Annotated in this window: 56 protein-coding genes (2 of these 56 cut by a window edge); 21 read left to right on the top strand and 35 right to left on the bottom strand. The window is 37.9% G+C overall.

Annotated features, from left to right (window positions below; genetic code table 11):
• The 13 genes from OOZ15_RS15785 to OOZ15_RS15725 form a co-directional block, all read right to left on the bottom strand.
• Positions 1-201: the start of a MarR family winged helix-turn-helix transcriptional regulator gene (locus tag OOZ15_RS15785; RefSeq protein WP_265957402.1), read on the bottom strand. 294 nt of this gene lie to the left of the window's left edge; 201 of the gene's 495 nt are visible here — the first part of the coding sequence; its start codon is at positions 199-201; the stop codon falls past the left edge of the window.
• 117 nt (positions 202-318) lie between these two features.
• On the bottom strand, positions 319-795 hold the full coding sequence (locus OOZ15_RS15780) for a DinB family protein (protein ID WP_265957401.1): 477 nt from the start codon (positions 793-795) through the stop codon (positions 319-321).
• A 238-nt stretch (positions 796-1,033) separates the two neighbouring features.
• Positions 1,034-2,005 carry an NAD(P)-dependent alcohol dehydrogenase gene (locus OOZ15_RS15775; RefSeq protein WP_265957400.1) on the bottom strand — a complete coding sequence of 324 codons (972 nt, stop codon included), beginning with the start codon at positions 2,003-2,005 and terminating at the stop codon, positions 1,034-1,036.
• Positions 2,006-2,177: 172 nt separating this feature from the next.
• Positions 2,178-3,029: a trypsin-like serine protease gene (locus tag OOZ15_RS15770; protein WP_265957399.1), complete on the bottom strand. Its 852-nt coding sequence runs from the start codon at positions 3,027-3,029 to the stop codon at positions 2,178-2,180.
• Between the two features lie 228 nt (positions 3,030-3,257).
• The gene (locus OOZ15_RS15765; protein WP_265957398.1) at positions 3,258-3,458 is read right to left on the bottom strand and encodes a hypothetical protein; all 201 of its coding nucleotides are present in this window, start codon (positions 3,456-3,458) and stop codon (positions 3,258-3,260) included.
• 5 nt (positions 3,459-3,463) lie between these two features.
• Complete coding sequence (gene arr / locus OOZ15_RS15760; protein ID WP_265957397.1) at positions 3,464-3,910, bottom strand: NAD(+)--rifampin ADP-ribosyltransferase; 447 nt, start codon at positions 3,908-3,910, stop codon at positions 3,464-3,466.
• Positions 3,911-3,935: 25 nt separating this feature from the next.
• Complete coding sequence (locus tag OOZ15_RS15755; RefSeq protein WP_265957396.1) at positions 3,936-5,324, bottom strand: ankyrin repeat domain-containing protein; 1,389 nt, start codon at positions 5,322-5,324, stop codon at positions 3,936-3,938.
• 241 nt (positions 5,325-5,565) lie between these two features.
• On the bottom strand, positions 5,566-6,048 hold the full coding sequence (locus tag OOZ15_RS15750) for a nuclear transport factor 2 family protein (protein WP_265957395.1): 483 nt from the start codon (positions 6,046-6,048) through the stop codon (positions 5,566-5,568).
• A gap of 181 nt (positions 6,049-6,229) precedes the next feature.
• Positions 6,230-6,976 carry an SDR family NAD(P)-dependent oxidoreductase gene (locus OOZ15_RS15745; RefSeq protein WP_265957394.1) on the bottom strand — a complete coding sequence of 249 codons (747 nt, stop codon included), beginning with the start codon at positions 6,974-6,976 and terminating at the stop codon, positions 6,230-6,232.
• A 64-nt stretch (positions 6,977-7,040) separates the two neighbouring features.
• Entirely contained in the window at positions 7,041-7,604 is a 564-nt protein-coding gene (locus OOZ15_RS15740; RefSeq protein ID WP_265957393.1) for a TetR/AcrR family transcriptional regulator, read from the bottom strand.
• Between the two features lie 302 nt (positions 7,605-7,906).
• Positions 7,907-9,058 carry a hypothetical protein gene (locus OOZ15_RS15735; RefSeq protein WP_265957392.1) on the bottom strand — a complete coding sequence of 384 codons (1,152 nt, stop codon included), beginning with the start codon at positions 9,056-9,058 and terminating at the stop codon, positions 7,907-7,909.
• Between the two features lie 153 nt (positions 9,059-9,211).
• Entirely contained in the window at positions 9,212-9,526 is a 315-nt protein-coding gene (locus tag OOZ15_RS15730; RefSeq protein ID WP_265957391.1) for an HPF/RaiA family ribosome-associated protein, read from the bottom strand.
• Positions 9,527-9,922: 396 nt separating this feature from the next.
• A complete protein-coding gene (locus OOZ15_RS15725) occupies positions 9,923-10,330 on the bottom strand; it encodes a hypothetical protein (RefSeq protein ID WP_265957390.1) in 408 nt (135 codons plus the stop codon).
• Between the two features lie 571 nt (positions 10,331-10,901).
• Between OOZ15_RS15725 and OOZ15_RS15720 the strand changes: the two genes are divergently transcribed.
• Complete coding sequence (locus OOZ15_RS15720) at positions 10,902-12,062, top strand: HEPN domain-containing protein (protein WP_265957389.1); 1,161 nt, start codon at positions 10,902-10,904, stop codon at positions 12,060-12,062.
• A 211-nt stretch (positions 12,063-12,273) separates the two neighbouring features.
• Here the strand turns inward: OOZ15_RS15720 and OOZ15_RS15715 are convergent, their stop codons facing one another.
• The 5 genes from OOZ15_RS15715 to OOZ15_RS15695 form a co-directional block, all read right to left on the bottom strand.
• Complete coding sequence (locus OOZ15_RS15715) at positions 12,274-13,221, bottom strand: hypothetical protein (RefSeq protein WP_265957388.1); 948 nt, start codon at positions 13,219-13,221, stop codon at positions 12,274-12,276.
• Positions 13,222-13,555: 334 nt separating this feature from the next.
• Entirely contained in the window at positions 13,556-14,998 is a 1,443-nt protein-coding gene (locus OOZ15_RS15710; RefSeq protein WP_265957387.1) for a TolC family protein, read from the bottom strand.
• A gap of 6 nt (positions 14,999-15,004) precedes the next feature.
• Positions 15,005-18,169, bottom strand: coding sequence for an efflux RND transporter permease subunit (locus OOZ15_RS15705; RefSeq protein WP_265957386.1), 3,165 nt, complete (start codon positions 18,167-18,169; stop codon positions 15,005-15,007).
• Positions 18,170-18,429: 260 nt separating this feature from the next.
• On the bottom strand, positions 18,430-19,596 hold the full coding sequence (locus OOZ15_RS15700; RefSeq protein ID WP_265957385.1) for an efflux RND transporter periplasmic adaptor subunit: 1,167 nt from the start codon (positions 19,594-19,596) through the stop codon (positions 18,430-18,432).
• A 210-nt stretch (positions 19,597-19,806) separates the two neighbouring features.
• Positions 19,807-20,403, bottom strand: a complete 597-nt coding sequence (locus OOZ15_RS15695) for a TetR/AcrR family transcriptional regulator (protein WP_265957384.1) — start codon at positions 20,401-20,403, stop codon at positions 19,807-19,809.
• Positions 20,404-20,681: 278 nt separating this feature from the next.
• On the opposite strand from OOZ15_RS15695, the gene OOZ15_RS15690 reads away from it, so the two are divergent.
• The gene (locus tag OOZ15_RS15690; protein ID WP_265957383.1) at positions 20,682-21,863 is read left to right on the top strand and encodes an acetyltransferase domain-containing protein; all 1,182 of its coding nucleotides are present in this window, start codon (positions 20,682-20,684) and stop codon (positions 21,861-21,863) included.
• A 26-nt stretch (positions 21,864-21,889) separates the two neighbouring features.
• Here the strand turns inward: OOZ15_RS15690 and OOZ15_RS15685 are convergent, their stop codons facing one another.
• Positions 21,890-22,531, bottom strand: coding sequence for a protein-L-isoaspartate(D-aspartate) O-methyltransferase (locus OOZ15_RS15685; protein ID WP_265957382.1), 642 nt, complete (start codon positions 22,529-22,531; stop codon positions 21,890-21,892).
• A 28-nt stretch (positions 22,532-22,559) separates the two neighbouring features.
• Entirely contained in the window at positions 22,560-22,901 is a 342-nt protein-coding gene (locus OOZ15_RS15680; RefSeq protein WP_265957381.1) for a nucleotidyl transferase AbiEii/AbiGii toxin family protein, read from the bottom strand.
• Between the two features lie 35 nt (positions 22,902-22,936).
• Here OOZ15_RS15680 and OOZ15_RS15675 point away from each other — a divergent pair, with 35 nt between their 5' ends.
• From OOZ15_RS15675 to OOZ15_RS15635, 9 genes are all read left to right on the top strand, one after another.
• Entirely contained in the window at positions 22,937-23,902 is a 966-nt protein-coding gene (locus OOZ15_RS15675; RefSeq protein ID WP_265957380.1) for a Gfo/Idh/MocA family protein, read from the top strand.
• Positions 23,903-24,108: 206 nt separating this feature from the next.
• Positions 24,109-24,999, top strand: coding sequence for a 3-hydroxyacyl-CoA dehydrogenase family protein (locus tag OOZ15_RS15670; protein ID WP_265957410.1), 891 nt, complete (start codon positions 24,109-24,111; stop codon positions 24,997-24,999).
• A gap of 221 nt (positions 25,000-25,220) precedes the next feature.
• On the top strand, positions 25,221-26,453 hold the full coding sequence (locus OOZ15_RS15665; RefSeq protein ID WP_265957379.1) for a DUF1015 domain-containing protein: 1,233 nt from the start codon (positions 25,221-25,223) through the stop codon (positions 26,451-26,453).
• A gap of 12 nt (positions 26,454-26,465) precedes the next feature.
• Entirely contained in the window at positions 26,466-27,137 is a 672-nt protein-coding gene (locus tag OOZ15_RS15660; protein ID WP_265957409.1) for a YggS family pyridoxal phosphate-dependent enzyme, read from the top strand.
• A 78-nt stretch (positions 27,138-27,215) separates the two neighbouring features.
• The gene (locus OOZ15_RS15655) at positions 27,216-28,586 is read left to right on the top strand and encodes an exonuclease domain-containing protein (protein WP_265957378.1); all 1,371 of its coding nucleotides are present in this window, start codon (positions 27,216-27,218) and stop codon (positions 28,584-28,586) included.
• On the top strand, positions 28,579-30,540 hold the full coding sequence (locus OOZ15_RS15650) for a DUF3858 domain-containing protein (RefSeq protein ID WP_265957377.1): 1,962 nt from the start codon (positions 28,579-28,581) through the stop codon (positions 30,538-30,540). The genes OOZ15_RS15655 and OOZ15_RS15650 overlap by 8 nt, the downstream gene beginning before the upstream one ends.
• A gap of 9 nt (positions 30,541-30,549) precedes the next feature.
• The gene (locus OOZ15_RS15645; RefSeq protein ID WP_265957376.1) at positions 30,550-31,386 is read left to right on the top strand and encodes an ion transporter; all 837 of its coding nucleotides are present in this window, start codon (positions 30,550-30,552) and stop codon (positions 31,384-31,386) included.
• On the top strand, positions 31,379-32,275 hold the full coding sequence (miaA, locus tag OOZ15_RS15640) for a tRNA (adenosine(37)-N6)-dimethylallyltransferase MiaA (RefSeq protein WP_265957375.1): 897 nt from the start codon (positions 31,379-31,381) through the stop codon (positions 32,273-32,275). Before OOZ15_RS15645 ends, miaA begins: the two co-directional genes overlap by 8 nt.
• Positions 32,275-32,784, top strand: a complete 510-nt coding sequence (locus OOZ15_RS15635; protein ID WP_265957374.1) for a gluconokinase — start codon at positions 32,275-32,277, stop codon at positions 32,782-32,784. The genes miaA and OOZ15_RS15635 overlap by 1 nt, the downstream gene beginning before the upstream one ends.
• Before the next feature lie 74 nt (positions 32,785-32,858).
• Here OOZ15_RS15635 and OOZ15_RS15630 read toward each other — a convergent pair whose 3' ends face one another.
• On the bottom strand, positions 32,859-33,767 hold the full coding sequence (locus OOZ15_RS15630; protein ID WP_265957373.1) for a hypothetical protein: 909 nt from the start codon (positions 33,765-33,767) through the stop codon (positions 32,859-32,861).
• 141 nt (positions 33,768-33,908) lie between these two features.
• Here OOZ15_RS15630 and OOZ15_RS15625 point away from each other — a divergent pair, with 141 nt between their 5' ends.
• Both OOZ15_RS15625 and OOZ15_RS15620 read left to right on the top strand, forming a co-directional pair.
• Entirely contained in the window at positions 33,909-34,925 is a 1,017-nt protein-coding gene (locus OOZ15_RS15625) for a formimidoylglutamase (protein ID WP_265957372.1), read from the top strand.
• The gene (locus OOZ15_RS15620) at positions 34,926-35,417 is read left to right on the top strand and encodes a GNAT family N-acetyltransferase (RefSeq protein WP_265957371.1); all 492 of its coding nucleotides are present in this window, start codon (positions 34,926-34,928) and stop codon (positions 35,415-35,417) included.
• A gap of 70 nt (positions 35,418-35,487) precedes the next feature.
• Here the strand turns inward: OOZ15_RS15620 and OOZ15_RS15615 are convergent, their stop codons facing one another.
• The 8 genes from OOZ15_RS15615 to aroC form a co-directional block, all read right to left on the bottom strand.
• The gene (locus tag OOZ15_RS15615; protein ID WP_265957370.1) at positions 35,488-36,045 is read right to left on the bottom strand and encodes a DUF1697 domain-containing protein; all 558 of its coding nucleotides are present in this window, start codon (positions 36,043-36,045) and stop codon (positions 35,488-35,490) included.
• Between the two features lie 30 nt (positions 36,046-36,075).
• Entirely contained in the window at positions 36,076-36,564 is a 489-nt protein-coding gene (locus OOZ15_RS15610) for a hypothetical protein (RefSeq protein WP_265957369.1), read from the bottom strand.
• Positions 36,565-36,647: 83 nt separating this feature from the next.
• Positions 36,648-37,328: a hypothetical protein gene (locus OOZ15_RS15605; RefSeq protein ID WP_265957368.1), complete on the bottom strand. Its 681-nt coding sequence runs from the start codon at positions 37,326-37,328 to the stop codon at positions 36,648-36,650.
• Between the two features lie 217 nt (positions 37,329-37,545).
• Positions 37,546-38,823 (bottom strand): carboxypeptidase-like regulatory domain-containing protein, encoded by a 1,278-nt coding sequence (locus OOZ15_RS15600; protein WP_265957367.1) that lies wholly within the window; start codon positions 38,821-38,823, stop codon positions 37,546-37,548.
• A gap of 343 nt (positions 38,824-39,166) precedes the next feature.
• Positions 39,167-39,556: a response regulator gene (locus tag OOZ15_RS15595; protein ID WP_265957366.1), complete on the bottom strand. Its 390-nt coding sequence runs from the start codon at positions 39,554-39,556 to the stop codon at positions 39,167-39,169.
• Positions 39,546-39,956: a hypothetical protein gene (locus tag OOZ15_RS15590; RefSeq protein WP_265957365.1), complete on the bottom strand. Its 411-nt coding sequence runs from the start codon at positions 39,954-39,956 to the stop codon at positions 39,546-39,548. The genes OOZ15_RS15595 and OOZ15_RS15590 overlap by 11 nt, the downstream gene beginning before the upstream one ends.
• Positions 39,957-40,306: 350 nt before the next feature.
• Positions 40,307-41,743, bottom strand: coding sequence for a dicarboxylate/amino acid:cation symporter (locus OOZ15_RS15585; RefSeq protein ID WP_265957364.1), 1,437 nt, complete (start codon positions 41,741-41,743; stop codon positions 40,307-40,309).
• Positions 41,744-41,828: 85 nt separating this feature from the next.
• On the bottom strand, positions 41,829-42,893 hold the full coding sequence (gene aroC / locus OOZ15_RS15580; protein ID WP_265957363.1) for a chorismate synthase: 1,065 nt from the start codon (positions 42,891-42,893) through the stop codon (positions 41,829-41,831).
• Between the two features lie 190 nt (positions 42,894-43,083).
• Here aroC and OOZ15_RS15575 point away from each other — a divergent pair, with 190 nt between their 5' ends.
• Positions 43,084-43,914 carry a UDP-2,3-diacylglucosamine diphosphatase gene (locus tag OOZ15_RS15575; RefSeq protein WP_265957362.1) on the top strand — a complete coding sequence of 277 codons (831 nt, stop codon included), beginning with the start codon at positions 43,084-43,086 and terminating at the stop codon, positions 43,912-43,914.
• 262 nt (positions 43,915-44,176) lie between these two features.
• On the opposite strand, the gene OOZ15_RS15570 is transcribed toward OOZ15_RS15575, so the two are convergent.
• The 4 genes from OOZ15_RS15570 to OOZ15_RS15555 all read right to left on the bottom strand — a co-directional run bounded on the left by OOZ15_RS15570 (position 44,177) and on the right by OOZ15_RS15555 (position 48,406).
• Complete coding sequence (locus OOZ15_RS15570) at positions 44,177-45,019, bottom strand: dienelactone hydrolase family protein (protein ID WP_265957361.1); 843 nt, start codon at positions 45,017-45,019, stop codon at positions 44,177-44,179.
• Between the two features lie 96 nt (positions 45,020-45,115).
• Positions 45,116-45,802 (bottom strand): YiaD family glycine zipper/OmpA-like lipoprotein, encoded by a 687-nt coding sequence (locus tag OOZ15_RS15565; protein WP_265957360.1) that lies wholly within the window; start codon positions 45,800-45,802, stop codon positions 45,116-45,118.
• A 15-nt stretch (positions 45,803-45,817) separates the two neighbouring features.
• Positions 45,818-46,309 carry a lipocalin-like domain-containing protein gene (locus OOZ15_RS15560; RefSeq protein ID WP_265957359.1) on the bottom strand — a complete coding sequence of 164 codons (492 nt, stop codon included), beginning with the start codon at positions 46,307-46,309 and terminating at the stop codon, positions 45,818-45,820.
• Positions 46,310-46,414: 105 nt separating this feature from the next.
• Positions 46,415-48,406 carry an alpha-ketoacid dehydrogenase subunit alpha/beta gene (locus tag OOZ15_RS15555; RefSeq protein ID WP_416337325.1) on the bottom strand — a complete coding sequence of 664 codons (1,992 nt, stop codon included), beginning with the start codon at positions 48,404-48,406 and terminating at the stop codon, positions 46,415-46,417.
• A gap of 146 nt (positions 48,407-48,552) precedes the next feature.
• Here OOZ15_RS15555 and OOZ15_RS15550 point away from each other — a divergent pair, with 146 nt between their 5' ends.
• From OOZ15_RS15550 to OOZ15_RS15530, 5 genes are all read left to right on the top strand, one after another.
• Complete coding sequence (locus OOZ15_RS15550; protein WP_265957357.1) at positions 48,553-49,503, top strand: isopenicillin N synthase family dioxygenase; 951 nt, start codon at positions 48,553-48,555, stop codon at positions 49,501-49,503.
• 3 nt (positions 49,504-49,506) lie between these two features.
• Positions 49,507-49,833, top strand: a complete 327-nt coding sequence (locus OOZ15_RS15545) for a translation initiation factor (protein ID WP_265957356.1) — start codon at positions 49,507-49,509, stop codon at positions 49,831-49,833.
• A 171-nt stretch (positions 49,834-50,004) separates the two neighbouring features.
• Complete coding sequence (locus OOZ15_RS15540; RefSeq protein WP_265957355.1) at positions 50,005-50,931, top strand: DUF1835 domain-containing protein; 927 nt, start codon at positions 50,005-50,007, stop codon at positions 50,929-50,931.
• A gap of 1 nt (position 50,932) precedes the next feature.
• On the top strand, positions 50,933-51,808 hold the full coding sequence (locus OOZ15_RS15535) for a nucleoside phosphorylase (RefSeq protein ID WP_265957354.1): 876 nt from the start codon (positions 50,933-50,935) through the stop codon (positions 51,806-51,808).
• 175 nt (positions 51,809-51,983) lie between these two features.
• Complete coding sequence (locus OOZ15_RS15530) at positions 51,984-52,835, top strand: substrate-binding domain-containing protein (protein ID WP_265957353.1); 852 nt, start codon at positions 51,984-51,986, stop codon at positions 52,833-52,835.
• Here the strand turns inward: OOZ15_RS15530 and OOZ15_RS15525 are convergent.
• The gene (locus OOZ15_RS15525) at positions 52,822-53,487 is read right to left on the bottom strand and encodes a uracil-DNA glycosylase (protein ID WP_265957352.1); all 666 of its coding nucleotides are present in this window, start codon (positions 53,485-53,487) and stop codon (positions 52,822-52,824) included. The genes OOZ15_RS15530 and OOZ15_RS15525 overlap by 14 nt on opposite strands.
• A 248-nt stretch (positions 53,488-53,735) precedes the next feature.
• Between OOZ15_RS15525 and OOZ15_RS15520 the strand changes: the two genes are divergently transcribed.
• Together OOZ15_RS15520 and OOZ15_RS15515 are read left to right on the top strand one after the other, a co-directional pair.
• Entirely contained in the window at positions 53,736-55,907 is a 2,172-nt protein-coding gene (locus OOZ15_RS15520; protein ID WP_265957351.1) for an endonuclease MutS2, read from the top strand.
• Between the two features lie 36 nt (positions 55,908-55,943).
• Entirely contained in the window at positions 55,944-56,420 is a 477-nt protein-coding gene (locus OOZ15_RS15515) for a hypothetical protein (RefSeq protein ID WP_265957350.1), read from the top strand.
• 54 nt (positions 56,421-56,474) lie between these two features.
• On the opposite strand, the gene OOZ15_RS15510 is transcribed toward OOZ15_RS15515, so the two are convergent.
• Positions 56,475-57,671, bottom strand: the 3' portion of a protein-coding gene (locus OOZ15_RS15510; protein WP_265957349.1) for an ABC-F family ATP-binding cassette domain-containing protein. 423 nt of this gene lie beyond the right edge of the window; only the last 1,197 of its 1,620 coding nucleotides appear in the window; the start codon falls outside the window, past its right edge — the gene reads right to left on this strand; the stop codon is at positions 56,475-56,477.

The raw sequence follows: 57,671 nt of genomic DNA, 5'->3' as shown, positions 1-57,671 counted from the left end.
ACCTAAATGTTCTGCTATATAGGATATTGAAACCTTATCCGTTTTTTGTAAAAGCATAAATACGAGATACCAATTTGGTTCAACATCCACATCTAATTCTTTATATAGTTTTCGTATATCGTGAGACATTCTATCACTTATTCTTTTTAATCGACTATCCAAGGCTTTGTAGCCAAGTTCTTTTATAAAATCTTCTCTCATATTTTAGTTATTAGAATGCAAATATAATAAAAAAATAGTTGACTATATAGTTGACTATATAAATTATATGTATATTCTCCTGAAATATGGCTACAGTTTAAAATTGAGTAATTATTTTTATAAAATTTCGTATTTGAGAATCATTTTTTCAATCTGAAGTCTATGCCTTAAAATATGAACTATTGAATGTTCAATTATAGCTTCTAAATCATAAGTTGTCCAAGAAGTTTTGATTATTGTATTCATTAATTCGTCATCAGTCAGAAGCCATTTATCTTCAAAAGTTTCAACAGTATATTCAAACATTTTATCAAGTTCAAATATTCCTTGCTCTGTTTTTGTAGTTTCTATTTCAGGAACTACATAATTGTTTCCAAATCTTTTTCTAATATGGTTTGCATAAACATATCCAGAGCGAATGATATGTAAAACTATATTTCTTACTGATTGAAAGTCCGTATCAACTTCTTTGTTATATACTTTTATAAATTCAGCATCAGGAATCTTGATGAGAAGTGTTTTTAATTCCTCAAGAGCTTTTTCATATTCGTCAGTTAAAGCTCCAATAGCTCCTTTTCTATATGTTTTATTCATTTTAGTTCATTTCCATAATTACTGCCAACCCGTTATATCACTAGCAAATTAACAATTTATCCTTTAAAATTCCGGGATAACAACACTTTTCCGTTTTATTACCCTTTTTCACTCCCCCAACCTTAAACAACCTCATTACAGTTTCTCACAAAAACAAAACGGTTTTAGACGATGGCTGTGGATGGTAGTATTTATAAAATTAGTGGGTTGTGCAACCGGTTATTGGTGTTGTGCGTCGTTATTTTTCAATTTCAACTATAATCTTTCCCAAATGCTTGCCCTCACCGAAATATTGAATCAACTTAGGGATTTTATCAAATCCGTAGGGGCCATCAACAACAGGTCTTATTTGTCCCTTTTCCACAAGTTTAGAAATCTGGTCTAAACCTTTATTTGGCTTAAGATTGAGTACGCTCAGCTTTTTACTGGTAAAAAGTGATATTAGCGAACCTAACAATAATATTTCGAACAATCTGTACATCGATCCTCCAACTGTGATATAAGTGCCATTTTTTTTGAGGGATCGTGCATATTTAAATACGGATCTGTTTGATTTTGTATCAAGGATAAGGTCATATTTTTCTCCATTTTCGGTAAAGTCCACTTTTTTATAATCCATCACGCTGTCAAATCCTAGCGATTTCATCAAATCAAATTTTTCGTCACTGTCAACGCCAGTTACCTTTAGCCCATATGATTTCAAGATTTGAATTCCCAAGGTTCCGACACCGCCTCCGGCACCATTGATTAGGATACGCTGTCCAGATTTCACCTTTCCCTTCTCCACAAGTCCCTGAAAAGCGAGTAATCCGGCATGTGGCAGAGCAGAGGCGTCATTATAACTGATATTGGAAGGTTTTTTGGACAATTTTTTTTCTGGTACACAAACGTATTCGGCAAATCCGGCAAATCCGCATTCTGACAGATCGCAGTATATCTCATCACCGATTTTAAAGGAACTCACTTTACCGCCCACCGCTTCGATTTTTCCGGAAACGTCTACCCCAGGAATATTTATTTTTGGCTTTTTTAGACCGTACATCAAACGAATCATAAATGGTTTGCCCCTGACCAACCCCCAATCCCAATCATTGATGGATGCTGAGTGAATTCTCACCAGTACTTCCTTGTCATTCGGAATCGGTTTTACAACTTCCCCAATCTCAAGAACATTCGGCAATCCGTATTCCTTTAATATAATCGCTTTCATTAGATTTTTTTTTATTCGGACAATGATGCACAACGTTTAGTATATGGCAAGTAGGGCAGTTGAAAGCGATGAACTTTCAGTTTTGCACTGAGCCAAATCGTTGTATTTTGTTTTTAATTTATTATAACCATTTGTTATATTCAGTGCTTTTCCGCAACGCAACCTTATAACACTATTCAGAAATAATAGAATCAATCCATTGGTTTGCAGTAGATACTCTTGCTAAAGCCATGACTGCTCCATATTTTATTTCTCGGTTGAGTGCACCGGAAACTATTCCCACAAATACCATTTGCCCATTGTAGTCCATGAATATTCCGCCACCACTATCTCCTTTCGAGCCTCCGATTTCCAGTTCAAGAGGTATTGGAGAACCAAAATGGTTGAAGTCGGAAGTTTCAGGGCTGTCGAAATCACAAATCATAACATTGGTACTAAACTCTCTGTTTTCAAATGTTCCGCCTATTGCATCTACAACATTTTGTCCACCGAGTTTTTCTTGTTTCCTTGGAGTGTCCATTCCTGTTTTTCCGTTTCCAATATACCCATATCCAATTTTCGTAATAATCTGTCCCATCTCTTTATTTCCATAATAGCGTTTAGCTGGTTCTATGTCCAAAACTGGTTTATCAAGTTCTACCAATGCCATATCCCATCCATTCCATTGAGTTTCTTCAGCGCCAGGTTTCAGTTCAGGATGTCTAATTATTTTCTTGGTTCTATAAAATTTGTCCCCAAACTTCCAAACAGACGAATCTTGTAGAAAATGTTGTGCTGTCAATACCCATTTAGATGATATCAAAACACCAACCGCATAATCCTGACTTTCTTCGGATTCAGAGTAACGACCAACACAATTAAATTCTGGTCGATTTCCTAATTCTTCATACTTTGCTATGTCTGTATCGTGGCGTATAATTCCGTTTGACCTGTAATCAATTATGGGTAAAGTGGCTGTTGCGGTTGTTAGTATTAATATGGCTAATAATACTATTGGTTTTGATAAAATGTCTTTTGTCTTCATGGATGTGTTTTAATGATTCAAATTGTTTGTTGCTAGTAAGACGATTGACTTTGAACTTGGTTACAAGGTATTTTTGCATTTAATATAACGTTTGGCAGCTATGAAACGTGGGGCTTTTTGGAGCGCTTTCCTGTCCGCCCGTGACAAAGATAGCCACGAAGAACGAACCCTTCGGAATCCACTGTCCACCCCATGTTTTCTTAGGTGCTGTTAGCGGGTCGTTGTTTCTTATTTTTCATCACTCATTAAATTTAGAAGTGCATTGTCTATCAATTCTAATGATATTTTAAGTGCTTTAATTCGTCTCGTAAGCAGGGTTTTTTGTGGTGATTTATCCATTATCTTTTGTAATGACTTTTCACATTTGCCGATTGTTGAATTAATCGCAAACTTGGCTTCTTCTAATTCTTTTTTACTGTATGTCTGCATTTTGTTCAATCATTTAACGAATTAATGCCTTGTTCTTTAAGTTCTTCAAGGTGTTCCTTCATTATCTTAACTTGTTGGACTGGGTGTTCTTTCCAAACCGTTACTTCTCCGACAACTCTAAATGGTTCTGTTGAACAATAAGATTTAGTTGGATTACCGGGAAATTTTTTGTCCGTCAAGTCAGGATCGTCTTCAATGTCTCCTGTTGGTTCTACTAAATAAATTCTTTCTCGTCCTTCTCCAAAGGCAAGCTCTGCCCCCCAAATTGCAGCGTCTAATGTTGCTGTTAAAAAGATATATTTTGCATTTTTCTTTTGTCCGAAGTTCGAATTGAAGCCAACTTCAATTAAGTCGCCAACTTTTAAGTCAGCTTTTGTCCCGTGAAAATAAGTCTTTGCAAAAGGTGTCGCACTTTGTCCGTTTGGTTTTTGTTCGTTTTTGTCTTGTTCCATTCTTTAATTTTGTGCTTTAAACGCCTTAGTTATCTTTATTTTTTATTTTCAATATTACTTCTGTGCTTACCCAATAAATATCTTGGTTGCTTGTATAGAGTAGGTATTTGCCATCTTTAGTTACAAAAGGACAGTATTCATAATGTTTGGTATTGATTTCTTTACCCATATTAACAGCTTTTGTCCAATTTCCATCATCGTTTTTGAAACTGATATATAAATCTCCTCTTCCAAAACCGCCTTCACGAGTGGAACAGAATATAATATAGGATTCATCTGGTGAGACAAAAACATCCGCCTCATAATCTGTTGTATTTACTGCTGAATCAAGTAGTACTGGTTCTTGAAATTCATTATCAATCATCTTGGCGTAATATATATCATGGTCTGTTCTGGTGGTATCTTTTCGAGTATGACCATCAGATGCAAAATACATAGTGCCATCATTGGTAAACGAAATATAGTATTCATCCCCACTTGTATTAATATTTGAACCTGCATTTATTGGTTCTGACCATCCGTTATCAATTCTCTCAACATACCATATATCAACATCTTTGATTTCTCCCTTTCCGTCTAATGCTCTTTTGGATATGAAATACAATCTATTTTCTTTATTTGAGAGAAATGGATCGTTATAATTATATCGTTTATCTGAAAGTATAGTTACTGGTTTAGTCCATTGATTTTCTTCCATCTTCGAAAATCGAATTTCATTTCTTCCACCTACATCAACGCCAAAATAAAATTCTGTTCTCTCTTTGTTAAATACTGAACCAAATTCTTGCTCCTCAGTTGAAATGAAGTTAGGTGCGAACATTTTAGGGTTTATCCCTGGTTCTTCCTGACCCATATACTTTCCTTCCATTTTAAAAACACGTACAAGATTTTTATCAGCTCCCAAAGAAATTATATGTTCAGAAACATCAAGGGCACCTATTCTCTGTGAAATTTCCAAAGCAGTACTTCCTCTTTTGTTAGTTATATTAATATCTATTCCATTCGTGATTAATTTTTCAATTAGAGACTTGTTTTTATTTAGAACTGCGACTTCAAGAAGCGATGCACCAAATCTAGACTGCCAATCAGTATTGGGCTGAACTTTAATTAAATAGTCTAAATATTCTTTGTTGTCGAATTGAACTGCAACATGCATCGGTGTCTTTCCTTGATTATCAATTCCATTAATATTAATTCCCTTTTTGATTAGGAAATCAAATATATCCTTCTTCTTACATGCTACTGCCCAATGTAATAATGACCTACCCCGATTGTCTTTTACATCAATTACGTTATTTGTAAGCATACTATCCAACCTCACTAAATTACCATTGCAGGCAGTCCTGTGAATATTTTGTGCGGTTAAGCCGAGTTGAAACACAAAATAAGCTATGATAATTAATATATTTTTCATTTTTTAAATTGCTGGTAACGTATCGCAGCTAAGAAACGTGGGGCTTTTTGGAGCACTTTCCTGTGTCCGCCCGTGACAAAGATAGCCACGAAGAACGAACCCTTCGGAAACCACTGTCCACCCAATGGTTTCTTAGATGTTGTTAGCTGCTAATTTTCCTTTTTTGTTCCGCATTTGACCTATTTTGTTATTAGGCAAGAATAAGTGTTTTCTGTATTTCGTTGAAATTTTATCTGATTTATTATTCTATCTCAATAAATGAACTTTCACCTTTAAATTCTTCCCATTCCATCTTTGTTCGGTATTGATACTCTCTCCATCGTGCTATTTTTCCTTTATGGATTTGTATAATGACCAATCCATGGGTAATTCTGCCCTTATATTTAAAAGTGTATTCACCTACTCCCATTTGTTTTAATTCATCAAAAATCAGATGATGCCAAGTCATATTCATTGGTTCTGCTCTGCCCTCTTTTCCTCCAAAAAACTCAAAAAGTTCCTCTCTTCCAATATAAAATTGTTCATTTGGTGGTTCAATATAAACTGCATTTTCAGTAAAGCAATCTGCAGCTGATTTAGCGTCTCCATTATTCCATCCAACTGCAACTTTTTGAAGAAGGTTCTCAAATTCTATTTTACTAACACCTGACAGATCTGATTTCTTAATATTATCACATGAAGTGTAAATAATTAAAAGAACAGTATAGATTAAAATTCTCTTCATAGTATTACAAAATTTATTATTGGTATTTATTTTCGTTTTACTTGCAGGTAACGATTAGTATAAGAGCAGTAGCGGATTAGAAGCACCAACTCTTAGGATAGCAATATACTTAATTAAATACAAAAACGGTTTGAGCGTACACGCAAACCGCTATTGCTTTTATGCCTTGTTATGTGCTTTTTTAGTTTCTTCCAGCCATTACACCACCATCAGTATCCCAAATCGCACCAGTAACCCAAGATGCTTTTTCTGAAAGTAGGAATAGAATGCTATTCGCTATATCAGTAGGCGCTCCATTTCTTCCAATTGGATGAAATCCATTAAAACCTTCTAGTGCTTTTTCGGCCTCTTCTTTTCCTCCAAATACTCCGTGATAAACTGGTGTATTTACTACTGCTGGAGATACGGCATTAACTCGGATATTATCATCTGCTAATTCCATAGCTAAATGTTGAGTCAAAGAATGTAAACCTGCTTTTTGCATAGAATATGCAGAAGATGGAGTAGTTTTTACCGCTTGTTTTGCCCACATTGAGCCTACATTAACAATAGATCCTCCATTTGTGGATTTCATTTTTTTAGCTGCGCTCTGCGTAATAAAAAAGAAACCCCTGTTTAGATCTAAGTACGAATTATAGTCTTCTACCGTGTGATCAAGAAATGGTTTTGGTCCAAAAATTCCTGATGCATTTACTAAATAATCTAAGTTAGATAATGATTCAATTTTTGAAATCAATGATTCCACTTCATCTGTATTAGAAATATCTATTGTGTGTTTAATTAGATTAGGAGTGTCAGCTACTTTGTCAACATTTCTACCAACAATATGCACTGTTGCTCCACTTTCTAATAAAGCATTTGCTGTTGCATTTCCGATACCACTCGTACCTCCAATTACCAAGGCCACTTTTTTTTCAAATTCTTTCATTTTGTTTTTATTTGTTTAATTTATAAATGAACAGACAAGTCTGTCTTTGATTGCGTAAATTTTTTTATCTTATTATTTTCGCACACATTTTTTTTGCTTCCTTTATTGGCCAATCTGCTTGATGCAAATGACTTTCGCCAACTGCACTTTCGTAGAGCAGGTAAATTTGTCGAGAAATAGAATTGATCTCTTCTATTTTATTTTTTTTCAGATTATTTGTAACGAGTTTTGATATAAGCAGAATAAAACTGTTTTTCTGGGCTTGTATTTCATTTCTGATTATTTCATTATCACTTGGGATTTCTGAAACAGTTTTGATGCACCAACAGCCGTTAAAATCCTTATCCTTAAAAAAAAGTTGAAGAAAATCGAAAATGGCAAGTATTTGAGGTTCTTCTTTTTCTTTCGAATTACAAAATGCTTCTATATCTTTTAAAAAAGTTGTGTTTTTAAATTTAAGATAGGCAAGACATATGTCTTCTTTTGATTTAAAATGATTATAGAGCGTAGCCTTGGCTATACCTGATTTCGAAATGATTTCGTTTATTCCTGTCGAATTATATCCGTTCTTATAAAATAAGAAAGAAGCAGTTTCAATGATTTTATTTTTTACTTCAGAATGTTTCACAGGACAAATATAAAGCAATATTCTTAAAACAGACAGGTCTGTCTATTTTATTTCGAATTGCACATAACGTGTAGTATATGGTGTGTGCCCAGCATGTATAGCCTTACCCATTTTGTAGCCTATTCCTAAAGTACGGAATAGTTTCAATTGGTGTAAAGAGCGGTTGAAAAGATGGATTGTAAACCGCCGTATACGCGACCCGCTTGGTTTATCCTGAGCGCTAGTCGAAGGGTACGGTGGTGTGAGAGGTGCACTCCGCTATTTATTGGCGGAGCCGCCTACTCGATTGGCGTGTCGTTATTTTATTCTTTCTTATTCATTAATTTCTCAGCCCAAAACAGCATAATATCTGTATGAATATCCGATGGTTTGATATCTTCATAATCCGAGGCAATATTGTAAGCATTCGACCCAATTCGAAAGGTCACAGCAGTTCCATCTGTAAAATATATATTCAATGCTTCGCCTTGGTGAACGTCTTCATGAAAACTAGTTTCTCCAAATTCAACCTTTTCAATAATTTTCCCAACCATTCGTTGAGCTTCTCCTAATTTAGATTCTGGTCGGGGTGGATTATCTAGTTTCGGGAATAATGACAAAGATTCTAGTCTTTTCAAACAAGATTCGGAATCTAAATTAAGAACATTTTCAAGCCAAAGTCTTAACTCACACAATGCATCGTATATATTTTTTAAATCAGTATTAAATGTTTCAAACGCAGGATAAGGAACAATTCCTTTAGATGGGATACCATGAATTGGCATTCGTTTACTATTTACAGAATTCAATGGCTTATGAATTTTTATTTCTAATTCTTGAGGAAGTATCTCTTTTAAACTATTCAATCTTTTCTTTTCGTCTGTTAAGTCGATTTTTAAGTGGGTTGAAATATGTGCAATACATTCTTTTTCCATACCATCAATAACAAGGCGATAAAGTTCTAATATTGATTTTGTATACTCTTCGCTATTTTCTGCAACTGGATAATTGACTAATCTATATTCGTCATGTTTAAAAAGACTCTTCTCAAATTTTATTTTAGTTAACGAGTTTATAAGTTTAAGTTCTCTTTCAATTTTAATTTTGGGGCCATCGTTAACTTCCCAAGAACCATTGATGTATCTATTTACCCACCTATCAAAACCATTATTACTCCAGTGAAAAGATGGATTTTCAATATGAAATGCTATCCATTTTCTATGGTCTTTTTCCGAAACTTTGTCCTTAAAAGAAGGCATAAATACAGCAATACAGATAAATTCATTTTCGAGTTTCCTAAAAGCAAACTTTAATTTAATATATGGATATTCATTCCTCATACTTTCATCCCAATTATCTGAAATGCTAATTTCACCACCCATATCATCCTCTTTCAAATTATATGCATGAGAGTTTACCCTATAAAAGTTTAGCACTGCTCTATCGAAATATTGAAAGTATTTTTCGTGTTCCATCTGTCTGTTTTAATGCACCACAACGTTCTCGGGTATGAAACGTAGGGCATTTCGGAGCTGCGTACTTGTCCACCGAGACTGAGTTTGTTAAGAACCCGAAAATTGCGGCAACCCATGTCCGCCCTATGTTTTATACCCATTGTTGGCGTGCCGTTATTTATTTCTCATTTTCCCTATTATAGTGCCCAACGTCGCCTTCATTTTGTCAACAGCATCATCAAGGGCTATTTCTTTTGAACTACTTTTACTTACTACCATCACGGGCTGCATTCCTTCTACCCTTGCTTCTATCTTACACTGTATATCATCTATACCTCCTTTATCAGCATTTTGGTCTGAAAGATGTACTTCAATGCGAGTGATTTTGTTAACATAGTGTTTTAAGGCATGTCTAACTTTTTCAGATACAAATGTTTCTAGCATTTCTGTGCCCTCAATGTTTTTATCAGTATTGAACTGTATTTGCATAATATTTTTTTTAATTGTTTATCTATCTATATTTTGTTTAATGCACGCCAACTTGTTTATATCCCCAACATTCCCCTGCTTATCCCGAATATTTGGTTGGCTATGCATAGGTTTTATATATTTTATACCTCCTTTTATTCTGCTTATCCCACCACAATTTAGGTATTTTTATTTTTTGAATACCTGTTTTAGTAATGAACTCATTTAAACTTTCTCTATTTCCTTCTAAAGTATATTTTTTTCGCTTGAAAGGAGAATTATTGTTGTGAAATATGGAAATGTTGTGATGAAGGAAGGGAAGTACAGTTTTTGAAGTTAGGGGTTAGATATATAAAAGTCAAAAGTTTTTTCGGACGGGTGACAGGGGCAACATACTATTGGTGGTGTATAGGTGATCTATTTATTCTCCAGTTCTGTAATCCGTTGTTCTAGTAATACTTTAATTTCTTTTAAGGAGGTATTGCTTTCTTTTAATGCTACATTGGCTTCTTTTAAGCTTTCCAGTTGTTGTTCCAGGGTCTTTATTTTTTCGGGCAATTGGTATATGGAGGCTTCTTCTTGTATAGTGTCCTGCTTGCCTTTTTTTGCTTTAATCATGGGACCTGTACTGGTGAGAATCCAGACCGGGTTATATTCGGGATAATTTTCAACAAGCCTCAACAGCCATTTAGCCTGAATGTCCGTACCATTCTTTAAGGCCCTGGACAAAACTCCTTTACTGGCTCCTATTTGTTTTTCAAGGGCTGATATTGTAATACCTTCATTTTCGGCTATGGCGCTAAATACTGTTAAAATTTCACTCATTAGAAGATATTTATCTCTGTATATTTGTTTTTATTGAAAATTATCACTTATATTTGTTCAGTGTTCAAACATTTTGATATTAACAAATCTACATAAAAAAAGAGGAAAACGATGCGGTAAGCAATAATCGATCTTTGTATGAATTGCCCTAAATGCATCTGAAGAGGAGAAAATAGATGTTGTTAATAAACATTATGGAATAGACAAATAAAGATATTTGTTATGGGGTTGACGTTTAGCTTTAATTTTTCCGGTTCACGAAATCCTTACACCAATTTTATTTGGTAATTGTCCCATAACTGACGTACTACATTTTTTTATGGCATCCGGCCATGTGACGATAATCCAGTCTTTTAATTGTTACCTATGTTCTGTTTTAAGTATCAAGGCTTAACTCGAATTGACGCTTGGGTATTTTCACCAATCTGTGGTGATTCCCTAACGGCTTGGGTTAGTTCTTACAGTAACATTTGATATGGTCATCATAAGGCTTTTAATAGAAAACCGTGGTGATTTGTTCGGAAAAATAACCGCTACCAACAATGGTATAGCAATTTAAAAACCAAATAACATGCAAACACTCACACAAGAAACCGTTAGTAAGCTCACCACCCTTCTCGACGTAAGGTATATTTACAAATCGGATATTGCGTTTAAAGACTGTGATACATCCCTGATCATTGTCATATTAGAGGGAAATTGTTCTTCATTAACGCAAGAGTTATCCTCTATGGTTGCCAAAATATTTCAGGAGGAAACTGACTTTCTCTACCGGATATTTTCTTTTGAATATGCCCGGCAACAGTTAAAAGAAAACAACTTGTTTTTTATTCACGGATGTAGCCCGGCTAAACTGATCTATAAAAGTTCCGGTGCCGAAAGCCAACTTATCGATCAGACCATAGATGCTAATGCATTAAATAATATAGCGGGCGTTTTCAAAAAAGAGGTGCATAAAATAAGTGCTTTTATGGATGGGGCAAACTTCTTTCTTGAAAGAGAGAATCTTTCCCAGGCTGCTTTTATGCTTCACCAATATATAGAACTGTGGTTTCGCTATGCCGGACTTCTTATCATGGGAAAAGAACGCAAAAGCCATAGCATCAAAGAATTGAAAACCTATATAAAAGTTTTTGCTCCGGGACTCGGAACGCTCTTCAATACTGAACTCGAGGAGGAACAAAATCTTTTAAAATTGTTGGATGAAGCTTATATAACTACACGCTACCATAATAATTATCACATCAATAAGGAGCAAATCAATATCATATTAGAGAAAGCCAATAAGGTTGAGGCTATAGTAACGGCATTGTTTAAAGACAGACTTAGTGCTTGTACAAATCAGGAGTCAAATCAATCACATAGTCCAATAGCAACCAATGCTCCTGAAAAACAACCTTTTGCAACAAATGAAAAAAAGATATTAAACTTATTTAAATCTTTATCGGGAAAAGACTTTTCCGCTTTAACACCATATCGTTTTAAAGAAGGCCTCTATACTACCGGAATTGTAACAAAAGGCTATCTAGGTACCTCTTTTATGATCTCCAATTTAATAAAGGTATGTATCCTGGCAATGGATTCCAGTTGCTATTCAACCCGTTTAATCCCGGAACCGGAACACAACATCAGGGAAGTTTTAGGGTATATCATAGATATAATCCCTCATGACGAGATGGAATTATTGGACGTCATCAGGGATTTAGTATTGGAACCGGAAACCAATCATTAAACCAAAAACTATTTATGAAGTTTTTGAACCGATGTGGACAGGGGCAACATACATTGGTGGTGTATAATATTATTAAAATCGTATGTTTTCAATGTTTTTTATATTTTATTTCATGTGTGTATTTTTTATTTGTTTTTTAAAGGTCACACCTGCCTGCCGGCAGGCAGGTGGAACACCCAATATTCATGCTTGATTGTGTTAAAAAAAACCTTTACCGTGGGTGTTTCAATGGTTCAAAAGGGAACAGCCATTCAGTATCATCGGTGAGTTGTTCATAATAAAGGTATTGTGCCTTTACAACACTGTATTGTTCACCTTCATAAGTATGCTTACAGCTAATTTCATTCCCATAAGCATCATACGTCTTCCGCCTTTCTTTCCCAAATTTATCCTTATGATAGGTTTCCTCGTTTTGGTCATTATATTCCCACCATTCCTCACTCCCTTCATCTTCGAGCATCCATGGCTCTGATTTTGGTGTTTTTATAAATCCCTTTTTCCGATAAATAAGGTTATTCCTGTCGTCATATTTATGAATCTTTTCATAGCCCATATCATCTATCGATCGCAATATTTTTCTAGCTTCATCACGAAATATTCTTTCTACAAATCTTATATCTGAACTTATTCCCTTCTCCCAATTAATCGACTCCCCTACCTTTTCGTAGTTTGTCGTTATGATCATCAACTTTCCTTTCGCATTATATTCGAACCACATTTCGGTTCCACTACTCCCCTTACGATATATTTCTTTTCCGTCTTCATTGTATTCCCGCCATTCTTCCCCATAAAAGGTCTTGCTATAGATCAAATTTCCTTTTTCGTCATAACGATATATATCGGCATTTTCCCCATCCTTTCTTGTCGACCTCCACAATAGTTTCCCTTCAGGATTATATTTAGAATATCTATTCCTTCTACTTGAATTTTTATACACCTTTTCATGTCCGTGCTCATCATATTCCCACCAAACTTCATATCCATTAGTATCTTTTGAATGTATCAATTTTCCTTCAGCATTGTATTTATAAAATATTTCACGGTTCTCGTTCTTGTTGTTTTGAAAAGTCAGTTTTTGATAAATCAATTTTCCACTTTCATCAAATGCGTAATATGTTTTATTGACGCCCATATCCACTATTTTTTGAAAAATTTCCATCTGTTTTTTTCTTTAGGTTATTTGTGGCAGATCTGCTACAAAGAAATCGTTATTAACATGTATAGCGAAAATATGGAAGCACCATAAAACAAATGTGCCATTCGAACGGATGGTACTTCTTTTATGGACAGGAATTCAATATTATGATAAGCTGAAAATCAGTAAAATACACAACAAATCCCCAATCCCTTAGAAGAAAACAATAAATCACTATTGACTTGGATACAAATCAGAGGTTGTTTAAAAGGAAATATAACTATAATATCAGTCCGAACCTGTCGAAGACATTTTGAAGTGTTCATAAATTATACTTCGACAGGCTGAGACTGACAAATTAATCCTCCAAAACGTGTTCCGGATAAAGCCCCAAGGCTTTGATAAGCGCTATTCTTTCGGTGAGTTCTTGTCCGAAAAGCTGAACACTCAGACGTTCGGCTTCCAAAACCTGTCGCTCTGCATCCACAACATCTATATAATTTACCAATCCTTTTCTATAGCGTTCATTGGTAAGGTTAGATGCATCCCTGGCTGCCACTACAAACTCTTGCTGCGATATAAGTTGTTCATGTACCCATTGTAAACGGGCAAATGAATTTTCTACTTCCCTATAGGACTGTAACTTCAAACGATTATAGTTTTGCCGACTTTCCTCCAGTTCGCTTTTTCTTAACTTGATCTCGGAACTTTTTTTACCCCCTTCAAAAAGAGGTAAGGAAGCCGTAACACCAGCAAACCAGGTTCTGCTGTCGCTCTCAATAAGGTTATCGGTATCTCCGGATAAATAACCGTAGGCCCCGCTTACATGAAAAGATGGTAGCAGCTGTTTTTTCTGGTTATTTACAAGTTTCCCTGAGGATTCTATTAATAATTTAGAAGCCCTGAGATCGGGTCTCGAATTTAAAAGAGAATCCTTTTCCAAAAAGGCAACAGCCGGTGGCAGGTATTTGATGTTACTATGGGGAATCTTAAAGGTACTGGCATCTTCACCAACGAGGATAGCCAGGATCAGTTCTATTTCCGACCTGAGTTTTTTAGTGTTCTTCAACTGTACCTGTACAGAGGCCAATTCGGTTTTTGCCCTGAGTTCGTCGATTTGACTTACCAGGCCTGCATTATATCTGGTGGAAGCTATATTCAGATTATCCAAACGTGTTTGCTCCGTATGTTTTAACAAATCAATCTCGGCATCCAGCTGCAGCAACAGGAAATAATTTATGGCAATCTCCGCAGTGATTTCGAGTAAGATCTCTTTTTTGTTCTCCTCCCTTGCCTTGGACAGCAGTGATTGTGCCTGAACATTGTTTATATTCTTCCCGAATACATCCAACTCATAGGATAACGTAACAGGTGCTTCAACCGTGCTTAGGGTAGCCCGTGTCAATTGTCCGCCAAAGGGGTTAGGCCGATTCGCAGAAAACTCCTGCCGTGAAAATGAGGGTTCAAAACGTATGGTCGGAAACATTGAAGACAGGGCAATATTCTTACTGGCTCTTGCCTGTACCACTTTAGCCTGCGCTATTTTGATATCTATATTGTTGACAAAGGCCCTTTCAATAAGACTGTCCAGGGTTTTATATCCAAAAGCTTTCCACCATTGGTTCTTATTAGTTGTTATGGCTTCGGCGTTATTTGAGATGGTATCATTTCCAATAAACAACACCATCTTTTCCTCAGGTACATCTTCCCATCGCCATGAACCGGGAGTTTCCTGAGCTTGGACCTGGGCTGAAGATACAGCTGTTATCAGGACAACTGTTATTTTTAAATACTTTATCATTGTTATTTATGCTTTTAAATCAATTGTTTTTGTTCTTCTAAAGGCTATCTTTCTGCACAATACATAAAAGACCGGGGTGAACAGCAGTCCGAAAAAGGTAACTCCTATCATACCACTAAATACGGCAGTCCCAAGGGATCGCCTCATCTCTGCTCCTGCTCCCGTTGCCAATACCAAAGGCACTACCCCGAGTATAAATGCAAAGGCCGTCATTAAAATAGGTCGTAACCTAAGCCTGGCCGCTTCTTTAGCAGCGTCCTCTATACTGTAACCACGATCCTCCAACTGTTTGGCAAATTCAACGATCAGAATGGCATTTTTACTTGCCAGTCCCACCAGTACCACCAGTCCTATCTGGGTAAGGATATTATTGTCCATTCCCATCAATCCAACCCCAAACATAGCGGAGAGCAGACACATGGGAACAATCAGGATAACCGCCAATGGAAGTGCCCAGCTTTCATATTGGGCAGCCAGTAACAGGAATACAAACAGTACGGCCAATCCGAATGCAATCCCGGCTGTATTTCCTGTGTTTTCCTGCTGATAGGCAATCTCCGTCCATTCGTAATCAATCCCTTCCGGTAATAATTCATCAGCAAGTTTTTCCATGGCGTCCATAGCTTCCCCTGAACTGTATCCTTGGGCTGCATTCCCTGTAAGTGCTAGTGACGGATACAGATTGTATCTGGGAACACGCGCCGGACCGGAGATATCTTTTAATTCTCCAACTGCACTTAAAGGAATCATGGCATTGTTTTTATTTCTAACCCTTATTCTGGTCAGATCTTCGGGAGTATATCTGAACTCTCCGTCTGCTTGGGCGGTTACCCGAAAGGTCTTCCCTTGTAAATTAAAATCATTCACAAAAGCCGATCCCAAATAAACTTCCAGGGCACTGGAGATTTCATTAATAGGAATCCCCAATTTCTGGGCACGTTCCTTATCCAGATCAAAAAAGAGCTGTGGGGAATTGGTATTAAAAAATGTAAATACATCCGTTAACACCGGATTCTGATTAGCAGCTCCCATCATTTGATAACCAGCCTGTAAGAGCTGTTCATTGCCAAGACCTGCCCTGTCCTGAAGCATCATTTTAAAACCACCGGCATTACCGATCCCTCTTACCGATGGTGGTGGGATCACCACTACAAATGCTTCTTCAAAACCTCCAAGGGACTGATTTAGACTTGTTTGTATGTCTTTAAAAGAAATACCTTTTTCCTTCCGTGCTTCAAAATCTTCCATTACAGGGAAAATAACCCCGGCATTAGAGGAGTTGGTAAATGTTGCGGCATCAAAGCCCGAAAAAGCGACTGCATCCTTAATTCCGTTTATGTTAAGTACACTGTCAATAGCCTTTTGTACTACTTTATCCGTTCTTTCCAGGGAAGATCCGGGGGGCAACTGTATCACTGCGATAAAATAGCCCTGGTCCTGTTGCGGAATAAATCCTGTAGGCACTTTGTAAAAGGCAAATACAGTCAGTAATATAAGCCCCGCATATACAGCCAGTACCCATCCCCTGACCCGGATAAATCTTGAGGTGATCTTTCCGTACTTATCAGATATCCATTCCATGGCCTGATTGAATTTTGAAAAGAATTTTGTAACAAAACCAAAAGCCACTGTTTGTTGCATACGAGTTGATACGGTTTCGTCTTCATGCTTTTTCATAACCAGGGCAGCAATTGCTGGACTCAGAGTCAAGGATACAAATACCGATATCATGGTTGCCACAGCGATGGTAACACCAAACTGATTGTAAAATGCCCCACTGATGCCCTCAAGGAAGATGGTCGGAAGAAATACCGCCACCAACACAAGTCCCATGGCAATTAGTGCGCCTCCAACTTCGTTCATTGTTTTCTTGGCTGCTTTTTTAACGCCCAGACCTTCCCTCAGGTTCCGTTCCATGTTCTCCACCACCACAATGGCATCATCCACTACGATCCCGATCGCCAAAACCAATCCGAATAAGGTAAGACTGTTAAGCGAGTACCCAAGGGCCTGCATAACGGCGAAGGTACCAATAAGTGATACCGGAATCGCCAGTATGGGAATAATGGCAGCACGCCAGGTTTGTAAAAAGAGTATGATCACTAATACTACCAGAATGATGGCTTCATAAATGGTTACCCCTACTTCATCTATGGATTGTTGTATAAACTCGGTCGGGTTGTAAGCGATTCTGTACTCAATCCCGGCAGGAAAGTCCACCGCAGCCTCCTTCATGGTTTCTTTAATGGCCTCGGCCGCTTCAAGGGCATTGGTCCCCGGTCTTTGAAAAATAGGCAGGGCGACTGCAGGATATTCATTTAAGTATCCCTTAGTGGCATAACTGGCAGATCCCAGTTCTACCCTTCCAATGTCTTTAACCCGCACTAATTGTCCCCGGTCTCCGTTTCTGACTATAATATTTTCAAACTCTTCCTTGGTATTAAGTCTTCCCTGTGTCTGAATGTTTATCTCAAATGCATTTTGAGTTGTTAGCGGTTGCTGGTTAAGGGTTCCCCCTGCAATTTGCACATTTTGTGATCTCAGTTCGCTTAACACCTCGTTAGGGGTCATATCAAGATTGGCCATCCGGTCGGGATTCAACCATATACGCATGGAATATTCATCCCCGCCGAACATACGTACAGCTCCGACTCCATCGATACGTGAAAGCCTGTCGATGATCTGAAAATTAGCATAATTGGCAAGATAGGTCTGATCGTAACTGCGGTCCGGGGAAATCATATGAACTACCATCATAAGATCCGGAGCACTTTTCTGTGTGGTAATCCCCAAACGTCTTACCTGTTCCGGTAACCTGGGTTCGGCTATGGCCACCCGGTTTTGTACCAACACCTGGGCGGCATCCACATCCACTCCCTGTTTAAAAGAGATGGTAAGTTCCAAAGCTCCGTCATTGGTTGCCTGGGAAAGCATGTAGATCATTCCTTCCACTCCGTTTATTTCCTGCTCCAGGGGTGTGGCTACGGTTTTTGAAATGGTTTCTGCACTCGCCCCGGGATACATAGCCCTGACTACCACGGTAGGGGGTGCCACCTCCGGATACTGCGATATAGGCAAGGAAAAATATGCCAGGCCTCCGATAATCATCAGTAATATGGATATTACGATGGACAGGATGGGCCTTTTTATAAAGTTTTGACTGAATTTCATGTGAATATTTTTATTTGTTTTTCAAAGGTCACATGGAACACCCCATATTCATGCTTGCTTGTGTTAAAAGAAGCTTCATCATTGGTGTTTCATCTTGTACTTTTAGGTTAACTGATTGTTTTTCAATTTGTTTTTTATGAGGGAGATCCGTTACATTTTTAAACAAAACTCCCTCAGCCGGCAAACAAATGTCTGCCGGATGCTAAACAACATAAGGTCTTTTGGAGTATTACATAGGGCTAGTTTATAAAGAATATACCTTATAAGGAAGCCAGTTTGGTCGTGTCCCGCTGAACGGTAAACGCCTTTTGCTCAGGAATGATTTTCATTCCGGGACGTACTTTGAGCAGATTTCCGCTTATAATTTTATCCTGGGTCGTAAGTCCGCCGGTAACCACCCTGTATTTTTCATTGTACAGCTTTCCGAGCTGAACGGGTTTTACCTGTACGGTGCTGTCCGCCCCGATGGTATAAACGATCTTTTGGGATTGACTGGTACTGATCACTTCTTCCGGGATTAAAATGGCATCGGTCTGAGCCCCCAGCAATCTGAGACGTCCGAACATACCCGATTCCAGCTTTAAATCGTCATTTTCAAAAACGGCCCTTCCTCTGATGGTACCGGTGGCTTGATGAATCTCATTATCGACAAAATCCATATAGCCTTCGCGGCTAAACCTTGCTTCATTGTTGAGCTTTACCATTACGGGCATTTTGGCATCCTGTTCCACATTGGAGTCCGCCCCGAAAAATTCGGATTCACTAGCTTCGAAATAAAAATAGATCGGATCTACCGTAAGTATGGTGGTCAAAAGACTTGCATTAGCCGATCCACCGGAGATATAGTTTCCGGGATCGACATAATCCTCGCTGATCTTACCACTTATCGGTGCCTTTATTTCCGTATAGCTCAAATCCAAACGTGCCTGTTCCAAACGCGCCTCTGCAGCCATTAATCTAGCTTCGGCCGATTTTGCAATTTGTTTGCGCTGCTCCACTTCTTCACTGGACACCGCCCTGGAATCCTGTACGGAAGCGATACGGTCGTAATCACTTCTGGTTCGTTGTAAATCAGCTTCTGCCTGTAATTTTTCAGCTTCTGCCTGTTTTAAAGCGGTATAGTACGGACGTTGGTCTATGATAAATAATACCTGTCCTTTTTTAACGATGTCACCATCCTTAAAGTTAACGGATTGCACATAACCGTTTACACGCGATCGTACCTCTACCCGCTCGGAGGCCTCAAAGCGACCTATGTATTCATCCCAGTCTGTAATTTGTTCTTTGGACGGTTGTATAAATGGTGTGGCCATAGCCATGGGGGCAGTTTCTGCTGCCTTGGAATCACTGCATGCTACAATAAATGTCATTGTTATAGCAGACAATGAGACCAGCATTAGTAATTTTAGATTTCTTCTTTTTCTCATGATTGATTTTTGTTTAAGAACTCATTTAAACTTTTTGAATGAAGCGAAAATGAGTTCAGTTTCTATTTTGCTCCCTTCATTGTTTTAAAATTTTGTTTGTACAAATAACTATAGTGAATTACTCAAAGAAGTAGCCAAATCTATCGTTATTGTAGTCAAAAGTTGAAAATTTAAAAATTGACCGGTCGTCTATTATTTAAGTAAAAAAAATTAAGTTAAAATCATATGCTTTAAAAAGTATAAAAAGTTATCCAACGGCTCCGGGCTTTGGGATTCTTTCATCGATGTAAGCATTCCTTTGTAAGCATCTTCCATAAAATCGACAATATTTTCAGGATATAAATCGGATTTGATTTCTCCATTTTCCTGTGCTTGCGTAACTATACTAGTGATATGTGCTCTTACCCTGTCCTGAAAATTAACGATTACCTTTCGTATCTTCTCACTATGTTCAGCCATTTCGTTACCAATGTTACACGCCATACAACCGTGTTTACATTGCAACTGGTCCTTCATAATATTGACTCTGAGCTCATAATAACCGTATATTCGGTCTACAGCTTTTACTCCCAACTCATCTAAACAATCAGCAGTATCAACACGCTTGAGTTCATAATACCGTTCAAGCGCTTTTACAGCAAAGTCTTCTTTGGAGTCAAAATAAAAATAGAAAGAACCTTTAGGAACATCGGCCGCTTTTACAATATCGTTTACACTGGTACCATTATATCCCTTATGCCATAAGATATCTAATCCCTTCTCTAAGAGATAGTCTGATTTTTCCTTGTGTTTAACCGATGTTGTCATATGCCTACTATCATATTCGGGACAAATATATGACCAGTCGTCTAGTAAATCAAATTTTCCGCTGTTAAATTTATGCTAATAGAACTGCAACCCTATAAAATAAGGGGTTCCAATATCCCCTTCGGCTAAATTAAATCATATTTGTAGCGATTTATTACTTTTTAAGAGTAACCAAGCAGCTCCCCTCTTTAGTACACGTCCTCATTTTTATCCTTCTAAAAGAAAAGGCTATATTTAAGAGGAGAAAAACATCCTATATTGTCATAAATAAAGGCAACATGAAAATTAAAACCAACCGAATTGAATCCATCGACATTTTAAGAGGAGTGGTAATGGTAATTATGGCATTGGATCATGCCAGGGATTACTTTCATTATGGTTCATTTTATGGTAACCCGACAAACATAGAAACCACCACACCAATATTGTTTTTTACAAGATTTATAACTCATTTTTGTGCTCCTGTCTTTGTGTTTTTGGCTGGGACTGCGGCATTTTTATACGGTAGTAAGAAAACGCGACCGGAATTATTCAAGTTTTTATTTACCAGAGGTCTTTGGTTGATCTTATTGGAAATAGTGGTCAATAATATTATATGGTTTACCGACATTACATATAGTTTACTGGTTCTTCAGGTGATTTGGGCTATTGGCGTTAGTATGATATGCCTTTCTTTCCTGATTTATTTACCCAGAAAAGTCATCCTCATCATCGGTATTATCCTTATAGCGGGACATAATTTATTGGATGGCATTGTTATGGAGGGAACAAGTTTCCGGTCAATCATTTGGTACATTTTACATCAAGACAAATTTTTGGCTTTAGATTCCAGTCATATGGTTGTATTTCACTACCCGTTAATTCCTTGGATTGGGTTAATGGCCTTGGGTTATTTGTTTGGAACATTCTACCAAAAAGGTTATAATGTAAAAACAAGGCAAAAATGGTTGCTACGAATAGGTTTTGGAGTAACTGTTATGTTTTTTGTTTTAAGAGGCTTGAATAGTTATGGTGATTTGGTTCCTTGGGCTATTCAAGAAACCACCACGAAAACAATCTTGTCTTTTTTTAATGTGACAAAATACCCACCATCTTTGTTGTTTTTGTTGATCACAATTGGTCCTTCCATATTGTTTTTGTATTACTTCGAAAATGCTAAAAACAAACTAACGAACTTCTTTTTGGTATTTGGGAGAGTCCCATTGTTCTATTACTTCGTGCATGTATTTGTAATTCACGCTCTGGCGATTGCGGGTATGGCTATTTTTGGCGGCAATTGGCATGATATGATAATAGATGCTGAAGGTTTTATGAATGCTAATTTAGCAACGTATGGTTATTCGCTCATTATTGTATATTGCGTATGGATCAGTGTAATCCTACTACTTTACCCTTTCTGTAAAAAATATATGATCTATAAAGCCAATAACAAAAATAAGTGGTGGCTCAGTTATTTATAATTATGCAACTTATACAACACTCTAGCCTAATTCCTGTCCTCCAGCAAAGGAACAAAACGGAATTCGCCTAATTCTTTCTTTTCAAATTCTTTATTGGATTTTCGGGTGAAAAGAGTCATGGTTTGTATTTCGTTGCCTACGGGGATGACGAGCTTACCTCCTACTTTTAGCTGGGCCATGAGAGGTTTTGGAACAAAAGGAGCACCAGCAGTGACAATAATACCATCAAATGGGGCTTCGGCTTTTAGTCCTTTATAGCCATCACCAAAGATCATTTTTTTGGGTTTATAGCCCAGTTTAGGTAAAAACAGATTGGTTTTTTTAAAAAGTTCCTTTTGTCTTTCTATGGTATAGACAACTGCTCCCAACTCCAACAGTATTGCGGTTTGGTATCCGCTGCCTGTACCGATCTCCAGTATTTTATCGCCTTTTTTTATCTCCAGGAGTTCGGTTTGAAATGCCACAGTATAGGGCTGGGATATGGTTTGACTTGCGGCTATGGGAAAGGCTTTGTCTTGATAGGCGTGATCTTCAAAACTGCTGTCCATAAACAAATGACGTGGTATTTTTTTTATCGCACGGAGTATGCGTTGGTCTGAAATCCCTTTTGCTTCAACGATTTCAGCCAATTTGTTTCGCATCCCCTGATGTCGGTAGGTGTCTTTCAAGTGTAGGTGTATTTTAAGTGATGTAAAATTATAAATTTTTAAATTGATTTATGGCATCTTGAATATCCTCTTTGATAAACTCCCAATATTTGCCCCTTAAACAAATGGGGGCGAAATCATCATCAGCAATATGAAAGTCGGTGAAGTTTTGCAAAATCAAATCCTTGTCATGGGTATATTTATAACGTTGTTTATGTAAATCCAACATCGTTTTGATATCATATTCCGATAATAATCCGTGCAAATCCCAAAAATCTTTTTTACGTCCGCCCCGCTGTACCGCATCAATCTTCATGGCTATTATTTCATAACCTGTTAATTCCCAAAACCCTGATAAAAAACTATTCCGGAATGGTTGAAAGAATGACACAATAAACGTATTTTTGTTAAAAAACATAGATACTTATGCTTAAAGCAGGCGTTCTGGGTGCTGGTCACCTCGGAAAAATTCACTTAAGGCTTATCAATCAATCTGATAAATATGAACTTATCGGTTTTTACGATCCCGATGAGAAAAACGCGAAAAAAATAGTCAAAGAATTCGGTTATCAATATTTCCCTACCATAGAAGCTCTTATCGATGCTGTGGATGTGGTGGACATTGTCACTCCTACCCTTTCGCATTATGATTGTGCGATACAGGCCATCAATAAAGGCAAGCATGTCTTTTTGGAAAAACCCATCACTAAAACTGTTGAGGAGGCTGAAGAGATCATCATTTTGGCTAAAAAAAACAAAGTAAAAGGTCAAGTGGGTCATGTGGAGCGGTTTAACCCCGCTTTTATGTCCGTTCGCGAGAAAGTGGACAATCCCATGTTTATCGAGACTCATCGCCTGGCGGAATTCAATCCGCGTGGTACTGATGTTCCTGTGGTATTGGATTTGATGATCCACGATATTGATATTATTTTGAGTGTGGTGCAATCCCCCGTAAAAAGTATCAATGCAAGTGGTGTATCGGTCATCAGTAAATCTCCGGATATTGCCAATGCGCGTATTGAATTTGAAAACGGATGTGTGGCCAATCTTACCGCGAGTAGGATTTCGTTGAAGAACATGCGTAAATCAAGGTTTTTCCAACGCGATGCTTATATTTCAATAGATTTTCTGGAAAAACAAGTAGAGGTGGTAAAAATGAAGGACGCTCCGAAGAAACTCGATGAGTTTGCTTTGGTGCTTCAAAATGCCGAAGGAGAAAAGAAGCAGATCTATTTTGAAAATCCGAAAGTGGAACAAAACAACGCGATCTTAGACGAATTAGAGTCTTTTGCTGATGCAATCAACAACGATACAGAAACGGCCGTGACCCTTGAACAAGGGGCTGAAGCGCTGAAAGTCGCCATGCAGGTCGTGGATTTGGTTGAGAAGTAGGTATGATTTTTATTAATTATATAACGAGAAAATCATGTCAGTTTCGAGTGCTCTGTGGAACAGGTTGTTTTAACAACATTCCATAGGGTGTATCGAGAACAAGTGATTTTCCACCTCAAAAGCCTGGTTTCGATACAATTTTTTTCAAAAAATCACTCAATCTGACGGCTTTTGACGAAAAATATAACTAAAACTATATGACAAAAATTAAAAACATAGCTGTGATTGGTGCAGGAACAATGGGCAGTGGTATTGCTCATACTTTTGCACAATTTGGCTATTCCGTTGGACTCATAGATATTTCTGAAGATTCTTTAAAAAAAGGCATGACTACGATCAGTAAAAACCTGGATCGTATGATCGCCAAGGAGAGGATTACTGAAGAAGACAAGGCTAAGACCTTAGCGAATATCACCACGCATACCGACCTTCAAAAAGGGGTGAACAATGTGGATCTGGTGGTTGAAGCGGCTACTGAAAATGAATCTTTAAAGCTTAAAATATTCAAAGATTTGGGTGACTATTGTAGCGAGGATACTATTTTGGCTACCAACACCTCCTCTATCTCGATTACCAAGATTGCCACGGCAGTTTCCAATCCGGAACGTGTTATCGGGATGCATTTTATGAACCCGGTACCGATTATGAAGTTGGTCGAGGTGATCAAAGGTTATAGCACCAGCAATGAGGTTTTAAAAGCGGTTTTCGGTCTTTCTGAGGCTGTTGGGAAAGTCCCGGTGGAAGTAAACGACTATCCTGGTTTTATCGCCAACAGAATCCTGATGCCGATGATCAACGAGGCGATTGAATCCTTGTATAACGGCGTTGCCGGAGTGTATGAGATCGATACGGTGATGAAACTCGGTATGGCTCATCCCATGGGACCGTTACAGTTGGCTGATTTTATCGGTTTGGACGTCTGCCTTTCTATCCTGAATGTGATGTACGATGGCTTTAAGAATCCAAAATACGCTCCGTGTCCGCTACTGGTCAACATGGTAACCGCCGGGAAGCGGGGGGTTAAATCCGAGGAAGGTTTTTATGATTACTCCGAAAGTAGGAAAGCTGAAAAGGTGGCTGGTCAGTTTCAGAAATAGGGTCGTCACTCCGAGTGCCCTGTGAAATGTTGTGAAACAACCTATTTCATAGGGTGTATCGAGAAGTGTACCAGCAAAGGGTCTCGATACAATTTTGCTATCGCAAAACCACTCGACCTGACGAGTTTTTTTAAAATAGAAAGACACATAGCAAGTTAAAGTGGTGGTTTAAGCAAATCACCTTAAATCATTGTAATAAAAAATAAAGAACAAAACAATGTATGGCTAAAATCATTCCGTTTTCTGCAGTACGACCTACAAAAGACAAGGTCAGTTTGGTGGTTTCCAGATCCTATGAGGATTATCCGACAGACGAATTGAACGCCACGCTTTCTTATAACCCGTACTCCTTTTTACACATTATTAATCCGGGTTATAAATTTCATCACGATATTTCCGGGGAAAGGCGTTTCTCCCTCGTCAGAAATCGATATTTGGAATTCATCGAGGAGAATGTGTTTATAAAAGATGACAACCCGACTTTCTACATCTACAAAATAAAAACCCCTAAAAATGAGTTCTGCGGAATTTTTGCCGGAGCCGGGGTGTCCGATTACCGCAACGGAACCATAAAAAAACACGAAGCTACACTTCAACCACGGGAAGAGCTGTTTAAAGACTACCTCAAAACCGTAGGCTTTAACGCCGAACCTGTACTCCTCACCTATCCGGATAATGATAGCATTGAGGTGATTGTCAATGAGGTGATCAAAAACGATCCTGAATATGAGTTCGCCAGCTCAGACAAGGCTGTGCATTACCTTTGGATAGTAGATGATCCAAAAAAGATAAAAGCCATACAAAGTGCTTTTGAGAAACTGGATAGCATCTATATTGCTGATGGACATCACCGGTCGGCTTCATCAAATCTATTGGCAGAAGAATTGGAAAAGGAAAACCCCGAGCATACCGGAAACGAACCTTATAATTATTTTATGAGTTACCTGATTCCGGAATCCAATTTAAAAATATACGAGTTCAACCGTATGGTTAAAGACCTAAACGGATTGAGCAAAGAGGAGTTTTTGATTCATTTAGATGCTTATTTCAGAATAGAAAATCATGGAGCTGATCTGTACAAGCCTTCAAAAAAGCATCATTTCGGGATGTATCTCGATGGTGAATTCTATTCCTTATATTTGAGGAAGCATTATGAATTTACCGATTCGCTGAGCGAACTCGACACCCATATCTTGTACGTTACCATACTGAAGCCCATCCTCGGTATCAAAGACCTGAGAAACGACAATAGAATTGAATACGGCTACGGAAAGTACAACACCATAAGAATGAAAGACCTGATTGACGACGAACAGTTTGAAGTGGGTTTCAGTTTGTATCCTGTGGGTATTGATCAAATGAAGCAAATTGCAGACGACGGACTTAAAATGCCTCCAAAAACCACTTATATCGAACCTAAGTTGAAAAGCGGATTGACTATCTATGAGTTTTAGAAAAGTATAATGATGAGCATTAAAGAAGACCTATCACAAATAAAAAATGACCTTCCGAATAATGTGACCCTGGTAGCGGTTTCCAAGACCAAACCTGTTGAAGATATTCAGGAAGCCTATGATACCGGACATCGTGTTTTTGGAGAGAACAAAGTTCAGGAAATGACTGCCAAATGGGAAAAACTTCCTCAAGACATTGAATGGCACATGATTGGCCACGTACAGCGGAACAAGGTAAAATACATGGCTCCGTTTGTGCATTTAATCCACGGTGTTGACAGCCTGAAACTTCTTAAGGAAATAGAAAAGCAAGCCAGGAAAAACGAACGTATTATCAACTGTCTCCTGCAAATCCACATCGCCAAAGAAGATACTAAATTTGGGATGGATGAAGAGGAAGTACACACACTTTTATCCTCTTCGGAATTTAAAGAAATGAAACATGTAAAAATCACCGGACTGATGGGAATGGCAACTTTTACTGAAGATAAAGACCGCATCAAAAAAGAATTCAGTTCTTTAAAAACTTTGTTTTCCTCGTTAAAAGAAACCTATCCTGAAAACGAGCATTTGCAATTCAACACCCTTTCTATGGGGATGAGTGGTGATTATGAACTCGCCATCGAGTACGGTAGCAATATGGTGAGGATCGGGAGCAGTATTTTTGGCGCCAGAAACTACTAAGACGGTTAGCATTTCCGGATTTTCTGTTGATAATTATAATTTTCTTATTTTAGAAAACTTATAACGATATAAACTTTAATGTACGCAATTCTCGATATAGAAACAACCGGAGGAAAATACAATGAAGAGGGTATTACTGAAATTGCCATATACAAGTTCAACGGACATGAAGTTGTAGATCAATTCATCAGCCTTGTCAATCCCGAAAAGAAAATTCAACCATTTGTAGTGAAGCTTACGGGCATCAATAGCAATATGTTGCAAAGTGCCCCGAAATTTTATGAAGTGGCCAAACGCATTGTGGAGATCACTGACGATTGTACCTTGGTGGCGCATAACGCTCAATTTGATTACCGTATCCTCCAAACTGAATTTCGCCGACTCGGATATGATTTCAAACGTAAATCCCTTTGTACGGTCGAACTCGCCAAAGAACTCATCCCAGAGCAACCTTCCTATAGCTTAGGAAAACTGGTGCGATCCCTCGGAATCCCGGTAAGTGACCGACACCGTGCCAATGGCGATGCCCAGGCTACAGTGAAATTGTTCAAAATGCTGCTGGCAAAAGATACTTCAAAGAAAATCCTTCAAAGTAATGTCCGTGCAGAAAATGTCGGTCAATTGAATCCGCGGCTTATGGATATCGTAGAGCAAGTTCCTGCTACCATCGGTGTGTACTATGTGCACAATGAAAATGGAGAGATTATCTTTTTAGGCAAAAGCCGGAATATGAAAAAGCGCGTGAACCAATTATTTGTCAGCGATTCAAAAAAGAATAGATACATACAAAAAGAAGTAAAGGCCGTTACTTATGAAAAAACCGGTAGCGAACTTGTAGCATTGCTGAAAGAGAACGACGAGGTAAAAAAGAACCGTCCAAAATACAATGTCAAAAAGGAGCGATGGTGTACACATGCCTTGTATCAGGATGAAGACAAAAACGGTTATCTAAGATTACGAATAGGAAAGGCAGACAGCAGAAAAAAGAGTGTCACTACCTTTTCCAGCTACCAACAGGCGTATAATGTCTTGCATAAGATCGATGGGCAATTTACCCTCTGTAACAAGCTCAACGGACTTTCCGAGGCTAAAGAAAATTGCTATAATTACACCATTAACAAGTGTAATGGTGCTTGTATTGGGGAAGAAGACGTCAAAGCTTATAACAAACACGTAAAAAAAGCCATGTTCACCTATTCCCTGAACAAGCAAAGCTTTATTATTATTGACAGAGGAAGGGATGTCGACGAACGAAGTGCTATTTGGATTCAGGATGGGAAACTAAAAGGTATCGGGTTTTATAACCTGAATTATCAGATCGACAATCCGGATATTTTGGAATCGATCATCACAAAGATGGAAGACAGTCCGATAACAAAACATATCATCGAGTCTTATTTAAGAAAGAAAAAAGTACTGAAGCTAATAAAATTAAAAACCAATGCTTAAACACCTACTCTACCTCCTACTAATCATTTCCTTACACTTTTCGGTTAACGCTCAAGACAAAATGGAAATTGACAATGTGACCGATGAAGAGCTCAACATGAAAACTTACAAAAAGGATACAACAGCACATGCAGTCGTTCTTTATGAGGAAGGGAAGAATTATTTCGTTGTAAAAACAAGAAGAATATTACTGGTAAAAGAGTATTACTGTAAAATAAAGATCCTGGATGAAGAAGGGTTTGATCATGCAAATATCGAAATACCATTCTACCACAATGACAAGAGAACAGAAAAAATAAAAGATATTAAAGCGATGACCCACAACGATAAGCAAAAAATTGTGGTCAATCCCAATAATATGTATAAAACCGACATCAATGAGAGGTGGTCTTCATATAGGTTTACGTTCTCTAATGTGAAAGAAGGTAGTGTGCTCGAATATAAATACACCTTGGAGACTCCATTTTATTTCAATTTTGAAGGATGGGATTTCCAAACATCGATTCCAAAAGTAAAGAGTGTTTTTAAAGCTGAAATACCGGGGAATTACAAGTACAACAGAACCTTAATGGGAGCACAGGAATTATCGATAAACGAAGCTGATATAAAGAGAGATTGTTTTTATATAGATGGTTATCCGGATGCTGCAGATTGTGAGGTGCTCACCTATATCATGGAGGATATTCCTGCTTTTAAAGAAGAGGAATATATGCTTTCCAAGAAAAATTATATGTCAAGATTAAAGTTTGAACTGTCAGAATTTTATGGTTATGACGGAATAAGGCATCAGTATACAAAAAGCTGGGAAAGTGTTGATAAAGAACTGAGATCAGATAAATATATTGGTAAGCAATTAAAAAAAGTAAACTACTTTGAAAAAGTGCTCCCCAGCGAAATATTGAGTGAAAAAGATGAATTGAGCAGAGCCAAAAAGGTGTATTCCTTTATACAAAAGCACTTCAACTGGAATGGAGACTACGGTCTTTTCAGCAACTCAAAGATCAAAAAAGCATATGAAGAAGGTTCCGGCGATGTTTCAGATATCAATTTGTCTTTGATCAACGCCTTAAAGGCAGCGGGGTTAAATGCAAAACTCGTGTTGCTGTCAACCCGCGATAACGGACTCCCAACTAAACAGCATCCTGTGATATCAGATTTCAATTATACCATAGCCATGGTGGAAATTGGAAAAGGTGTTGCCATGCTTGATGCTTCAGAGAAATACACCCCTTTTGGTATTCTTCCGTTTAGGACTTTAAATCATATTGGTCGGGTTATGGACTTCAAAAATGATAGTTATTGGGTGAGCATTGTCCCTTTTCAAAATAATTATAACCAAATGCATGTTGAGGCTAAAATTACAGACTCAGGTACCATTGAAGGTAGGGTTATGATAAAAGACATGGGGTATCTATTTTATGAAAAATCAGAACAGATTAACACCATTAACAGGGAAAAATACATTGAAGATCTTGAAAACCAATATATCAACTTGCATATAAGTGATTATAAATCCGTAGAAAAAGAGAATAGCGTTGTAGAAACGTTCAGTTTTGAGGTGGACAATATTGAAAATGTTATTGCTGACAATGTATACTTGTCTCCGTTTATTTTTAAAATAACAACCAGCAACCCTTTTCAGCTAAAAGAGCGGGATTACCCTATTGACATTGGTTATCCGAAAAAATACAATACCCAAATTTCATTAACCATTCCAGATGGATTTCAATTTATAAGCGTACCGGACAAAAAAAATACGATTCTGGAAGATAATGGAGGAAGACTCTCATTAATGACAGGAATTAAAGAGAAAACACTAAATTTATTGTACACATTCGAACTTAATAAAAGTTATTATAAAACAAGTGAATACGAAAACTTAAAATCGTTTTTTAAAGACGCTGTTGAAATTCAAAATAGCGAGTCCGTAGTCATTAAGAAAAATAAAACTTAAACGTTTTTCATGATCGATCGCATTGATAAGAAAAATTGGAAAAATAAACTTCATGAAGTAATATATGAGACCGATACCCCTGCGGGAAAGTGGTTTGATATCATATTGCTCATCGTCATTATCATCAGTATTATTCTGGTAATGCTGGAAAGCATCGAGAGTTTTAATGATAAATATCACTCATACCTTCTCACTGCTGAATGGATTGCTACCATTTTTTTCTCTTTGGAATACATCGCTCGTATTATTTCTATCAAAAAAACGTGGAGGTATATTTTTAGTTTCTACGGGATTATAGATTTTCTCTCTACTATCCCACTCTATCTCTCTTTCTTCTTAGCCGGATCGCATGTGCTCCTTACTTTAAGGGCTTTTCGACTATTGCGGATCTTTAGGATTTTAAAGCTTGTTCGCTTTATAGGTGAAGCCTCCCAGCTTAAAGAAGCCCTAAAAGCTAGCCGTACCAAAATAGCAGTTTTTATTTATACCATTATGATTTTATCGGTCATTATGGGTACTGTTATGTACCTTATAGAGGGTAAAGAATCTGGATTTACCAGTATTCCGAAAAGTATATATTGGACCATTGTAACATTAACTACCGTTGGTTTTGGCGATATTACCCCGGTAACCGATATTGGTCAGGTCATTGCGACACTCATTATGATCACGGGTTATGGCATTATTGCTGTCCCTACGGGAATTGTGACCGTTGAATACTCTAAACAACGTCAAAATCAAAAAGAAATAGACACCAATACACAGGTATGCCGGTATTGTAATGCCGATAAGCATAAAAACAAGGCGAAATATTGTTATAAATGCGGAAAACCATTGAATGAATAACAAAACCCTCATAACCGTTGTAGGCCCTACCGCCATCGGAAAAACCGCTATGGCCATTCAACTGGCTCAACATTTTGATACGGATATCATTTCTTCAGATTCCCGGCAGTTCTACAAAGAAATGTATATCGGTACCGCCGTTCCCAATCCGTACGAATTGGTACAGGCAAAACATCATTTTATTCAGCATAAAAGTATTTTTGATCCCTATAGTGTGGGGGATTTTGAAAAAGAAGCCACAGAATTGCTCACTGATCTTTTTCTTGAAAAAGATCAGGTGGTTATGGCCGGTGGCAGCGGACTTTATGTAAATGCTGTTGTTGATGGACTGGATGATTTTCCGGAAGTGGATCCGAAGATCAGGCAAAAACTGAATAAAGAGTTGGATGAAAAAGGGATTGAATCACTGCAAGAACAATTGAAAAGCCTCGACCCTAATCATTATAAAAATGTTGATATTCTCAATCCGCATCGGATCATACGGGCTTTGGAGATCAGTCTCGGTACCGGAAAACCTTATTCTTCCTTTTTAAAGAACAAAAAAGCAAACAGAGCGTTTAAATCCGTTAAAATAGGACTTACAGCCGATCGGGAGGTGATCTACGACCGGATCAACAAAAGAGTGGATATTATGATGGACAACGGACTTTTGGGCGAAGCAAAGGCTTTATATCCACACAGGAACCTCAATGCGCTCCAAACGGTAGGCTACAAAGAACTTTTTGAGTTTTTCGACGGGAATTGGACACTTGATTTTGCCATTTCTGAAATCAAAAAAAATACAAGGCGTTTTGCCAAACGGCAACTTACATGGTTCCGAAAAGATCCATCCATCCATTGGTTTGACTATACCTCCCCGGTTGAAGAGATTATAAGAGATATAGAATAATGGAAAAAATCACACCACAAACACCAACTGCCATTGTCCTTATGGGAGTTTCCGGATCGGGAAAAAGCACTATTGGAAAATTGCTTTCCTCTAAAACAAGCTTCCCTTTTTATGACGGGGACAATTTTCACCCACAAAAGAACATCAAAAAAATGGCAGCGGGACAAGCTTTAAACGACGACGACCGTCAGGGATGGCTTCAAGCTATTAATACTTTTTGTGTTGAAAAGCTCGATAACAATAACAGTTGTATTATTGCCTGTTCTGCTTTAAAAGAAAGTTACAGGGATCTTCTGCGCAACGGTATTGAAGAACAAGTGACTTTTGTTTATTTAATGGGGGATTTTGAACTCATCAAAAAACGATTGGCTGATAGGGATTCTCATTTTATGCCTGTTTCTTTGCTGAAATCACAATTTGATACCTTACAACCACCAAAAGATGCGCTTGTTGTTGATATCGGCCATACCCCTGAAGAAATCACAACAAAAATCATTGAAAGTATCTAATTAGTGGGAAAAATAAAAGCACCGATCAATGATCGGTGCTTCAAAGTTAATTGGTTAGCCAAAAAGACTAAATATTATCTTAAGCTAAATTGAGTTGAACCTATTTCGCTTAGGTTTTGATTATAAACAACTACATTATATCTTCCTTCCGGAAAGTCAGCAGCTCCTTTTTCTACAAAATCGCATACATCAAGTGATGTGTTTTCATAGTAAAAACTAGAAGCTTTACTGTATGTGATGCTTGTACTACCCTCGCCTTCTTCATCTCCTTCTTTTGCAGCAACTGCATTTTCTCCCAAAATATTACCGTTAGGGGCTTTTATTTGAATATAGAATTGCTTTGCTCCCGGCTGTGTAATATTGTTGGCTGATACTGTATAACATACTTGTAATTTAGTAGCTCTACTGTTGTTACTTACTGAAACGATCTTACCGCTGTTACGCTCCCTAACGCCTTCCGCAGTAAATTTAGAAAGTGAAAGAGCAGCTCCGGTTTCTACAACTTTAGCCAATTGCGTATTCTGAACCACCAAAGAGTCTGTAAACGACGATTGTTCTTCCAATGCAACCTGGGTACTATCGCGTTCCATGGCCAATAAAGTATTAGATGCTCTCAATGAATCGTTTTGAGCCAATAAGTATTCGCGTTCTTTTGTCAACTGTCTTACTTGTCTTCTATATCGTGAAAGCGCACTAATATCGGCTTTCATTTGTTGTACAGAATCAATGTAGGTCGCAATTTTGTTTCTCGCTTCTACCAATTCCGCATTAGCAGATTCACTCTCAGAGATTGCTCTGTCATAATCAGACTTTAAATTGTTAAGATCCTCTACTACAAGATTCTTTTCCTTTTCTAATTTTTTAGTAGTTTCCTTCTTATTGTTATACAGGCTCACTGTATAAATAAGGGTACCTATTAAAGCGGCAGCAAGTAATCCTGCTATCACTTTTAAACCATTATTAGTACTTTTTGTTTCTGTCATAAGTTTGTTTTTTAAAATTTGGTTCAGCAATTTAACCAATCTTTTTTAAATTGCTTTACGAATTATATACGATTAAAAAATAGTTTTAGATTATTTTACATTCAATTAGCCTAAAAAAATAGACAGAAACAAAACTCATATATGCCTTCACACTTAATTGTTTACGACAGAAAAAAGATTGCCTCCCTGACTTCCCATAGGAAAGGAGAAAAAAAGTTTGGTGAAATGGTTGGGGTGGTTCATGAAAATGATCCACTGGAAACACAACTCGCAAATGCCGATGCCAAGTATGTTCTTTTTGGGATTGCAGAAGACATTGGCGTTATCGCCAATCACGGTAAACAAGGAGCCCGAAACGCGTGGCAAACAGCATTGCCTTATATTCTCAATTTGCAAAATAACAAAACTGTTAAGGCAAAAAAAATGTTGGTTTTAGGACATTTTGATTTTAGTGAAGAACTGGATCGTATTGACGCATTAGAAGGCGAAGAAAAAATAGACGAAGCCCGAAAACTCACCGAAATGATCGATACGGAAATTACTTTGCTCGTACATAAAATTGTTTCCAACGGAAAAAAACCCATTGTTATTGGTGGCGGACACAACAATGCCTATGGAATAATAAAAGGAGCTTCCCTGGCACTTGGAAAGGCTGTTAACTGTTTGAATATCGACGCCCATACCGATTTTAGGAACCGTGAAGGCAGACATAGCGGTAATGGTTTTTCGTATGCGTTTCACGAGGGTTTCCTCGATCATTATTTCGTTTTTGGCTTGCATGAAAACTATACTTCAAAAAAGGTATTTAAAACCATATCCAAAGAAAAGCAGATCCGGTTCAACACTTTTGAAGAATTGTTCGTTAGAAAAGAAAAAGGTTTTGAATTTGAACTCAACGAAGCTTTGGATTTTGTAAAAACCTCCCGTTTCGGACTCGAAATAGACATGGATTCGGTCACCAATATGCCCAGTAGTGCGAGAACCAGTTCCGGAATGGCCCTGAATACCGTCAGGGAAATTATTTTTAAGAGTAAGAAAAGTAAAAATATTGCTTATTTGCATATTTGTGAAGCCGCACCCGACATGAACAGTGAGGCTGAAAAAGCATTAACAGGGAAGTCCATTGCCTATCTGGTGTCAGATTTTATACGAAAATAGATGAATGTTGAAATTATCCCATTCAAAACAGAATATGCCACTACATTTAAAGATTTGAATGTGGCATGGCTAAAAAAATATTTTGTGGTAGAGCCCCACGACGAAGAGGTTTTGTCGAATTGTAAAGAAAACATCATCGACAAAGGCGGTTATATTTATTTTGCCAAAGTTAAAGATACCATTATAGGCTGTTTTGCACTGATCAAAATAGAAGATGGTGTTTTTGAACTCAGTAAAATGGCTGTTTCACCCATTTTTCAAGGAAAGAAGATAGGTCAGAAGTTATTACAGTTCAGTATTGACTTTGCTAAAAGAAAAGGATTTAAGAAGGTACTCCTCTACTCCAATAGAAAATTGGAAAACGCCATATATCTCTACAGAAAATACGGTTTTAAAGAAGTGGAAATGGAGCAGAATACACCCTATGTCCGTGCGGATATTAAAATGGTGATTGATTTATCCTCCCCCAGCCCCTCCAAAGGAGGGGAGTAATTGTCCCGCTCAGACTTGAATAGAAGGTTAGGTAGGGTAATTTTTAATTTTTTGCAACTTGTACTTATCATCAATTACCGGCCTCAAGTTTCTTCTCTATTCGTTTGATAGTATTCCAGTTTCGGGTGGTGATATCCGTTTTAAAATATTTCCCTAAAACTTCCATTGCTTTTGGGGTTTTGGTTACTGAAACGTCTAGAACACTAAAGATGGTTTTGTCGTCTCTTCCGATAATTTTATATGTACCTTCCGGACTTATCCAAGGCAATTCCATAGTAGAATCCACATTTTTCTGTAAAAACGAAACATACAACCGAATATCTTTTGTGACCTCTATATTTTTAAACGGATCGTCGGTCAGTATTTTATAAATCGTTTCAGCTTTTCTTATCAGGGTTGGAATCGGGAAGCCAAAGACTTTTTCTATGTGTTCCGATATTGTTTTTTCCAAGTCTTCTATAGCAGTAGGAACCGCTTCAAAAATAGCATTTCCTGAATTTAATAGTGTAATCACATTTTCAAAACCCAAAACCTCCATCTCCTTCCGCAACTCAGCCATGGGTACTTTATGATGTCCCCCTACATTAATTCCACGTAAAAAGGCGATGTATTTTTCTTTTGGTTTCATTTGGAACCTTTTTTTGAACTGTAGTGCTTTTTATAATTTTTTAAAGTCAATTATTAAATTTCGATAAGCAATATATTCAACCTTTATTTTTTCTAGACTTCCTTTAAATTCCTTTTCAAAGTATCCATTTGAATTAGCATTAAACTTGATCGTGTCAGTTTGTTTGTCAGTATTTAAATACAAATTCAGTCGAGCATCAAACAACGGATCGTTTGATTTTGAGTTAAAAACTTTTCCACGTACATAATTGTTTCTTAATTCAATAATATCCATAGATATTTCGTCCATTATTACACATCCGTCTCGACCAGTAAGTCCGTAATCTGGAATCCTGTTTTCAATTAGTTTATTTGCAGATTTGTTCTCAATAATCAAATTGGATAATTCAGTCACAGATTTAGTTCCAGTGCAGTTCGCTAAAATCACTAAAATCAGTATTGGAATTATGTTTTTAGATATTTTCATTTTTACATTATAACCCAATTTATCTATAAATCCAATGGTATTTACTCCTCTCAAATATAAGTTTTTTCTTTAACAGGAATTAATAAGATTAAGAATATTAAACTTTTGGAAAATTGGATTAATCGTATAACTCTCAATTATTCTTCCTCCTCCTTGATAATAAGAAGCGAAGCTTTGACCCCGGTAGACAAATTCCAATAGTCTGAAGATATTTCGACTCCCTGATCGTCAAAAACAGCGAATTGGGCTGTATTGGGCCCTGAAGTCCCTTGGTTTAAAGCCCTGAATTCAATTTTATTAAAGCCTTTTTCCAGCTCTATAAAAAATCCTTTGAAACGGGATTCAAGATAAATATTGGGAACGACCACCTTGTCATTTATGATCACACTCACACGGTCGCCATCTACGTATTCATGATCCCGGCACAGTATTTTTATGGATTTGGCTTTGCTCACAAAATCCCCAAAATATTGGGTAGTTGTAGCACCCATTTGTTCTGTATCCCTGCCCTTGTTACGCTTTCTGTTCAGTTTTTTTTCAAAACGTTCCCCGGGATCGAGAAATTGTTCTTCCTCCTCAAACATATTCACCTCCTTATTGGCAAGGTCTGATGCTGTCGGTGCCGGATTGGGAATGTTTGAATTGTTCAAATCCGGCACAGTTTTTATCTCCAAAGGTGTTGCTGAAGTATCTTTGTCCGTTTCCTTTTCGGTACTGTTTAGCCCCTCCAACGGTATCGGAGTTTTGGGAATATCCCCTTGTCCATAAATATTTATGGCTGCAAAGAAAAAGAGTATTGTGAAATAAACAAACTTCATATTTTTACATAATGGTCTAATCATTACCATAAAGATAATAAAATACTATAACGCAAAAATAACATCCAATTCCGTGCCAGAAATATAAAGTTTGTTAATTCTTGTTGGTTGAAGTTAATAGGATATAAAATGAACAGGATTTTTTCTTTTGAACTTTAGCACATTAGAAGTAAAACACATCTAACCCACTAGAAAAATCCGTATTTCTAATATCTACCTAACTCTTCTCCCTCTTCAATTGTCGTTGGATTTTACTGATAGCCGATTCGATCGATTTTTCAGGTTCGATTACATTATAGGCTCCCCAGAATTCCGGATCTGAAAATCCGGAGGCTTCATCGGCAATGATGATCGTTGGTTTTACACGTTCTCTCCTTTTTATATCTTTTCCTGAACCGTCGAGTTGCCAATCTGTAATAGCCATTTCACTGCTTACATAATATTTGGAGTTGAAAAGCTTTCTTTTTCTGTCTACTACAAAAGCGAGTTGTACGTTGCCATACCCATAATACCATTTCCCGTTCTGGATACGATAATCAACGCGATAGGAAGCTTCTGTTGGATATACTCTGATATTAGAGGGTTTTCTTCTAACAAGCAATTCTCCTGCACTTCTTCGATTTTCCACATTCAAATTGAAAACAGCACTCGCCAAAGCTTGCGTTTCCATATCAATGAATAATTTTCCATAAAACAAGGGTTCTGTGAGGTAATCGTGTTGCTTGAAGTTCACTACATAAACAGGTTTGCTGTTTATGGTCGTTGACGGTGAAAAACTAAAACTATACTGATTGATCAAATCATCTGCAAAAATATATTCAGGATACTTCATAATATCCACAAAAAGCGGTGTAAACGGCCCTCCTTGCAGTTTTAATGCTATGGTATCCAAACGGGAATAGTTTGTACTCTTTCTTGATTTATACAAATCTACAATATCCCGTCTTCCAGAAGAGTTGGGTTGTTTGTAGATATAAGCAACAGCTTCAGATAAAGATGCGTCTTTTCTTCGTTTTTTTATGGTTTCACGGTAAAAAGCCGTCATTTTTACCGGAGTATCAAAATAGTTCTCCCCATTCTTTTTCAGCATACTCTTGACCAGAGCCAAAGCATCTTTTGGAACCGAAACATCAACTTCGGCCAATTCAATAGAAACCGGGTCTAAGTGAATCTTATTACCGTTTCTGCTTAAAATTGATAAAGGCATCGTCTTTTGTTCATAGCCCAAAAAAGATACAGTAACATTATTGTCAAGGTTTGCAACGGGAACTTTGAGCGCAAACTCTCCTTCAGAATTTGTAATGGAGCTGATATTGGTGTTTTCTACAGTTAAGGTAGCAAAAACAAGATCATTACCTGTTTCATTATCTACTACAGTTCCTTTAAACTCTTTGTATGTTAGTGGTTCCTCTTGTGCATTAACTGAGAAACAACAACAAAGAAAGAACAGAAACGGCATTAGCAAAACAGGCCATTTAAAAACTTGTGTTTTCATAATACCTGATATTTTATGGTTAAACTTTTAGAAGATACGAATTTAGGTTTCAAAATCATAAAATTTAACACTTAATATACAGATTATTAGAGTAGTGGGTTTTTGATAAAGGAGAGATAACATCAAAAAAAATCTTCCAGATGATAACCTGGAAGATTGTTTAAGTAGGATTCAGGTAAGACTTGAAGCAAAGATTTTAACAATTCTTAGAATTGTGAAAAATACTATTGTTTCAATTCATCCACTAAAGTAGATGAATAAAGTTTAATTTTAAACTTTTTGTTGTCAAATACATTTTTTTGTATGTGAAACAGCTTTTATAGTATATTAAGTATGAAAAAGACTATAAAATTTTGGTCTCTTTATTAAGGAAAGAAGTGACTACATCAACTAAATGTTCCGTTTGAACAGGTTTCATTAAGTGATACTTTATATTCAAGTCACTGTTTTTTAATAAACTAGCTCTTTTTTGGGAAGACGTAATAATAATCAGAGGAATATTTGAGAATACTTTTTCTTCTTTTAAATATTTGATCAAGTTAGCTCCTTTTGTTCCTCCTATAGAAAGACTGCATATGATCAAATCCGGATGTTTTGTTTTTAAATATTCCTTAACTTCAGCATCATTATCGTATTGGTCTACATGATATCCGCCCTTCCTCAAGCGAAAAGCTATCAAAGAAGCCGCCATTCTATCTTCTTCAGCTAATAAAATATTTTTTTTACTTCGCATCGAGCATTGCTATTTGTTCTTCCAACTCTTGAACAACACAGTTGTATTCTGTTTTGGAATCAGCAATCAATTTTTCTATGTTTTTTATAGTGTCTACATGCTGACATTCATTTTGAATCATATCGACATAATCCAAAAGCGAACAAGCTTGAATCAGTTCAAGTCCGTTTTTAATCTTATGGGCTGCTCTTGAAATTGAAAATCGATCCTTGGCCTTTAAAAAAACTGCTGTGGCGTTGTAAAATTCCTTCATATTTTCCTTCAATAAAGAAAACATTTCATTTACATACACTTGATCTCCCATACAGTCGTTTACCAATCTCGATATATCTGCCCGTTTTTTAATTCGTTTTTCTCTATTCACCAGTAAACTATTATTCATCATTACATTATCATCCATTTTTTATTTTACTATCCAACAACCGTAGGTTTTTGGGGGAAGGCCGTTGTAATAGTAAATTGTGTCTATGCTTATGGATTGATTTTGGTTTCTTGTTTATGAAACAACTTTTATTATATCTTATTCACGACAAACTTATTTTTAAATTTTCGGAAATAAAATTTTTTGTTGTGTATGGCAGGATTTTGTATGTGAACTGAAGCTAGCGTGTTGAACAATTTTAACACTCCTATAATACTTCGTTAACCATATCTTTTTCCTGAAAATATTTCGAAGTGCTATAACCATAAAAAAAGCGATATGAAATAACCACATCGCTTGACAAAATCATAATTGAAAAGTAAACTCGTTTAAACTTTCACCACCTTTTTTTCTTCACCATTATAATGGAGTAAGCCTTCACTTTTGGCTATTACAGAACATACGGTGGCATCACCGGTAACATTTACTACTGTTCGCAACATATCCAAAATACGGTCTACGGGAAGAATAATCCCGATCCATGCTGGATTTAAGCCTACGGACTGTAATACAATAATAAGCATCACCAAGCCTGCACTGGGCACTGCTGCTGTCCCTATAGAGGCCAATGTAGCTGTTACCACAATGGTGAGTTGTTGTCCAATAGTCAGGTCGATCATATGTAACTGAGCAACAAAAACAACAGCTATTGCTTGATACAAACAGGTACCGTCCATATTTACTGTTGCACCGATGGGAAGTACAAAACTGGTTATCTTTTTATCTACGCCCAGGTTATCTTCAACACACTCCATGGTTACAGGCAATGTAGCCACACTGCTCGATGTTGAAAACGCTAAGGTTTGTGCAGGGCTCATCGCTTTGAAAAATCCGAAGTAAGAAATCACCTTGATGAGAAGTTTTATGATCAAAGGGTAAATCAAAAAGATCATCAATAATAAACCTATGGCTACCGTTAGAGAGTACCAGCTCAACCCTTTAAATATTTCGATAACCTTACCGATATCATCGCCCGCCATTTGGCTCACTATCCCTGCTAAGAGGGCAAATACAAAAAATGGAGAAGCTTTCATGATCAGATCGACCATTTTCAAGAAAACTTCCATTGTTCCATCGACAAATGACATGACCGGTTTTGCTTTTTCCTTGGGAATGAACAACAGACAAACCCCAAAGAACAGTGCAAAGAAAATTACTTGTAACATTAAGCCATTGTCTGAAAGTGATACAAAAATGTTGCTTGGGACAAAATCCACCAAAGGTTGTAGCGGACCGGCTTCTTTGGCTTCGCTGGCGGTTGTAACTTTTTCCTCAACTGCAGCAGCACTTTCTAAATCAGCTTTGGAAAGTTCAGAAATACGCTCTGCCCTTTCCATGAATTCCGGATCTTGCAGATAGTTGATACCATCTTTGATCTCCAAACCTTCTGAAGCAGCCCAGAGTTCATAATTAATTCTGTTATCAATCCTACTTTCCTCATCGATCAATTTGCCGGGATTTATGGTATTGACCAACAACAAACCTACAGCAACAGCCAAAACGGTAGTGGTGAGGTATGCCAAAAGGGTCTTCCCTCCCATTCTACCCAAACTCGATGGGTCTCCGATATTGGCTACTCCACTTATGATACAGAAAAGCACCAAAGGCACCGCTATAAGTTTAAGTAAGTTGATAAAGATCGTACCAAAAGGGGCTATCCAATCCACTGTAAATTCGCTCCATCCCCATGTGCCGGATAGGACCGCCCAGATAATCCCTAAAATTAAACCTATAATAATCTGCCAATGTAATGCTAGTTTTTTCACAAGTATCGTATTAGATTAATAAATTACCTCGGGATGATCCCGTCCCGATAATTATCGGGATAAAATCTCCCTTAGTGAGTAATCGTTAATATTTTACACTTTTGTTTATCAATGTATAATCTGCCAATACCAAAGCCGCCATAGCTTCAACAATGGGTACAGCTCTTGGCACCACACAAGGATCATGTCGTCCTTTTCCTTGCATCTCCACTTCTTCCCCATCTTTGTTGATAGTCTTTTGGTTTTGCATAATCGTAGCCACAGGCTTGAAGGCTACCCTGAAATAGATATCCATTCCGTTACTAATTCCTCCTTGAATCCCACCGGAATAATTGGTTTTTGTGGTTCCGTCTTCATTAAAAAGGTCGTTGTGTTCACTTCCTTTCATCGCGGCTCCTTCAAATCCACTTCCATATTCAAAACCTTTTACAGCATTGATCGAAAGCATTGCTTTACCTAATTCGGCATGCAATTTATCAAACACCGGCTCACCCAAACCAATAGGCACGTTTTTAATGACGCAAGTCACCACACCCCCTACGGTATCTCCTTCTTTTCTTATCTGTTTGATGTGTTTTTCCATCTCCGAAGCCATGTCGGCATCGGGACAACGCACGATATTTGTTTCGGCATTGCTCAGGTCTAATTCTGAATAGTGTTTTGTTAAATGAAGATTTCCTACGGAAGACACATAGGCATTGACGGTCATTGCTCCCAGCATTTGCTTGGCAATGGCTCCTGCCACTACCCTGCAAGCAGTTTCCCTGGCAGAACTTCGTCCGCCACCGCGATAATCCCTGAATCCGTATTTCTTATCATACACATAATCGGCATGGGACGGACGGTAATTTTCTTTTATATGGGAATAGTCATGTGATTTCTGATTGGTGTTCTCTATAACAAAACCAATGGGAGTTCCTGTGGTTTTCCCTTCAAAGATCCCGGAAAGAAAACGCACTTCGTCGGGTTCTTTACGTTGGGTTACAATAGCGGACTGTCCTGGCTTACGCCTGTCGAGATCTAATTGGACTTTATTCAAATCTATTGGGATACCCGCCGGGCATCCGTCTATAATTCCGCCTAAAGCCTCACCGTGAGACTCACCGAAAGTTGTTAATTTGAAGAGGGTTCCGAAGGAATTTCCTGCCATAAAATTTTGGTTTTGACAAATGTAAATTTTAAAAAAGAGAAACAAAAATTAATTCTGCGTAATCATAAATTAATATTTAACCTTAAAAAACGATCTTTCTTAACAATCACATCATAAATAATTAATTGTCAAATAATACGATACAACAAATAGTTTTATTTCTTAGCCCTAATAAACCAAATCGATAGGATTGAGAAAAAGAAAACTAGAAGTTGTCGTTATTTCAGATGTACACTTGGGCACCTTTGGTTGCCATGCCGGGGAACTTCTCTCTTATTTAAACAGTGTTTCTCCCAAAAAATTGATCCTGAACGGCGATATTATTGACATTTGGCAATTCAGAAAACGATATTTCCCTAAAAATCATTTACAGGTCATTAAAAAGATCATCGACCTTTCTACCAAAGGAACTGAGGTTTTCTATATTACGGGAAATCACGATGAAATGCTTCGGAAATTCAGTGATGTAAGCATGGGGAACATCCATATTTTGGATAAACTCACCATGAAACTCGACGGAAAGAAGACATGGATTTTCCATGGCGATGTTTTTGATGCTTCCATACAACACACCAAATGGATTGCAAAACTGGGTGGATGGGGCTATGATTTCTTGATCCTTCTGAACCGGTTCATCAATTGGTTTTTGGTAAGAATGGGACGAGAGAAATATTCCCTTTCCAAAAAAATCAAAGACAGCGTAAAAAAAGCAGTGAAATATATTGCTGACTTTGAAAAAGTGGCAGCAGACTTGGCTATCGAAAACGGGTATAAGTATGTGATATGCGGACATATACATCAGCCACAAATGCTTCGAAAAGTGAATAAGAACGGGACATGCCTGTATTTAAACTCCGGTGACTGGATAGAAAATCTTACTGCTTTGGAATATCACGACAAACGATGGGAACTGTACCATTTTAATGACGATAAACTGAGTCCGTTCTATTCTGACGAGGATTTAAAAACGATGAATTATAAAGAGCTTCTTGCCGCCATCACCGTTACCGGAAAAAAATAGAATAGCTTCTTTCTAACCTTTCTAACTCATCCAATAAAATAAGGGCTATCTTAAAAAGTAAAAGGTTCTTAAGTGTCAGTTCGAGCATTATCAAGGTTCAAAATATATTTTGAATTGAAGATACCAAGCGAAGCTTATCGAGATCTAAATATTTTTTAGAATCAATAGGTTTCGATGGCTACACCATGTGCTTTCAATAAAATATATTTTTTTCAAGCAATGCTCAACCTGACAAAATTTAATTCCCACTCAACTGGTGATTTTAAAAAACTTCATTAAGTAATTTTTGAAGTTCTGCCCATGATTTTTCATCAGCATCTTGATTGTATGCCAAAGGAAGGTCAAATTTTTTCCCTAGAGAATCAGCTGCTTTACTGGTGAAAGCATGAACAGCATCTTCGTATGCTATATACTCATAATCCGCTCCTACACTGTCCATCGCTTTTGTGTAATTGATAATTGATTCTTCAGAAACAAAAGGATCGGCAGCGCCGTTGCACACCAAAATTTTGGCTTTGATGTCTTTTGTAGGCATTACCGGTAGCTGAACACCGCTGTGAAAAGCTGCCACAGCGTCAAGATCGACACCCATATCGGCCATCGTCAGTACAACACTACCTCCAAAACAATAGCCTATGGCTGCAATTTTATCCGGGTCTACGTGTGGGTTATTTTTTAATGCTTCCAAGGCCGCGTCAAATCGGGCTTTGGCGACATCAATATTTTTCATTACCATTCCTGAGAATTTTCCTGCATCATCAGGATGTTGTGCCATTTTACCATCCCCATACATATCCACTGCCAAGGCTACATACCCCAGTTCTGCCAACATATCGGCACGTTCTCGGCTATATTCGTTGTGTCCCCACCATTCATGTACAACCAATACACCTGGTCTTTTTTCTTTTAAATTACTGTTGTATGCCACATATCCCTTCATACTTGTGGAATCTGTTTCATATACCAGTTCTTTACCTTCTACGCTAACTTCCTCCACCATTGTTTCAGTTTCAGGAGTTGGTTTTTCTCTTTTGTCTTGTTTACAGCTAATGATAAATGCCACAGCAAAGATCATAGCCACATACATTAATCTGTTGTTTTTCATTTTGTAGGTTGATTATGTGGTTGTTATTAAATAAGTTTATTGTATAAAAAACAAAAAGCCCGATACATAGACCGGGCTTTCAATTTACAATTGAAATTATTGTGTTTTTGCTTCTTGAATCATTTCTTGACTGGCAACAATACCAAGCTCAACACGTCGATTCTTCGAGCGACCTACCTCTGTAGAGTTATCATACTTCGGCTGTACCTCTCCATACCATTTGGTTGTTAACCTCGATGAAGCAACTCCTTGAGATATTAAATAATCCCTTACTGATTTCGCTCTCTTCTCAGACAGACTCATATTGTAAGCATCAGCTCCTGAACTATCCGTATGTCCTTCTAACAACACATTAGTATCGTTATATTCATTAAACACCTCTGCCATTTTGCTAAGTGTCGATTTTCCTTCAGCAGAAATCTCAGCAGAATTCAATGCAAACTGCACACCGTTGTTCTCATCAAAGGTCACATTGATCCCTTCACCAATTCTAGTCACTTCAGCTCCAGGGATTGCCTCTTCAATGGCTTCCGCATTTCTGTCCATTTTATTACCAATTCTGTTTCCTACAACACCCCCCACAGCAGCACCGATAATAGCACCTACCACAGAGTTGTTCTTATCACCGACATTATTACCGATAACGCCTCCTATCACAGCTCCTGAACCAGCTCCAATAGCAGTTCCTCTCTGGGTGTTATTCGAATTCTTTATTGCTTCACAACTTGCGAGTAATGTTAGTGACATTAATACTACGCCACCTTTAATTAATATTTTTTTCATAATGTTGATTTAAAATTAAAGTGAAATTCTGTTAAATTCATATACTACGGTTACCTTCTTTCCTTCAACATTGGCATCTGAACTGATTACCATTTGTTGTTCAGACAACGTATTGATGTTAAATACATATCCGTAACCTCCTCCTATATCATTTTTCTTTTCGTCTATGAATTTAAACTGAAAACGATTAGGATTGCCATTGGGATCGTCTTGCACAGACCATCTTATGTTACGTTGTCCCGAAGCACATTCCCCGGGAGACAGGATATTGTAGTACCCTGTACTATTATTGGAACGGAAAAACCATTCACTACCTTTAAAACATTTAGCAGATACGTCGTTAAAAAGAACGGAACTGAAATAACCCTCGTTATTTTGATAACTAATATTAGAGAGTTGCCATGTACCGTTTAGGGTTTTTCTTGAACTTCTGTTTTCCTTGCTCAATCCGCAGGAGAACAGAACAAAAGATGCCATAAGCATCATAATAAACGACTTTTTTTTCATTTTAACTTGTTTTTATGTATTGATATATAAACTAAAATACTAAAAACACCATTCATTTTAAGTATTTCAATTGTTAAATTAACAAAAAATTAATTGAGAAAAAAATTAATAGTCCAATAAATCCAAAAGCTCTTTTTCCAAACGCGATTTTGCCATAAACTCTTCTTCAAGGTTTTTAGCAAACGGAATAGGTGTGTCCAAGCCAGCTACCCTTTTGACAGGGGCGTCCAGGTATTCAAAACAATTTTCAACGATCATCGCTGAAATATCACTGGAAATCCCTCCAAACATAGTGTCCTCTTGTAACACCAATACTTTTCCTATTTTTCTTACAGATTTGAAGATCGTTTCCGTATCCAACGGAGAAAGTGTCCTCAAATCAATCAATTCAACAGACAGTTCCGGATTATCCTCAATTACGTCCAATGCCCAATGAACGCCGGCACCGTAGGTGATAATTACAACATCCGTACCATTCTTCAAAACAGAGGCTTTCCCAAAGGGAATATTAAAGTATTCCTGAGGCACTTCTTCTGAAATACTTCTGTACAAGGCTTTGTGTTCAAAAAACAAAACCGGGTTCGGATCTTCTATCGCAGTTGCCAACAAGCCCTTTGCATCTGCGGGAAAAGCTGGATACACCACTTTCAAGCCGGGAGTTTTGGTAAACCAGGCTTCGTTGGTCTGTGAGTGAAAAGGTCCGGCTCCCACGCCTCCACCACAGGGCATCCTGATCACTACATCGGCGTTTTGTCCCCATCTGTAATGTGTTTTTGCTAAATAATTAACTATCGGATTGAATCCCGATGAGACAAAGTCGGCAAACTGCATCTCCACCACCGCTTTCATTTTGTTTATAGACAGCCCCATCGCCGTTGAAACAATGGCTGATTCGCAAATGGGTGTATTTCGCACTCGTTCTTTTCCAAATTGATCTACAAAACCTTCGGTGACTTTAAACACACCTCCGTATTCGGCTATATCCTGCCCCATAATAACAAGGTTATCATTCCTTTCCATAGATTGCCTCAAACCTAAGGAAACAGCATCAACAAAACGTAGTTTAATTAAGTTTACTGATTTTTTAATTTCTTTATAATCAAATGTTTGAAAAACATCATTTAATTCATTGCTTACATTTGAATCAATATTGTTCTCTGTAAAAGAAATCTGCAAATTTCTGTCAATTTCTGCTTTAATTTCAACTCGAAACGTTTCATCGTTTTCTTCTGTGAGAATAGCTTCATCTGATAAAAAATGAAAGTAATTTGTCAGAGGATCTTTTTCTTCCCATTCGGCCATTAATTCATCAGGAACATATTTTGTCCCGCTTGCTTCTTCATGGCCACGCATCCTGAAGGTTTTGAATTCCAAGAGCACCGGACGCGGGCGCTCCCGAATCTCTATCGCCAAGCGACGAACGGTATTATAGACTTCAAGTACGTTATTTCCTTCTATCACATGCGATTCCATTCCGTAACCCACACCTTTCTCTGCTATATCTTTACATTTAAATTGTTCGTTTACGGGTGTGGAGAGTCCATATCCGTTGTTTTCAATACAGAACAACACCGGTAAGTTCCACACAGCTGCAACGTTAAGGGCTTCGTGAAAATCTCCTTCACTAGTACCCCCTTCCCCACTGAACACTGCTGTTACTTTCTTTTTCCCTTGAAGCAGGTTTGCTAAGGCAATCCCATCGGCTACCCCCAATTGTGGTCCCAAATGGGAGATCATCCCCACTATGTTGTACTCGTTGGATCCAAAATGAAAGCTCCGGTCCCGACCTTTGGTAAATCCGCTCGCCTTTCCCTGCCACTGACAAAACAATCGATATAACGGGATTCCCCTCGTGGTAAAAACACCCAGATTGCGGTGCATCGGTAGTATGTACTCATCATCTTCAAGCGCTGTGGTTACCCCAACTGATATGGCCTCCTGACCAATTCCGCTAAACCACTTTGATATTTTTCCTTGTCGCAACAAGACCAGCATCTTTTCCTCGATCATTCTTGATTTTAGCATGTTCTTATAGAGTGAAATAAGAGTGTCATTGCTTATAAAACGGTTGTCGTAAACAAAAGGAGATATACGCATCGATTCAGATATGAAATATCGGTTTTCACCAAAATTAATAAATTTTAAAGCAGTAACGCTAAATCATTTTTTTTGAAAAACGAAAATACGGAATCGCGCAATAAATCGTTACATTTGTAGATATACCTATAATTATATCAGATAAAATGAATAAAGTACCCAGTGTTGACCTAAGAGATTTTTTATCAGACGACCCTGCTCGCAAACAAAAATTTATAAGCGAAATAGGCAAAGCTTATGAAGAAATTGGCTTTGTGGCACTAAAAGGACATTTTTTGTCAGATGACCTTATTGAAAACCTGTATAGCGAAATCAAAAAATTCTTCAATCTTCCTGAAGATGTAAAAAATAAATATGAAATTGAAGGTATTGGCGGGCAACGCGGATATACTTCCTTCGGAAAAGAACACGCCAAAGGAAGAAAAGAAGGGGATTTAAAGGAATTTTGGCATTTCGGACAATATGTTGAAGACGATCCTAAACTGAAAAAGGAATATCCCGACAATGTAGAAGTAGAAGAACTCCCAAAATTCAACGAAGTAGGAAAGGAAACCTACAAAATGCTTGAAAAGACTGCTAAATATGTCTTAAGGGCCTTAGCCTTACATTTAGGCTTAGATGAAATCTACTTTGACAAATACATCAAAAACGGAAATTCCATTTTAAGACCCATCCACTACCCTCCTATCATGGAAGAGCCCAAAAATGCAGTAAGGGCAGCAGCTCATGGTGACATTAACCTTATTACGTTGCTGATGGGCGCACAAGGAAGAGGATTGCAAGTACAAAACCATGATAGCGAATGGATCGACGCGATTGCAGAACCCGACGAGTTGATGATCAATGTGGGTGATATGCTTTCAAGACACACCAATAACAAGTTGAAATCTACCATTCATCAGGTGATCAATCCACCTAAAGAACTTTGGGGGACTTCTCGCTACTCCATTCCCTTCTTTATGCACCCGATAAGTGATATGCCTTTGAATGTTCTGGAAAATTGTGTCGATGAGGATCATCCAAAGTTGTATGAGGATATTACTTCAGGGGAATTCCTACACGAACGTTTAATCGAACTCGGACTAATAAAAGAATAGAAAATGGACTTACAAGATCAGCTAAAAAATCTATTTCCTGATCACGAATTTAAAGAAGAAACTCCCCAAGAGAACAAGGACGCTATTTGGATGCAAGACGAACCTCTTTTGTGTAAATATGAAAAAAGAAAAGGAAAACCCATCACTATTATAGATGGGTATACCGGCGCAAAAGAAGATTTTAAATCTTTGGCAAAAGAACTGAAAACCAAACTCAGTGTTGGTGGCTCCTTTAAAGATGATAAAATTATTATCCAGGGGGATTATCGCGACAAAATCATGCAAATACTTCAGGATAAAGGATTTAAGGTAAAAAGAGTTGGGGGATGAATAATCAACTGCTCTGGGGCAAGCTTCAAACGAATTTACCTTAGTTCGTTTCAACACAGAGCATCTGGGAATAATAAAATCCACTTAACAGGATTTAACACGTTTTGCTATTGGATTTTATTTCATAATTTATACATTTACCAACCAGATCTTACAAAATTATTTGATTAAATGGCTAAAACACTTCATATTACAAACGGTGACAGTTTTACTTCTGTACTGAAAAAACTGGATATTGCAGGTGATATTATAACTTGGCGTGAAATGCTATGCGAAGGAAAAACGATCAACGAAGTTGGAAGTGAATCCTTTTGGCGTCAGCGCTACGAATACCTACACAGTGCATATAAAGTGACTAAAGATACTTTTATAAACTTCACCCTAAAAGAATACCGAAATTTATGTAACCAAAAATCACAACAAGAGATTGTTCTTTGGTTTGAAGATGATCTTTTTTGTCAGGTGAATATGATTGCAATGCTAAGCTGGTTGAAAAAAAACCGTAGCGATGCCGACATTTATTTAGTTCATTCAGAAAAGGAAAGCGAGCAATTGTATAGCCTTTCCGAACTGAACAAAAAACAAATCAAAAAAATATACGATAATCGCATTCTCCTTTCCAAAGACGATATTGAGTTTGGTGATTATATTTGGCAATTGTATTGTGAAAACAACCCTATCCGCCTTCAAAATGACATAAAACAAAACAACAGTCAGTTATCATCACTGACTCTTGCCATGGAAACCCATCTTCATCGTTTTCCAACCGTAAAGAACGGTTTGAACGAATTGGAAAATAAAATGTTGAACCTTTCATTAACACAAAGACCAACTTCTAAAAAGGGGCTGGTCAACGAAATGTTGGAAGATCAGGCACACTTTGGATTTGGTGATATGCAATATTTTAAGATGGCTACCATGCTAAGACCACTGTTTAGGTCTTTTAAGCCGGTTAAACTTACCAAAACCGGGGTCAACGTGGCTAAAAAAATCGAAAACTACTATCCGATCATAAGAAATGACAAAGAATATTTGGGGGGAACACCTAAGTATTCTTTTTTGTTTATGGAAGATTCTGCACAATTGTTAAAGTTGTAGCATGAGCCGTATTGCCGAGTCTGAATTAATCTTGAATAATGATGGCAGTATTTATCATTTAAACTTACTTCCGGAAGACATTGCACCTACGATTATTACCGTTGGTGACCCTGACAGGGTTGCTGAAGTGTCCCGTTACTTTGATTCAATTGAAATAAAAAAAGGAAAACGGGAGTTCGTTACCCATACCGGACATTTGAACGGTAAGCGTATCAGTGTTATTTCCACGGGGATTGGAACCGATAATATCGATATCGTTTTCAACGAACTCGATGCACTTGTCAATATTGATTTTGAAAACAGAAGGGCGAAACCGTCCTTACAATCGCTTGATATTATTCGGATTGGCACTAGCGGATCCATTCAGAAACACATTCCGGTAGATGATTTTCTGATCAGCGAATATGCTGTTGGTTTTGACGGACTCTTACATTTTTACGACAGTATATCTGTTCAACATCAAGATATTCAAACCGCATTGGTAAAACACACCTCTTGGGCAGCGGAGAAATCCGTTCCTTATGTAGTGAAATATAGTAAGGCATTAGCCGGAAAACTGATTTCCGAAGACATTCATTTGGGATTTACAGCCACCAATCCGGGGTTTTACGGTCCGCAATCGAGAAAACTCCGATTGGATATGCAAGATGAAAGTCTAAACGACAAACTGGCTAGTTTTGATTTCAACGGATTGAAATTGACCAATTTGGAAATGGAAACTGCTGGAATCTACGGACTTGCAGCATTGTTGGGACACAAAGCAGTATCCATGAATTGTATTTTGGCAAACAGAGCAACGGGAACTTTTTCAAAACATCCTCAAAAATCAACACAACAACTTATTGAATATACGCTTGAAAAACTGACTAAAGATTAGACCATTTTTTCATTAAAAGCCTATCTTTACTCTCACTAAGTGGTGCCTATTTCTTGATGCTCTATATTGAAATGGGCTAAGGCAAATTATAATTTTAATGTTTCTTGGGCCTGCCTCTGTCGGCAGACAGGCTTGCCCCAAGGTAGATGATTTTTAAAAAGCAAGTAGTAATACCATGAAGAAAATACAAATCGCCGGTGTCCCTGAACATTTTAACCTACCCTGGCATCTCGCTATAGACGACAATGCTTTTGAAGACAGGGGAATAGACCTGCAATGGACGGATGTTCCCGAAGGAACGGGAAAAATGTGCCAAATGCTTCGTGATGGCGAAACGGATATAGCCGTTATTTTAACTGAAGGCATCGTGAAGGACATCGTAGACGGAAATCCTTCTAAAATCGTACAGGTATTTGTGCAATCTCCTTTGTATTGGGGTATTCATGTGGGTTCCGGTTCTCCTTATAAAAAGATTGAAGAGCTGAAAGGAACCAAAGCTGCTATTTCCAGATATGGTAGCGGAAGTCATCTTATGGCCTTTGTTAATGCGGATAATAACGGTTGGAATACTGAGGATTTACAATTTGAAGTGATTAACAACCTCCAAGGCGCCATTGATGCACTAACAGAAGGAACTGCCGATTATTTTATGTGGGAGCATTTTACTACCAAGCCCATAGTAGACAAAGGTGTTTTCAGAAGGATTGGCGACTGCCCTACTCCCTGGCCCTGTTTTGTGGTGGCTGTAAGGGATGAAGTATTGATAAAAAACGCGAACATCATCAAGCATGTCTTGGAGGTGATCAATACCTATACTTCAGATTTCAAAAATATTCCGAGTATCGACCGCATGCTGGCCAATCGATACGAGCAAAAAATAGAAGATATTAAAGAATGGCTGTCCATCACCCGTTGGAGTCAGGAAAATATTGCGCCTATAACGGTTAAAAACATACAGGAAGAGTTACAAAAACTGAATATTATTGATGCCCCCCTCTCCTATTCAAAAATCGTTACCAATCTATAGGTGGTTTGTTGTTTTCGTTCAGGATTGAATTACACTGACTGAAATGCTTATTTCCAAACCAATAGCCTTTGTTTGCACTCAAAGGTGAGGGATGTCCAGAGGTTAAAATACGATGTTTTCTAGCATCGATCAGTTTACTTTTTCGTTTGGCAAAACCGCCCCATAACAAAAAGACCACCCCTTCCCGCTTTTCAGAAACAGTTTTGATCACAGCATCGGTAAAGGTCTCCCAGCCTTTGTTTTGGTGACTTCCGGCTTGGTGTGCCCTAACGGTCAGTGTGGCATTCAACAATAAAACTCCTTGTTTTGCCCAAGCTTCCAGGTTTCCCGATTGCGGATAAGGTTTCCCAATATCAGTTTCCAGTTCTTTAAAAATATTGACCAATGAAGGTGGATGTGTAATCCCATCATTCACCGAAAAACAAAGTCCGTGTGCTTGTCCGAGTCCGTGATAAGGGTCTTGCCCGATAATCACTACATTGGTTTTATCAAACGGACAATGCTCAAAAGCGTTAAAGATTTGTTTTCCTACAGGATAACATTTGTATTTTGCATATTCCTCCTTCACAAATCTTGTTAATTCAGAAAAATAAGGCTGATCAAATTCGTTTTGTAAATGGGCTTTCCAGCTCGACTCTATAGCGACCTCCATGAATTTTAAGCTTATGGTTACAATCTGTAAATATACATTTTTGCCTTTTTAACACCAATTAACTTTTTGATTGAATAATTGTGTGTACTAAATAAAAAAGCTCCTCCCTTATATCCCAACGCTTTCAGATCGGAACGGATGGTTCTGAAATCCCAATAGACAGGCATCGGAACATTTCAAATCCCACTTAGTGAGTAAATCCAAATTAGTATGTAAATTTGCGGTGCTCGAATGCAGTGGGGAAAACTATGAACAAAATACACAAAAAGACATTACAAGATCTTGAATTTTCAAAGGTACTCGAACAAGTAGCCGAGTTTTGCAGTACAGAGCTCGGTAAGGAACAGGCGTTGAAAATCACTCCTTTTCAAAAGAAGGAAAAGTTGATGATTTCATTGCATCAGACCAATGAGTATTTGGCGTCTTTTGATAACAACAACACCATTCCCAATCATTATTTTGATGCCATTTCCAAGGAAATTCAACTTTTAGGTATTGAAAACACGTTAATCGAGATTGAAGGTTTTCGGAAAATTGCTTCCATTTCGGCTACCGTAAACAGTCACATTCTTTTTTATAAAAAATTTGAGGAATACTATCCTACTCTTCATGCTACTGCCCAAGAGATTGAGCTTACCAAAGAAATTATTCAAAAGATTGATGCGGTAATTGATCGTTTTGGGGAGATCAAAGACGGCGCTTCTGAAGCACTTTACAACATTAGAAAACAAATTGGACAAGTTCGCTCCAAGATCAACCAGAGTTTTGCCAGTGCTTTGAGCAGTTACACCTCAGCAGGCGTATTGGACGATATCAAAGAAACCGTGATAGACAACCGCCGGGTGTTAGCAGTAAAAGCCATGTACCGTAAGCGGGTAAAAGGTTCGATCATGGGGAACTCCAAAACCGGAAGCATTGTTTATATCGAACCTGATGCAACCCAAAAATACAACAGGGAACTCAACAATCTGGAATATGAAGAAAAAGAGGAGGTTCAGAAGATTTTAAAAGAATTGACCAACTTTCTTCGGCCTTTCTTACCCTTGTTAGTTGATTACCAATCCTTTTTAAGTCTGATTGATGTCGTTGCCGCCAAAGCGAAATACGCCGAGCAAATGCAGGCCTTGCTTCCTAAAATAACCGATGAGCGTCATTTTAACATTATTGAGGCCTATCACCCTCTCTTATATCTAACGAATAAAGAAAAAGGCGAAAAAACCTATCCGCAGAGCATTACCCTGTATCAGGAGAACAGGATTATTGTTATTTCCGGGCCCAATGCCGGAGGGAAAAGTATTACGCTAAAAACAGTCGGACTTTTACAACTCATGCTGCAAAGTGGCATGTTGGTACCGGTACACGAACGTAGTGAAATGTGTTTGTTTGACCGGATCCTGACGGATATCGGCGATAACCAATCCATCGAAAACCATTTGAGTACGTACAGCTACCGCTTGAAAAACATGAATTATTTCCTTCGGAAATGCAACAAGGGAACCCTTTTTCTTATTGACGAGTTCGGTACCGGAAGTGATCCGGAATTGGGAGGTGCCCTGGCTGAAACTTTTTTGGAGGTGTTCTACGAACGGGAAGCCTTTGGTATCATTACCACTCACTACGCCAATTTAAAAATGTTGGCCAACGAGCTCCCCCATGCCACCAACGCCAATATGATGTTCGACAGCAGGACCCTGGAACCCGTTTTTAGACTTATCCTTGGCGAAGCTGGAAGCTCGTTTACCTTTGAGGTAGCCCAAAAGAACGGTATCCCCTACAGCCTGATCAACCGGGCGAAAAAGAAAATCGAACGCGGAAAAGTGCGTTTCGACGCTACCATCGCCAAACTGCAAAAGCAACGCAGCAAAATGGAAAAGACCTCTACTCAACTAAAAGAAGAGGAAGTAAAAACCAGGGATGAAGCCAAGCGTTTGGAAGAACTGAACAGTAAGATAAAAACCAAACTGGAGAGTTATCAACAGTTGTATGACCACAACCAGCGCATGATCTATTTGGGAAATAAGATTAACGATATTGCTGAAAAATATTTTATCAAGAAGAAGAAGCGTCCGCTGATCTCTGAATTTTTACGCATTGTAGAAACTGAAAACTCCAAACGGAAACGAGAAAAGGCTTCCGTAAAGAAAAAAGAACGGGCCAAGAAAAAAGCTGTCGAAGCTGAAGTACAAAAAGAGGTTAAGGTGATCCGTCAGAAAAAGAAAAAGGAAATAGCAGCCAAACCCAAAGCCCCCGAAAAACCAAAACCTGTTTTGAAAATAGGCGACCGTGTGCGCTTGACGGACAGCAAGTCTGTGGGAAGTATCGATAGTATCGAGAAAAATAAGGCTGTGGTAAATTATGGGATATTTACCACCAACGTGAGCATAGATCAGCTTGAGTTGGTGGAAGCTAAGAAGAAATAAAAGGTTAAAACGTATCTTTACATAAAACCACAACACATGAAACATTCATTTTTTACAATAGCAGTTCTTGTTCTTCTAAGCATTTTCGCGTGCAAAAACGAACCCAAAAAAGAAAACCTCGAGAGTATTGACGAAATTCTTAAAGAAGATGTTTTGGCCGATGCCCCCGCAGTGGAATGTTATCTTTATGTCAATCAAAAGGATTCCATTCAATTAATGATAGAAAAGGAGGATAATTCCATCACCGGTAGTTTGGCCTATAAATTTTATGAAAAAGACAAAAGTTTCGGAACCGTGGAAGGTGTTGTGAAAGGTGACACCCTTCTTCTGGATTACAACTTTATGGCTGAAGGCATGCGCTCCATGCGGAAAATCATTTTTTTAAAAAAAGGAGATGGTTATATTCCAGGCTATGGAGAAACTGAAGAAAAAAACGGTGTCGTTGTTTTTAAAGAAGGAGCAGAAATAGACTTTTATGAAGATCAGGTGTTAAAACAAGTGTCGTGCGAATAAGGAAATTGAGACCTCGTCAGGTTTTGGAAATCTGACAGGTCTCTTTATTTTCAATTAAGCCCCATACATTTTAGCACGTTGTTCCTTGATACTAGGGTCGCTCATATATTCATCGAAAGACAAATAGCGGTCTATTACCCCATTTGGTGTGAGTTCGATTACCCTGTTGGCAACAGTTTGGGCAAATTCGTGATCGTGTGTTGTCAACAAGATCGTTCCTTTGAATTTTTTCAACGAATTGTTAAAAGCCGTAATACTTTCCAAATCCAAGTGGTTTGTCGGTTCGTCCAGCATCAACACATTTCCGCGGATCATCATCATTCTGCTCAACATACAACGCACTTTTTCCCCTCCTGAAAGTACCCTACTGGTTTTTAAAGCCTCATCACCGCTGAACAGCATTTTTCCAAGGAAACCGCGGACGAAAACCTCTTCCCGTTCTTCTTCAGTTTTCGACCATTGGCGAAGCCAATCCACCAAAGTAAGGTCGTTATCAAAGAAGTTTGAGTTATCTGCCGGAAGATAAGCCTGTGTTGTGGTTATTCCCCATCTGAACTTCCCTGAATCCGGTTTTGCATTGTCGTTTATGATCTCATAAAAAGCCGATGTAGCTCTTGAATCTTTAGAGATTATAGCTACTTTATCGCCTTTGCCCAAGTTGATATCGATTCCACTGAACAATACTTCTCCGTCCAAGCTTGCCGAGAGCCCTTCAATGTTTAGAATCTGATCACCGGCTTCCCTTTCTCTTTCAAAAATAATGGCCGGATATCGTCTGCTCGACGGTTTGATATCCTCCACCTTTAGTTTGTCCAGCATTTTTTTACGGGAAGTCGCCTGCTTACTTTTAGCGACATTCGCACTAAAACGACGGATAAACTCTTGAAGTTCCTTGGCTTTATCTTCTGCTTTTTTATTTTGTTGCGCCCTTTGTCTTGCTGCCAACTGGCTACTTTCATACCAGAACGTATAGTTCCCACTGAACAAATTGATCTTTCCGAAGTCAATATCGGCAATACTGGTACACACAGCGTCCAAAAAGTGACGGTCGTGAGAAACTACTATCACTGTATTATCGTAGTTTGCCAAAAAGTTTTCCAGCCACGAAATGGTTTCAAAGTCCAAATCGTTCGTCGGCTCATCCATGATCAACACATCCGGATTACCAAACAAGACTTGTGCCAATAACACCCGTACTTTCTGCTTTCCGTCAAGGTCAGCCATCGATGTATAATGAAGCTCTTCGGGAAT

Origin of the sequence: Galbibacter kalidii (genome assembly GCF_026241135.1) — a bacterium.
Classification (GTDB): Bacteria; Bacteroidota; Bacteroidia; order Flavobacteriales; family Flavobacteriaceae; genus Galbibacter.
Note: the sequence above shows the minus strand (reverse complement) of the source record. Positions and strands in the feature narration are given on the sequence as shown.

Bases quoted from the DNA above. Each gene is read 5' to 3' on its own strand.
- OOZ15_RS15550 (WP_265957357.1), top strand. From the start codon at position 48,553: ATGAATAAAGTACCCAGTGTTGACCTAAGAGATTTTTTATCAGACGAC.
- OOZ15_RS15600 (WP_265957367.1), bottom strand. From the start codon at position 38,823: ATGAAAACACAAGTTTTTAAATGGCCTGTTTTGCTAATGCCGTTTCTG.
- OOZ15_RS15625 (WP_265957372.1), top strand. From the start codon at position 33,909: ATGCCTTCACACTTAATTGTTTACGACAGAAAAAAGATTGCCTCCCTG.
- OOZ15_RS15570 (WP_265957361.1), bottom strand. From the start codon at position 45,019: ATGAAAAACAACAGATTAATGTATGTGGCTATGATCTTTGCTGTGGCA.
- OOZ15_RS15605 (WP_265957368.1), bottom strand. From the start codon at position 37,328: ATGAAGTTTGTTTATTTCACAATACTCTTTTTCTTTGCAGCCATAAAT.
- OOZ15_RS15560 (WP_265957359.1), bottom strand. From the start codon at position 46,309: ATGAAAAAAAAGTCGTTTATTATGATGCTTATGGCATCTTTTGTTCTG.
- OOZ15_RS15520 (WP_265957351.1), top strand. From the start codon at position 53,736: ATGAACAAAATACACAAAAAGACATTACAAGATCTTGAATTTTCAAAG.
- OOZ15_RS15555 (WP_416337325.1), bottom strand. From the start codon at position 48,406: ATGCGTATATCTCCTTTTGTTTACGACAACCGTTTTATAAGCAATGAC.
- OOZ15_RS15755 (WP_265957396.1), bottom strand. From the start codon at position 5,324: ATGAAAAATATATTAATTATCATAGCTTATTTTGTGTTTCAACTCGGC.
- OOZ15_RS15590 (WP_265957365.1), bottom strand. From the start codon at position 39,956: ATGGATGATAATGTAATGATGAATAATAGTTTACTGGTGAATAGAGAA.
- OOZ15_RS15745 (WP_265957394.1), bottom strand. From the start codon at position 6,976: ATGAAAGAATTTGAAAAAAAAGTGGCCTTGGTAATTGGAGGTACGAGT.
- OOZ15_RS15635 (WP_265957374.1), top strand. From the start codon at position 32,275: ATGGAAAAAATCACACCACAAACACCAACTGCCATTGTCCTTATGGGA.
- OOZ15_RS15695 (WP_265957384.1), bottom strand. From the start codon at position 20,403: ATGACAACATCGGTTAAACACAAGGAAAAATCAGACTATCTCTTAGAG.
- OOZ15_RS15715 (WP_265957388.1), bottom strand. From the start codon at position 13,221: ATGGAAATTTTTCAAAAAATAGTGGATATGGGCGTCAATAAAACATAT.
- OOZ15_RS15595 (WP_265957366.1), bottom strand. From the start codon at position 39,556: ATGCGAAGTAAAAAAAATATTTTATTAGCTGAAGAAGATAGAATGGCG.
- aroC (WP_265957363.1), bottom strand. From the start codon at position 42,893: ATGGCAGGAAATTCCTTCGGAACCCTCTTCAAATTAACAACTTTCGGT.
- OOZ15_RS15540 (WP_265957355.1), top strand. From the start codon at position 50,005: ATGGCTAAAACACTTCATATTACAAACGGTGACAGTTTTACTTCTGTA.
- OOZ15_RS15660 (WP_265957409.1), top strand. From the start codon at position 26,466: ATGAGCATTAAAGAAGACCTATCACAAATAAAAAATGACCTTCCGAAT.
- OOZ15_RS15650 (WP_265957377.1), top strand. From the start codon at position 28,579: ATGCTTAAACACCTACTCTACCTCCTACTAATCATTTCCTTACACTTT.
- OOZ15_RS15720 (WP_265957389.1), top strand. From the start codon at position 10,902: ATGCAAACACTCACACAAGAAACCGTTAGTAAGCTCACCACCCTTCTC.
- OOZ15_RS15750 (WP_265957395.1), bottom strand. From the start codon at position 6,048: ATGAAGAGAATTTTAATCTATACTGTTCTTTTAATTATTTACACTTCA.
- OOZ15_RS15615 (WP_265957370.1), bottom strand. From the start codon at position 36,045: ATGAAACCAAAAGAAAAATACATCGCCTTTTTACGTGGAATTAATGTA.
- OOZ15_RS15530 (WP_265957353.1), top strand. From the start codon at position 51,984: ATGAAGAAAATACAAATCGCCGGTGTCCCTGAACATTTTAACCTACCC.
- OOZ15_RS15565 (WP_265957360.1), bottom strand. From the start codon at position 45,802: ATGAAAAAAATATTAATTAAAGGTGGCGTAGTATTAATGTCACTAACA.
- arr (WP_265957397.1), bottom strand. From the start codon at position 3,910: ATGGAACAAGACAAAAACGAACAAAAACCAAACGGACAAAGTGCGACA.
- OOZ15_RS15690 (WP_265957383.1), top strand. From the start codon at position 20,682: ATGAAAATTAAAACCAACCGAATTGAATCCATCGACATTTTAAGAGGA.
- OOZ15_RS15535 (WP_265957354.1), top strand. From the start codon at position 50,933: ATGAGCCGTATTGCCGAGTCTGAATTAATCTTGAATAATGATGGCAGT.
- OOZ15_RS15645 (WP_265957376.1), top strand. From the start codon at position 30,550: ATGATCGATCGCATTGATAAGAAAAATTGGAAAAATAAACTTCATGAA.
- OOZ15_RS15775 (WP_265957400.1), bottom strand. From the start codon at position 2,005: ATGAAAGCGATTATATTAAAGGAATACGGATTGCCGAATGTTCTTGAG.
- OOZ15_RS15545 (WP_265957356.1), top strand. From the start codon at position 49,507: ATGGACTTACAAGATCAGCTAAAAAATCTATTTCCTGATCACGAATTT.
- OOZ15_RS15770 (WP_265957399.1), bottom strand. From the start codon at position 3,029: ATGAAGACAAAAGACATTTTATCAAAACCAATAGTATTATTAGCCATA.
- OOZ15_RS15655 (WP_265957378.1), top strand. From the start codon at position 27,216: ATGTACGCAATTCTCGATATAGAAACAACCGGAGGAAAATACAATGAA.
- OOZ15_RS15725 (WP_265957390.1), bottom strand. From the start codon at position 10,330: ATGAGTGAAATTTTAACAGTATTTAGCGCCATAGCCGAAAATGAAGGT.
- OOZ15_RS15630 (WP_265957373.1), bottom strand. From the start codon at position 33,767: ATGACAGAAACAAAAAGTACTAATAATGGTTTAAAAGTGATAGCAGGA.
- miaA (WP_265957375.1), top strand. From the start codon at position 31,379: ATGAATAACAAAACCCTCATAACCGTTGTAGGCCCTACCGCCATCGGA.
- OOZ15_RS15525 (WP_265957352.1), bottom strand. From the start codon at position 53,487: ATGGAGGTCGCTATAGAGTCGAGCTGGAAAGCCCATTTACAAAACGAA.
- OOZ15_RS15620 (WP_265957371.1), top strand. From the start codon at position 34,926: ATGAATGTTGAAATTATCCCATTCAAAACAGAATATGCCACTACATTT.
- OOZ15_RS15515 (WP_265957350.1), top strand. From the start codon at position 55,944: ATGAAACATTCATTTTTTACAATAGCAGTTCTTGTTCTTCTAAGCATT.
- OOZ15_RS15765 (WP_265957398.1), bottom strand. From the start codon at position 3,458: ATGCAGACATACAGTAAAAAAGAATTAGAAGAAGCCAAGTTTGCGATT.
- OOZ15_RS15780 (WP_265957401.1), bottom strand. From the start codon at position 795: ATGAATAAAACATATAGAAAAGGAGCTATTGGAGCTTTAACTGACGAA.
- OOZ15_RS15705 (WP_265957386.1), bottom strand. From the start codon at position 18,169: ATGAAATTCAGTCAAAACTTTATAAAAAGGCCCATCCTGTCCATCGTA.
- OOZ15_RS15665 (WP_265957379.1), top strand. From the start codon at position 25,221: ATGGCTAAAATCATTCCGTTTTCTGCAGTACGACCTACAAAAGACAAG.
- OOZ15_RS15735 (WP_265957392.1), bottom strand. From the start codon at position 9,058: ATGGAACACGAAAAATACTTTCAATATTTCGATAGAGCAGTGCTAAAC.
- OOZ15_RS15730 (WP_265957391.1), bottom strand. From the start codon at position 9,526: ATGCAAATACAGTTCAATACTGATAAAAACATTGAGGGCACAGAAATG.
- OOZ15_RS15700 (WP_265957385.1), bottom strand. From the start codon at position 19,596: ATGAGAAAAAGAAGAAATCTAAAATTACTAATGCTGGTCTCATTGTCT.
- OOZ15_RS15710 (WP_265957387.1), bottom strand. From the start codon at position 14,998: ATGATAAAGTATTTAAAAATAACAGTTGTCCTGATAACAGCTGTATCT.
- OOZ15_RS15675 (WP_265957380.1), top strand. From the start codon at position 22,937: ATGCTTAAAGCAGGCGTTCTGGGTGCTGGTCACCTCGGAAAAATTCAC.